The 56,605-nt window shown below is 33.6% G+C and carries 46 protein-coding genes, 2 rRNA genes and 1 other annotated feature; of the genes, 43 read left to right on the top strand and 5 right to left on the bottom strand.

Annotated elements, in window-relative coordinates; translation table 11 throughout:
• Positions 1 to 126 (top strand): 23S ribosomal RNA (locus IDG65_RS08640); the annotation flags it as partial.
• Positions 127 to 199: 73 nt separating this feature from the next.
• Positions 200 to 314, top strand: a 5S ribosomal RNA gene (rrf, locus tag IDG65_RS08645).
• Between the two features lie 711 nt (positions 315 to 1,025).
• On the opposite strand, the gene pdxR is transcribed toward rrf, so the two are convergent.
• Positions 1,026 to 2,408 carry a MocR-like pyridoxine biosynthesis transcription factor PdxR gene (pdxR, locus tag IDG65_RS08650; protein WP_000799250.1) on the bottom strand — a complete coding sequence of 461 codons (1,383 nt, stop codon included), beginning with the start codon at positions 2,406 to 2,408 and terminating at the stop codon, positions 1,026 to 1,028.
• A 103-nt stretch (positions 2,409 to 2,511) separates the two neighbouring features.
• On the opposite strand from pdxR, the gene pdxS reads away from it, so the two are divergent.
• Positions 2,512 to 3,399: a pyridoxal 5'-phosphate synthase lyase subunit PdxS gene (gene pdxS / locus IDG65_RS08655; RefSeq protein WP_000034728.1), complete on the top strand. Its 888-nt coding sequence runs from the start codon at positions 2,512 to 2,514 to the stop codon at positions 3,397 to 3,399.
• A 3-nt stretch (positions 3,400 to 3,402) separates the two neighbouring features.
• Positions 3,403 to 3,963, top strand: a complete 561-nt coding sequence (pdxT, locus tag IDG65_RS08660; protein WP_000690441.1) for a pyridoxal 5'-phosphate synthase glutaminase subunit PdxT — start codon at positions 3,403 to 3,405, stop codon at positions 3,961 to 3,963.
• A 207-nt stretch (positions 3,964 to 4,170) separates the two neighbouring features.
• On the opposite strand, the gene IDG65_RS08665 is transcribed toward pdxT, so the two are convergent.
• Positions 4,171 to 5,385: a NupC/NupG family nucleoside CNT transporter gene (locus tag IDG65_RS08665; protein WP_000547794.1), complete on the bottom strand. Its 1,215-nt coding sequence runs from the start codon at positions 5,383 to 5,385 to the stop codon at positions 4,171 to 4,173.
• Between the two features lie 157 nt (positions 5,386 to 5,542).
• Here IDG65_RS08665 and IDG65_RS08670 point away from each other — a divergent pair, with 157 nt between their 5' ends.
• From IDG65_RS08670 to tuf, 28 genes are all read left to right on the top strand, one after another.
• Positions 5,543 to 6,004, top strand: a complete 462-nt coding sequence (locus IDG65_RS08670; RefSeq protein WP_000551762.1) for a CtsR family transcriptional regulator — start codon at positions 5,543 to 5,545, stop codon at positions 6,002 to 6,004.
• 18 nt (positions 6,005 to 6,022) lie between these two features.
• On the top strand, positions 6,023 to 6,589 hold the full coding sequence (locus tag IDG65_RS08675) for a UvrB/UvrC motif-containing protein (RefSeq protein ID WP_000882069.1): 567 nt from the start codon (positions 6,023 to 6,025) through the stop codon (positions 6,587 to 6,589).
• The gene (locus tag IDG65_RS08680) at positions 6,579 to 7,586 is read left to right on the top strand and encodes a protein arginine kinase (RefSeq protein ID WP_001805606.1); all 1,008 of its coding nucleotides are present in this window, start codon (positions 6,579 to 6,581) and stop codon (positions 7,584 to 7,586) included. Before IDG65_RS08675 ends, IDG65_RS08680 begins: the two co-directional genes overlap by 11 nt.
• Before the next feature lie 13 nt (positions 7,587 to 7,599).
• Positions 7,600 to 10,056, top strand: coding sequence for an ATP-dependent Clp protease ATP-binding subunit (locus tag IDG65_RS08685; protein WP_000897132.1), 2,457 nt, complete (start codon positions 7,600 to 7,602; stop codon positions 10,054 to 10,056).
• Between the two features lie 484 nt (positions 10,057 to 10,540).
• Positions 10,541 to 11,905 (top strand): DNA repair protein RadA, encoded by a 1,365-nt coding sequence (gene radA, locus IDG65_RS08690; protein WP_001085218.1) that lies wholly within the window; start codon positions 10,541 to 10,543, stop codon positions 11,903 to 11,905.
• Positions 11,906 to 11,929: 24 nt separating this feature from the next.
• Positions 11,930 to 13,003, top strand: coding sequence for a PIN/TRAM domain-containing protein (locus IDG65_RS08695; RefSeq protein WP_001028376.1), 1,074 nt, complete (start codon positions 11,930 to 11,932; stop codon positions 13,001 to 13,003).
• A gap of 556 nt (positions 13,004 to 13,559) precedes the next feature.
• Complete coding sequence (gltX, locus tag IDG65_RS08700) at positions 13,560 to 15,014, top strand: glutamate--tRNA ligase (RefSeq protein WP_001283794.1); 1,455 nt, start codon at positions 13,560 to 13,562, stop codon at positions 15,012 to 15,014.
• A 422-nt stretch (positions 15,015 to 15,436) separates the two neighbouring features.
• Positions 15,437 to 16,084, top strand: a complete 648-nt coding sequence (cysE, locus tag IDG65_RS08705; protein WP_001805237.1) for a serine O-acetyltransferase — start codon at positions 15,437 to 15,439, stop codon at positions 16,082 to 16,084.
• Positions 16,068 to 17,468: a cysteine--tRNA ligase gene (cysS, locus tag IDG65_RS08710; protein WP_052997678.1), complete on the top strand. Its 1,401-nt coding sequence runs from the start codon at positions 16,068 to 16,070 to the stop codon at positions 17,466 to 17,468. The genes cysE and cysS overlap by 17 nt, the downstream gene beginning before the upstream one ends.
• Positions 17,461 to 17,865, top strand: coding sequence for a Mini-ribonuclease 3 (locus IDG65_RS08715; protein WP_000370182.1), 405 nt, complete (start codon positions 17,461 to 17,463; stop codon positions 17,863 to 17,865). The genes cysS and IDG65_RS08715 overlap by 8 nt, the downstream gene beginning before the upstream one ends.
• Before the next feature lie 7 nt (positions 17,866 to 17,872).
• A complete protein-coding gene (gene rlmB, locus IDG65_RS08720) occupies positions 17,873 to 18,619 on the top strand; it encodes a 23S rRNA (guanosine(2251)-2'-O)-methyltransferase RlmB (RefSeq protein WP_000390332.1) in 747 nt (248 codons plus the stop codon).
• Positions 18,619 to 19,143 carry an NYN domain-containing protein gene (locus tag IDG65_RS08725; protein ID WP_000664732.1) on the top strand — a complete coding sequence of 175 codons (525 nt, stop codon included), beginning with the start codon at positions 18,619 to 18,621 and terminating at the stop codon, positions 19,141 to 19,143. Before rlmB ends, IDG65_RS08725 begins: the two co-directional genes overlap by 1 nt.
• Positions 19,144 to 19,223: 80 nt before the next feature.
• Positions 19,224 to 19,793 (top strand): sigma-70 family RNA polymerase sigma factor, encoded by a 570-nt coding sequence (locus IDG65_RS08730; RefSeq protein ID WP_000872873.1) that lies wholly within the window; start codon positions 19,224 to 19,226, stop codon positions 19,791 to 19,793.
• A gap of 114 nt (positions 19,794 to 19,907) precedes the next feature.
• On the top strand, positions 19,908 to 20,051 hold the full coding sequence (gene rpmG / locus IDG65_RS08735) for a 50S ribosomal protein L33 (protein ID WP_001788193.1): 144 nt from the start codon (positions 19,908 to 19,910) through the stop codon (positions 20,049 to 20,051).
• Positions 20,052 to 20,106: 55 nt separating this feature from the next.
• Positions 20,107 to 20,289 (top strand): preprotein translocase subunit SecE, encoded by a 183-nt coding sequence (gene secE / locus IDG65_RS08740; protein ID WP_001074473.1) that lies wholly within the window; start codon positions 20,107 to 20,109, stop codon positions 20,287 to 20,289.
• Positions 20,290 to 20,301: 12 nt separating this feature from the next.
• Positions 20,302 to 20,850, top strand: a complete 549-nt coding sequence (gene nusG / locus IDG65_RS08745; RefSeq protein WP_001288302.1) for a transcription termination/antitermination protein NusG — start codon at positions 20,302 to 20,304, stop codon at positions 20,848 to 20,850.
• Positions 20,851 to 21,030: 180 nt separating this feature from the next.
• A complete protein-coding gene (gene rplK / locus IDG65_RS08750; protein WP_001085795.1) occupies positions 21,031 to 21,453 on the top strand; it encodes a 50S ribosomal protein L11 in 423 nt (140 codons plus the stop codon).
• A gap of 207 nt (positions 21,454 to 21,660) precedes the next feature.
• Complete coding sequence (rplA, locus tag IDG65_RS08755) at positions 21,661 to 22,353, top strand: 50S ribosomal protein L1 (protein ID WP_001074619.1); 693 nt, start codon at positions 21,661 to 21,663, stop codon at positions 22,351 to 22,353.
• A gap of 87 nt (positions 22,354 to 22,440) precedes the next feature.
• Positions 22,441 to 22,587, top strand: a sequence feature (ribosomal protein L10 leader region).
• 37 nt (positions 22,588 to 22,624) lie between these two features.
• Positions 22,625 to 23,125 (top strand): 50S ribosomal protein L10, encoded by a 501-nt coding sequence (gene rplJ, locus IDG65_RS08760; RefSeq protein WP_001273087.1) that lies wholly within the window; start codon positions 22,625 to 22,627, stop codon positions 23,123 to 23,125.
• Positions 23,126 to 23,167: 42 nt separating this feature from the next.
• The gene (gene rplL, locus IDG65_RS08765) at positions 23,168 to 23,536 is read left to right on the top strand and encodes a 50S ribosomal protein L7/L12 (protein ID WP_001273586.1); all 369 of its coding nucleotides are present in this window, start codon (positions 23,168 to 23,170) and stop codon (positions 23,534 to 23,536) included.
• A 174-nt stretch (positions 23,537 to 23,710) separates the two neighbouring features.
• Positions 23,711 to 24,319, top strand: a complete 609-nt coding sequence (locus IDG65_RS08770; protein ID WP_000020302.1) for a class I SAM-dependent methyltransferase — start codon at positions 23,711 to 23,713, stop codon at positions 24,317 to 24,319.
• A 214-nt stretch (positions 24,320 to 24,533) separates the two neighbouring features.
• On the top strand, positions 24,534 to 28,085 hold the full coding sequence (gene rpoB / locus IDG65_RS08775) for a DNA-directed RNA polymerase subunit beta (protein WP_000918667.1): 3,552 nt from the start codon (positions 24,534 to 24,536) through the stop codon (positions 28,083 to 28,085).
• A gap of 163 nt (positions 28,086 to 28,248) precedes the next feature.
• The gene (gene rpoC, locus IDG65_RS08780; RefSeq protein ID WP_078158001.1) at positions 28,249 to 31,845 is read left to right on the top strand and encodes a DNA-directed RNA polymerase subunit beta'; all 3,597 of its coding nucleotides are present in this window, start codon (positions 28,249 to 28,251) and stop codon (positions 31,843 to 31,845) included.
• 136 nt (positions 31,846 to 31,981) lie between these two features.
• Complete coding sequence (locus IDG65_RS08785; protein ID WP_000031892.1) at positions 31,982 to 32,236, top strand: ribosomal L7Ae/L30e/S12e/Gadd45 family protein; 255 nt, start codon at positions 31,982 to 31,984, stop codon at positions 32,234 to 32,236.
• Positions 32,237 to 32,333: 97 nt separating this feature from the next.
• A complete protein-coding gene (rpsL, locus tag IDG65_RS08790) occupies positions 32,334 to 32,747 on the top strand; it encodes a 30S ribosomal protein S12 (RefSeq protein ID WP_001142337.1) in 414 nt (137 codons plus the stop codon).
• Between the two features lie 65 nt (positions 32,748 to 32,812).
• On the top strand, positions 32,813 to 33,283 hold the full coding sequence (gene rpsG / locus IDG65_RS08795) for a 30S ribosomal protein S7 (RefSeq protein WP_001137495.1): 471 nt from the start codon (positions 32,813 to 32,815) through the stop codon (positions 33,281 to 33,283).
• Between the two features lie 122 nt (positions 33,284 to 33,405).
• A complete protein-coding gene (fusA, locus tag IDG65_RS08800; protein WP_000090315.1) occupies positions 33,406 to 35,487 on the top strand; it encodes an elongation factor G in 2,082 nt (693 codons plus the stop codon).
• 216 nt (positions 35,488 to 35,703) lie between these two features.
• Positions 35,704 to 36,888: an elongation factor Tu gene (tuf, locus tag IDG65_RS08805; protein WP_001040568.1), complete on the top strand. Its 1,185-nt coding sequence runs from the start codon at positions 35,704 to 35,706 to the stop codon at positions 36,886 to 36,888.
• A 281-nt stretch (positions 36,889 to 37,169) separates the two neighbouring features.
• On the opposite strand, the gene IDG65_RS08810 is transcribed toward tuf, so the two are convergent.
• Complete coding sequence (locus IDG65_RS08810) at positions 37,170 to 38,345, bottom strand: M20 family metallopeptidase (protein WP_000887920.1); 1,176 nt, start codon at positions 38,343 to 38,345, stop codon at positions 37,170 to 37,172.
• A 170-nt stretch (positions 38,346 to 38,515) separates the two neighbouring features.
• On the opposite strand from IDG65_RS08810, the gene IDG65_RS08815 reads away from it, so the two are divergent.
• The 6 genes from IDG65_RS08815 to IDG65_RS08840 all read left to right on the top strand — a co-directional run bounded on the left by IDG65_RS08815 (position 38,516) and on the right by IDG65_RS08840 (position 46,166).
• Positions 38,516 to 39,703, top strand: a complete 1,188-nt coding sequence (locus IDG65_RS08815) for a glycine C-acetyltransferase (RefSeq protein ID WP_000250823.1) — start codon at positions 38,516 to 38,518, stop codon at positions 39,701 to 39,703.
• A 265-nt stretch (positions 39,704 to 39,968) separates the two neighbouring features.
• On the top strand, positions 39,969 to 40,847 hold the full coding sequence (hchA, locus tag IDG65_RS08820; RefSeq protein ID WP_000076410.1) for a glyoxalase III HchA: 879 nt from the start codon (positions 39,969 to 39,971) through the stop codon (positions 40,845 to 40,847).
• A 158-nt stretch (positions 40,848 to 41,005) separates the two neighbouring features.
• Positions 41,006 to 42,643, top strand: a complete 1,638-nt coding sequence (locus IDG65_RS08825) for a ribulokinase (RefSeq protein ID WP_000122359.1) — start codon at positions 41,006 to 41,008, stop codon at positions 42,641 to 42,643.
• A gap of 213 nt (positions 42,644 to 42,856) precedes the next feature.
• On the top strand, positions 42,857 to 43,822 hold the full coding sequence (locus IDG65_RS08830; protein WP_000723301.1) for an NAD-dependent epimerase/dehydratase family protein: 966 nt from the start codon (positions 42,857 to 42,859) through the stop codon (positions 43,820 to 43,822).
• A 334-nt stretch (positions 43,823 to 44,156) separates the two neighbouring features.
• Positions 44,157 to 45,233, top strand: a complete 1,077-nt coding sequence (locus tag IDG65_RS08835) for a branched-chain amino acid aminotransferase (RefSeq protein ID WP_000076040.1) — start codon at positions 44,157 to 44,159, stop codon at positions 45,231 to 45,233.
• Between the two features lie 249 nt (positions 45,234 to 45,482).
• Positions 45,483 to 46,166 carry an HAD family hydrolase gene (locus IDG65_RS08840; protein ID WP_000454780.1) on the top strand — a complete coding sequence of 228 codons (684 nt, stop codon included), beginning with the start codon at positions 45,483 to 45,485 and terminating at the stop codon, positions 46,164 to 46,166.
• Between the two features lie 115 nt (positions 46,167 to 46,281).
• On the opposite strand, the gene IDG65_RS08845 is transcribed toward IDG65_RS08840, so the two are convergent.
• Complete coding sequence (locus tag IDG65_RS08845) at positions 46,282 to 46,944, bottom strand: deoxynucleoside kinase (RefSeq protein ID WP_001067261.1); 663 nt, start codon at positions 46,942 to 46,944, stop codon at positions 46,282 to 46,284.
• Positions 46,937 to 47,554 (bottom strand): deoxynucleoside kinase, encoded by a 618-nt coding sequence (locus IDG65_RS08850; protein ID WP_001039519.1) that lies wholly within the window; start codon positions 47,552 to 47,554, stop codon positions 46,937 to 46,939. The genes IDG65_RS08845 and IDG65_RS08850 overlap by 8 nt, the downstream gene beginning before the upstream one ends.
• A 66-nt stretch (positions 47,555 to 47,620) precedes the next feature.
• Between IDG65_RS08850 and tadA the strand changes: the two genes are divergently transcribed.
• The 5 genes from tadA to sdrD form a co-directional block, all read left to right on the top strand.
• On the top strand, positions 47,621 to 48,091 hold the full coding sequence (gene tadA / locus IDG65_RS08855) for a tRNA adenosine(34) deaminase TadA (RefSeq protein ID WP_000180281.1): 471 nt from the start codon (positions 47,621 to 47,623) through the stop codon (positions 48,089 to 48,091).
• A 146-nt stretch (positions 48,092 to 48,237) separates the two neighbouring features.
• A complete protein-coding gene (locus IDG65_RS08860; protein ID WP_000593361.1) occupies positions 48,238 to 49,107 on the top strand; it encodes a Cof-type HAD-IIB family hydrolase in 870 nt (289 codons plus the stop codon).
• A gap of 20 nt (positions 49,108 to 49,127) precedes the next feature.
• Complete coding sequence (locus IDG65_RS08865) at positions 49,128 to 49,694, top strand: NADPH-dependent FMN reductase (protein WP_052997679.1); 567 nt, start codon at positions 49,128 to 49,130, stop codon at positions 49,692 to 49,694.
• Positions 49,695 to 50,124: 430 nt separating this feature from the next.
• Positions 50,125 to 52,980 carry an MSCRAMM family adhesin SdrC gene (sdrC, locus tag IDG65_RS08870; protein WP_168754018.1) on the top strand — a complete coding sequence of 952 codons (2,856 nt, stop codon included), beginning with the start codon at positions 50,125 to 50,127 and terminating at the stop codon, positions 52,978 to 52,980.
• 366 nt (positions 52,981 to 53,346) lie between these two features.
• The coding region (gene sdrD, locus IDG65_RS08875) for an MSCRAMM family adhesin SdrD (RefSeq protein WP_050958612.1) at positions 53,347 to 56,605 on the top strand (3,259 nt) is incomplete at its 3' end.

The following is a 56,605-nucleotide window of genomic DNA, read 5'->3' on the forward strand; positions in this document are numbered from 1 at the left end:
CCTCAAGATGAGATTTCCCAACTTCGGTTATAAGATCCCTCAAAGATGATGAGGTTAATAGGTTCGAGGTGGAAGCATGGTGACATGTGGAGCTGACGAATACTAATCGATCGAAGACTTAATCAAATTTAAATGTTTTGCGAAGCAAAATCACTTTTACTTACTATCTAGTTTTGAATGTATAAATTACATTCATATGTCTGGTGACTATAGCAAGGAGGTCACACCTGTTCCCATGCCGAACACAGAAGTTAAGCTCCTTAGCGTCGATGGTAGTCGAACTTACGTTCCGCTAGAGTAGAACGTTGCCAGGCAAAAATGGATGCGATGAGCCGCATTGAGACCGTAAGGTCTCTTTTTTTATGTCTAAAACGTCAAAATAAAAGTTAACACAAAGAAAAATGGCTTGGCGAAGTGAAAACGTTTGAATCTGACGAAACGAGAAAAGAGCGCAACGAGTTTAGTAGAGCTAAATGAGTAAGCGAGAGCCGAAGAAGAGGAAAGAAGCAAGCGATTGTCACAAGTCAAGAAAGGTTCTTAGCGAGGATGGTAGCCAACTTACGTTCCGCTAGAGTAGAACGTTGCCAGGCAAAAAATGGATGCGATGAGCCGCATTGAAATGCTCCCTTCAAAGTAGACATAGATGTACTGCTATATATGTTTCAAGAATATGAAAAAAGCGTGTCGTTTCAATACCTAATCGATACATTACAATTAGATATTAATGTCAATACTTTGTATCCTAAGTATAAATATTATAAAACCCATGGTGGAAATGATAATTTAATAATGTGCACTTTTGATTGTCTAAGTATGTACAACTTTAATTTTGTGTTTATATAAATTTAAAATGATATCATCGAAAACAAAATATTGTATAAATAGAGAAGAGCAGTAAGACGGTATCTAATTGAAAATGATCTTACTGCTCTTTTATATACTTTATTGAAATACAAAAAGGAAATTAATTATTATACAATAGACAAGCTATTGCATAAGTAACACTAACTTTTATCAAAGAAGTGTTACTTTATAATTAATGTTTTTATTAGAGCGTCTACATGCGGTTTTAAAGCATCATCGTCTATACCGCCAAAGCCTAATATAAATTTAGGGGTTTTCTTATAGTCTTGGTCATCATCAAAATTATAAACTTGTAATTTTAACTTTACTTTATTTGCTCTATCAAGACACTCTTGTAATGTTAATCCATTTTTTACTGTAATTGTAAAATGCATACCTGTTTCAGCACCTTGAATATCAAGTTGCTCTTTGTATGGCTTCAATCTTTTTAAAATATAGGTTAGTTTTCTACGATAAATTCGTCTCATTTTATTTAAATGCCTTTCAAAACCACCGGAAGATATAAACGTTGCAATAAGGTTTTGCATATGAACAGGTACAGTGTTGCCTTCAATGTGATTTTGAGAATGATATTTTTTCATTATAGAATAGGGTAACACCATATATGCAACACGACAGCTAGGAAAAATAGACTTTGAAAATGTACTGATATAAATCACTTTTTCTCCTCTTGAATATAGACCTTGTATTGCTGGAATGGGTTTACCGAAATATCTAAACTCAGAATCATAATCATCTTCTATAATAAATCGTTCTTCTTTTTCTTGAGCCCATTGTATTAATTGAGTTCGCTTTTTTAAGTCCATCACATATCCAGTTGGAAATTGATGGGAAGGCGTTATATATACTATATTTTTTTGTGATTTAATAACTTCATCTACGTTTATTCCATTATCTTCAACTTCAATTTGTTCATATTCAACTTGTTTTTTATCTAAAATATTTTTGATTGGTGGATAACTAGGTTTTTCGATAATAAACGTTGAAGTATAAAGTAAATCGACTAATTGATTTACTAATTGTTCGGTAGATGAGCCAATTATAATTTGATTAGGATCACAAATTACACCACGATTAGTAAATAAATAAAATGCCAGTTGAAATCTTAAATGTAATTCTCCTTGAAAATGTCCTCTACGTAATTGGTTCAAATGATTTGTATCATAAAGATCTTTGGAATACTTTCTGAAAAGTTCTATAGGGAAATGTTTCGTATCTATTTCATCCAAATTAAAAGCATAATCATAAGCTTCATCACTCGCTTTTGGTTTATATGAATCATCATCAAAAAGAGAGGGGATAGGTTGATTGTTTAAAATTGTTAAAGATTCAATTTCGGACACAAAATATCCAGAGCGAGGTCTTGAATAAATGTAACCTTCATCTAATAGAAGTTGATATGCATGTTCTACGGTTGTTTGGCTGATAGATAAATGTTTGCTTAATTGTCTTTTAGAATAAAATTTATCACCTTCTTTAAATTGACCTTCAATTATTTGTTTTTTTAATTTTTCATAAAGTTGATGGTATAAAGTGTTTTTCAATTTTATAACTGACCTCCTAAATTTGTCTTATTTTGTACCTTTTTAAATATCAGTTTATACATTACAATGTATTTAATCAACTTGAAAAGGGGTTTTATGTATAATGAGTAAAATTATTGGATCAGACAGAGTCAAAAGAGGTATGGCTGAAATGCAAAAAGGCGGCGTTATTATGGATGTCGTTAATGCTGAGCAAGCAAGAATTGCAGAAGAAGCTGGCGCGGTAGCAGTTATGGCATTAGAACGAGTACCTTCTGATATTAGAGCTGCTGGTGGCGTTGCACGTATGGCAAACCCTAAAATTGTAGAAGAAGTAATGAATGCTGTTTCTATTCCAGTCATGGCTAAAGCACGTATTGGTCATATCACTGAAGCAAGAGTATTAGAGGCGATGGGTGTTGACTATATTGATGAATCAGAAGTGTTAACACCAGCAGATGAGGAATATCACTTAAGAAAAGATCAATTTACAGTACCATTTGTATGTGGATGTCGTAATTTAGGTGAAGCTGCGCGTAGAATTGGTGAAGGTGCTGCTATGTTACGTACTAAAGGTGAACCAGGTACAGGTAATATTGTTGAAGCTGTAAGACATATGAGACAAGTTAATTCAGAAGTTAGTCGATTGACTGTAATGAATGATGATGAGATTATGACTTTCGCGAAAGATATCGGTGCGCCTTATGAAATTTTAAAACAAATTAAAGACAATGGTCGTTTACCGGTAGTTAACTTTGCAGCTGGTGGCGTTGCGACTCCTCAAGATGCTGCTTTAATGATGGAATTAGGTGCCGATGGTGTATTCGTTGGATCAGGTATTTTTAAATCAGAAGATCCAGAAAAATTTGCTAAAGCAATTGTTCAAGCAACAACACATTACCAAGACTATGAACTAATTGGAAGATTAGCAAGTGAACTTGGCACTGCTATGAAAGGTTTAGATATCAATCAATTATCATTAGAAGAACGTATGCAAGAGCGTGGTTGGTAAGATATGAAAATAGGTGTATTAGCATTACAAGGTGCAGTACGTGAACATATTAGACATATTGAATTAAGTGGTCATGAAGGTATTGCAGTTAAAAAAGTTGAACAATTAGAAGAAATCGAGGGCTTAATATTACCTGGTGGCGAGTCTACAACGTTACGTCGATTAATGAATTTATATGGATTTAAAGAGGCTTTACAAAATTCAACTTTACCTATGTTTGGTACATGCGCAGGATTAATAGTTCTAGCGCAAGATATAGTTGGTGAAGAAGGATACCTTAACAAGTTGAATATTACTGTACAACGAAACTCATTCGGTAGACAAGTTGACAGCTTTGAAACAGAATTAGATATTAAAGGTATCGCTACAGATATTGAAGGTGTCTTTATAAGAGCCCCACACATTGAAAAAGTAGGTCAAGGCGTAAATATCCTATGTAAGGTTAATGAGAAAATTGTAGCTGTCCAGCAAGGTAAATATTTAGGCGTATCATTCCATCCTGAATTAACAGATGACTATAGAGTAACTGATTACTTTATTAATCATATTGTAAAAAAAGCATAGCTTAATGTATGCTAAATCAACGAATTATTGATATTTATAGATTTGTTGAGAAGACAATATCTCCTTCAAACTTAGCTTTGGAGGAGTTGTTTTTTATGTCAAAATTAAAAATGATAAAAAATAAAGATATACATAAGAAAAAACCCCTTCAAAGACACTGAGAATAGTCAAAATTTTGAAGGGGTTAATTCGATGTTGATGTATTTGTTAAATAAAGAATCCAGCGATTGCAGCTGAAATGAAAGATACTAGTGTTGCACCGAATAATAATTTCAAACCAAAGCGGGCAACTGTATCTCCTTTTTTGTCATTAAGAGATTTAATCGCACCTGAAATAATACCAATAGAGCTAAAATTAGCAAATGATACTAAGAATACAGATGTAACACCTTTTGCGTGTTCAGATAAATCACTAAGTTTACCGAGTGCTTGCATTGCTACAAATTCGTTAGATAATAGTTTTGTCGCCATAACTGAACCGGCTTGAACTGCATCTTGCCATGGCACACCGACTAAGAATGCAAATGGTGCAAAGACAAAACCAATTAATGTTTGGAAATCCCAAGAAATAGCGCCACCTGAAACTGTACTAAAGATATTGCTTACAATTCCATTTAATAGAGCGATAATAGCAATGTATCCGATTAACATTGCGCCTACAATGACAGCTACTTTAAATCCATCTAAAATATATTCTCCTAGCATTTCGAAGAATGATTGTTGTCTTTCTTCAGTTTCTTCAACTAATAATTTGTCATCTTCTTCATTAACTTTATAAGGGTTAATAATTGAAGCGATGATGAAACCACCAAATAAGTTTAAGACAACAGCCGTTACAACATATTTAGGTTCAATTAAGGTAAAGTATGCACCGATAATTGAAGCAGAAACAGTCGACATTGCTGAAGCTGTTAATGTGTATAAACGTTGCTTAGGTATGTATGGTAATTGTTTTTTAATTGAAATAAATACTTCAGATTGTCCCAAAATTGCTGCAGCAACTGCATTGTATGATTCTAAACGTCCCATACCATTAATTTTAGAAATTAAGAATCCTAAAACATTAATGATTAAAGGTAAAATCTTTGTGTATTGAAGGATACCGATAATCGCTGAAATAAATACGATAGGTAATAATACACTGAAGAAGAATGGTGGTTGCTTAGGATCGATATATTGAATACCACCGAATACAAAGTTAACACCATCTGCTGCTTTTAATAATAAGTAGTTAAAACCGTTTGAAATACCACCAATAACCTTGATTCCCATTGTAGTTTTAAGCAAGATAAATGCAAAGATAAGCTGAATTGCAAGTAAAATTCCTACATATTTCCAGCGAATATTTTTCCTGTCTGAGCTAAATAGAAACGCAAGTGCTAAAAAGAAGATAATTCCGATAATCCCAATTAGAATATGCATATATTTCTCATTCCTTTAGTTTTTTCTACAATCTATCATACAATAAAATGGAAGGGCTAACATCATAAATTTTTGAAAATATAAAAACAAATTAATTGAAAAAGGTCAAAATAGGTCATATAATATAGTCAAAGAAGGTCAAAAAGGGGTGATATACATGCACAATATGTCTGACATCATAGAACAATACATCAAACGTTTATTTGAAGAGTCGAATGAAGATGTCGTTGAAATTCAGAGAGCGAATATCGCACAGCGCTTTGATTGTGTACCATCACAATTAAATTATGTAATCAAAACACGATTCACTAATGAACATGGTTATGAAATCGAAAGTAAACGTGGTGGTGGTGGTTACATCCGAATCACTAAAATTGAAAATAAAGATGCAACAGGTTATATTAATCATTTGCTTCAGCTGATTGGACCTTCTATTTCTCAACAACAAGCTTATTATATTATTGATGGGCTTTTAGATAAAATGTTAATAAATGAACGTGAAGCTAAAATGATTCAAGCAGTTATTGATAGAGAAACGCTATCAATGGATATGGTTTCTAGAGATATTATTAGAGCAAATATTTTAAAACGTTTGTTACCAGTTATAAATTATTACTAAATGAAATGAGGTGTTGAAGTGCTTTGTGAAAATTGTCAACTTAATGAAGCGGAATTAAAAGTTAAAGTTACAAGTAAAAATAAAACAGAAGAAAAAATGGTGTGTCAAACTTGTGCTGAGGGGCACCATCCGTGGAATCAAGCTAATGAACAACCTGAATATCAAGAACATCAAGATAATTTCGAAGAAGCATTTGTTGTTAAGCAAATTTTACAACATTTAGCTACGAAACATGGCATTAATTTTCAAGAAGTAGCGTTTAAAGAAGAAAAACGTTGCCCATCATGTCATATGACTTTGAAAGATATTGCACATGTTGGTAAATTTGGGTGTGCTAATTGTTATGCAACATTTAAAGATGACATCATTGATATCGTCCGCAGAGTTCAAGGTGGACAATTTGAGCACGTTGGAAAGACACCACATTCTTCACATAAAAAGATAGCTTTAAAGCGAAAAATCGAAGAAAAGAATGAATATTTGAAAAAACTTATTGAAATCCAAGATTTTGAGGAAGCAGCCATTGTTAGAGATGAAATTAAAGCACTAAAAGCTGAGAGTGAGGTGCAACATGATGACGCATAATATTCATGATAATATCAGCCAATGGATGAAAAGTAATGAAGAAACACCCATTGTTATGTCTTCTAGAATTCGGTTAGCGCGTAATTTAGAAAATCATGTGCATCCACTAATGTATGCTACTGAAAATGATGGATTTAGAGTTATAAATGAGGTACAAGATGCCTTGCCAAATTTTGAATTAATGCGTCTTGATCAAATGGATCAACAAAGTAAAATGAAGATGGTTGCAAAGCATTTGATTAGTCCTGAACTAATAAAACAACCAGCAGCCGCAGTATTAGTGAATGATGATGAATCTTTAAGTGTCATGATAAATGAAGAGGACCATATTCGTATTCAAGCTATGGGAACTGACACGACATTACAGGCTTTATATAATCAAGCTTCATCAATTGATGATGAATTAGATAAAAGCCTTGATATAAGTTATGATGAACAACTTGGTTATTTAACTACATGTCCTACCAATATAGGTACTGGTATGAGAGCAAGCGTGATGCTACATTTACCAGGTCTATCTATTATGAAAAGAATGACACGGATTGCTCAAACCATTAATCGTTTTGGATATACAATCAGAGGTATTTACGGTGAAGGTTCGCAAGTTTATGGACATACTTATCAAGTATCCAACCAACTTACACTTGGTAAATCTGAGTTAGAAATCATAGAAACATTAACAGAAGTTGTTAATCAAATCATTCATGAAGAAAAACAAATACGACAAAAGTTAGACACTTATAATCAATTAGAAACACAAGACCGTGTTTTTCGCTCGCTAGGTATTTTACAAAACTGTAGAATGATAACTATGGAAGAGGCTTCTTATAGATTAAGCGAAGTTAAACTTGGTATAGATTTAAATTACATTGAATTACAAAACTTTAAATTTAATGAATTGATGGTAGCTATACAGTCACCATTTTTATTAGATGAAGAAGATGACAAATCTGTAAAAGAAAAACGAGCAGATATACTAAGAGAACATATAAAGTAGGAGGTCATTATTTATGTTATTTGGTAGATTAACTGAGCGTGCACAGCGCGTATTAGCACATGCACAAGAAGAAGCAATTCGTTTAAATCATTCAAATATAGGAACAGAACACCTATTATTGGGATTAATGAAAGAACCTGAAGGAATTGCTGCAAAAGTATTAGAAAGTTTTAATATCACTGAAGATAAAGTAATTGAAGAAGTTGAAAAATTAATCGGACATGGTCAAGATCATGTTGGTACATTGCATTATACACCTAGAGCTAAAAAAGTCATTGAATTATCGATGGATGAAGCTAGAAAATTACATCACAATTTTGTTGGAACGGAACATATTTTATTAGGCTTGATTCGTGAAAATGAAGGTGTTGCAGCAAGAGTTTTTGCAAATCTAGATTTAAATATTACTAAAGCACGTGCACAAGTTGTGAAAGCTTTAGGAAACCCTGAAATGAGTAATAAAAATGCACAAGCTAGTAAGTCAAATAATACTCCAACTTTAGATAGTTTAGCTCGTGACTTAACAGTCATTGCCAAAGACGGTACATTAGATCCTGTTATAGGACGTGATAAAGAAATTACACGTGTAATTGAAGTATTAAGTAGACGTACGAAAAACAATCCTGTGCTTATTGGAGAGCCAGGTGTTGGTAAAACTGCTATTGCTGAAGGTTTAGCGCAAGCCATAGTGAATAATGAGGTACCAGAGACATTAAAAGATAAACGTGTTATGTCTTTAGATATGGGAACAGTAGTTGCAGGTACTAAATATCGTGGTGAATTTGAAGAGCGTCTGAAAAAGGTTATGGAAGAAATCCAACAAGCAGGTAATGTCATCCTATTTATTGATGAGTTGCATACTTTAGTTGGTGCTGGTGGTGCTGAAGGTGCTATCGATGCTTCGAATATTTTGAAGCCGGCATTAGCACGTGGTGAATTACAATGTATTGGTGCTACTACATTAGATGAATATCGCAAAAATATTGAAAAAGACGCGGCTTTAGAACGTCGTTTCCAACCTGTACAAGTTGATGAACCTTCAGTAGTAGATACAGTTGCTATTTTAAAAGGATTAAGAGATCGTTACGAAGCACACCATCGTATTAATATTTCAGACGAAGCTATTGAAGCAGCTGTTAAATTAAGTAACAGATACGTTTCAGATCGTTTCTTACCAGATAAAGCAATTGATTTAATTGATGAAGCAAGTTCTAAAGTAAGACTTAAGAGTCATACGACACCTAATAATTTAAAAGAAATTGAACAAGAAATTGAAAAAGTTAAAAATGAAAAAGATGCCGCAGTACATGCTCAAGAGTTTGAAAATGCTGCTAACCTGCGTGATAAACAAACAAAACTTGAAAAGCAATATGAAGAAGCTAAAAATGAATGGAAGAATGCACAAAATGGCATGTCAACTTCATTGTCAGAAGAAGATATTGCTGAAGTTATTGCAGGATGGACAGGTATCCCATTAACTAAAATCAATGAAACAGAATCTGAAAAACTTCTTAGTCTAGAAGATACATTACATGAGAGAGTTATTGGGCAAAAAGATGCTGTTAATTCAATCAGTAAAGCGGTTAGACGTGCCCGTGCAGGGTTAAAAGATCCTAAACGACCAATTGGTAGCTTTATCTTCCTTGGACCAACTGGTGTTGGTAAAACTGAATTAGCTAGAGCTTTAGCTGAATCAATGTTTGGCGATGATGATGCGATGATCCGTGTAGACATGAGTGAATTTATGGAAAAACACGCAGTGAGCCGATTAGTTGGTGCTCCTCCAGGATATGTTGGTCATGATGATGGTGGACAATTAACTGAAAAAGTTAGACGTAAACCGTATTCTGTAATTTTATTTGATGAAATTGAAAAAGCACATCCAGATGTATTTAATATTCTATTACAAGTTTTAGATGACGGACATTTGACAGATACAAAAGGACGTACAGTTGATTTCAGAAATACAATTATCATAATGACATCAAACGTTGGAGCACAAGAATTACAAGATCAACGATTTGCTGGATTCGGTGGTTCAAGTGATGGACAAGATTATGAAACAATTCGAAAAACGATGTTAAAAGAATTAAAAAATTCATTCCGTCCAGAATTTTTAAACCGTGTAGATGATATCATTGTATTCCATAAACTAACAAAAGAAGAATTAAAAGAAATTGTAACAATGATGGTTAATAAATTAACAAATCGATTATCTGAACAAAACATAAATATTATTGTTACTGATAAAGCGAAAGACAAAATCGCAGAAGAAGGATATGATCCAGAATATGGTGCAAGACCATTAATTAGAGCGATACAAAAAACTATCGAAGATAATTTAAGTGAATTAATATTAGATGGTAATCAAATTGAAGGTAAGAAAGTTACAGTAGATCATGATGGTAAAGAGTTTAAATATGACATTGCTGAACAAACTTCAGAAACTAAAACACCATCGCAAGCATAATTATAAAACAGTCCAAAACAAATTAAAGTTTTGGGCTGTTTTTTTAGTAGCATTGAACTATAGAAATTCGTGAAAGTATCCATCAACGAAACAATCTAATAAAATAATCATCAAAGGATAGTTAAGAATTATATGAAACAAGTTAATGAGCCTACAGCGATAGCATAAAGGTATGAATTTTTATAAAGGTTTTTTGTTTGAAGATACTAGCAACTTACGTCAAAATAAAATAGGTCTATATAATATTGTGATAAATCTAGAGAAAAGAGTTTACTAAGAAATTATTAAGATTTTATCTTTGAAAGATACCGACTATCAACATGATGTAAGTTTATTTTATAATATTCATAAAAAATAAATCTGATAAAACAGTTTGCGTTAGTAGTCATGTTAAAATACAAACAAATGTAACTCACATTTAATTTGTCATAATGGGAATGTGCGTTTAAAATAGATTTGTTCAAAGGAAAGTGGAGGTGCAATTTTGGCCAAGAAAAAAGTGATTTTTGAATGTATGGCTTGTGGTTATCAATCTCCTAAATGGATGGGGAAATGTCCTAATTGTGGCGCTTGGAATCAAATGGAGGAAATTGTTGAAAAAGCAGCCAATCCTAAACATGGAGTGAAAACCAAGGAATTAGCAGGTAAAGTACAAAAATTAAATAGTATTAAACATGAAACAACGCCGAGAGTGTTAACAGATTCAGCAGAATTCAACCGCGTATTAGGTGGAGGTATTGTGAGCGGATCGTTAGTACTTATTGGTGGGGATCCAGGTATTGGTAAGTCAACGTTACTTTTACAAATTTGTGCATCGTTATCTCAAAAGAAAAAAGTACTATATATTACTGGAGAAGAATCGCTTAGTCAGACTAAATTACGTGCAGAGCGATTAGATGAAGATTCAAGTGAATTGCAAGTATTAGCTGAAACAGATCTTGAAGTTATTTATCAAACAGTAAAAGAAGAACAACCTGATTTACTAGTAGTGGATTCGATTCAAACAATATATCATCCTGAAATCAGCTCTGCGCCAGGTTCTGTTTCACAAGTTCGTGAAAGTACACAAAGTTTAATGAATATTGCTAAACAAATGAACATTGCAACTTTTATAGTGGGTCATGTAACGAAAGAAGGTCAAATTGCTGGCCCAAGATTGCTAGAACACATGGTTGATACTGTGCTTTATTTTGAAGGCGATGAACACCACGCATATCGAATTTTGCGAGCTGTTAAAAACCGTTTTGGTTCAACGAATGAAATGGGAATCTTCGAAATGAAGCAAAGTGGATTAAAAGGTGTAAATAATCCATCTGAAATGTTTTTAGAAGAACGTTCAACAAATGTTCCAGGTTCAACAATTGTTGCAACCATGGAGGGAACCAGACCACTTTTAATAGAAGTTCAAGCGCTGGTAACTCCAACGACTTTTAACAATCCGAGACGAATGGCAACAGGGATTGATCATAATCGATTAAGTTTGTTGATGGCTGTTTTGGAAAAGAAAGAAAATTATCTATTACAACAACAAGATGCTTATATCAAAGTAGCTGGCGGTGTAAAGTTAACGGAGCCAGCAGTTGATTTAAGTGTAATTGTAGCAACTGCGTCTAGCTTTAAAGATGAAGCTGTCGACGGATTAGATTGCTATATTGGAGAAGTTGGTTTAACGGGTGAGGTACGTCGTGTATCTCGGATAGAACAACGCGTGCAAGAGGCTGCAAAACTAGGTTTCAAACGTGTAATTATTCCTAAAAATAATATAGGCGGATGGACATATCCTGAAGGTATACAAGTAATAGGTGTAACTACTGTACATGAAGCATTGTCATTTGCTCTTCATTCATAAAACATCAAGAAAGGAGGACATTGTGTGAATATCGTTAAACTAATGGTTATTATTATTTACTTAATTATTGGGAGCGCATTAGGAATAATTATTATTCCTGAAATTGCAAATGATCTTGGATTACAAAACTCCAGCTTTTTAAAAAATCACTATGTAGATGGCATTATCGGTAGTATTTTTATGTTCTTAATTTTTGGTGTATTTATTAGACGAGTTACTAACGCTATAAAAGGTTTAGAACATTTTATTATGCGTAGAAGTGCTGTTGAAATACTATTTGCAACAATAGGTTTAATAATCGGATTACTTATTTCTGTTATGGTGTCGTTTATATTAGAATCAATTGGCAACTCTATTTTTAATCATTTCATTCCTGTCATAATTACGATATTACTATGTTATTTCGGTTTCCAATTTGGCCTTAAAAAACGAGATGAAATGTTAATGTTTTTACCTGAGAATATAGCGCGTTCCATGTCACAACATACTAAAAGTGCTACGCCAAAAATTATCGACACAAGCGCAATTATTGATGGTCGTATTTTAGAAGTCATTCGTTGCGGTTTTATCGATGGCAATATTTTAATTCCACAAGGTGTTATTAATGAATTACAAATTGTTGCAGATTCAAATGACAGTGTTAAACGTGAAAAGGGTAAAAGAGGCTTAGATATTTTAAATGAATTGTATGATTTAGATTATCCTACAAAAGTCATACATCCAACTAAAACACATAGTGATATTGATACAATGTTATTAAAGCTAGCTAAACAATATCATGCAAGTATTATTACGACAGATTTCAACCTAAATAAAGTTTGTCATGTACATGGTATCAAAGCATTAAATGTTAATGATTTATCAGAAGCAATCAAACCTAATGTACATCAAGGTGATCAACTGCATATTTTACTGACAAAAATGGGTAAAGAGCCTGGTCAGGCAGTAGGATATCTAGATGATGGTACGATGGTAGTTGTTGATAATGCTAAAAATCTTATTGGCAGTCATGTCAATTTAGAAGTAGTCAGCTTATTGCAAACATCTTCAGGAAGAATTGTTTTTGCTAAAAAAATCGAAGATACAGTATCATTATAAAAACTGTAGTTGACGAAAACAAAATAGATATTAAAAGGTATATGAAATGGCGAAGTTTGTAATTTGAAGTATAACTATAAATAAATGCAAAACATAATAGTTATCAAAAAATACAAATAGTGCTAATATATCATTGAAACAAGTTCATTAAGTGTTAAATTTTAGATATTAATAAAGTTATTCTTATAGCAATCAAGACATACAAAATTAGAATCAATTTTAACGTATTTGAATAGTTAATTTGAAGTTTAATTTCACAGTACATAATATTCATTTTTAAGTCGTTGAAATGTTTATGTAGTGCAGTCTTGATTCTTAGGGATAGCTTTTTTAAAGTGTTGAAAAAACAACTGCTTTCTATTTAAAATTTAAGCATATTACCCAGGGAATTATGTTATGATTAAACAATGAAATTATTTTAAGGTCATGTTAAAAAGCATTGTTTCGTTTTAACAATAAGACGAGTTAGACATTTGTTATGACGGTCGAAGATAGCAAATGAACAATTTATATGAACTAACTTGAAAATCTGATATTTAATTTAGGAGTGAAAAAAATGAGCGATCGTATAAGAGTAAGATATGCACCAAGTCCAACTGGTTATCTTCATATTGGTAATGCAAGAACAGCATTATTCAATTACTTGTATGCTAAACATTACAACGGAGATTTTGTGATTCGAATTGAAGATACTGATAAAAAACGTAATTTAGAAGATGGAGAAACATCACAATTTGATAATCTTAAATGGTTAGGATTAGATTGGGATGAGTCTGTAGATAAAGACAATGGCTACGGACCATATCGTCAATCTGAACGTCAACATATCTACCAACCATTAATAGATCAGTTACTAGCAGAAGATAAAGCATATAAATGCTATATGACAGAAGAAGAATTAGAAGCTGAACGTGAAGCGCAAATCGCTCGTGGTGAAATGCCTCGCTATGGTGGTCAACATGCGCATTTGACTGAAGAACAACGTCAACAATTTGAAGCAGAAGGACGCCAACCATCAATTCGTTTCCGAGTACCTCAAAACCAAACGTATTCATTTGATGATATGGTAAAAGGAAATATTTCATTTGATTCAAATGGTATTGGTGACTGGGTTATCGTAAAAAAAGATGGCATTCCAACGTACAATTTTGCAGTAGCTATAGATGATCATTACATGCAAATTTCAGATGTAATTCGTGGTGATGATCATATTTCAAACACGCCTAAACAAATTATGATTTATGAAGCATTTGGCTGGGAGCCACCTCGTTTTGGTCATATGTCATTAATTGTTAATGAAGAACGTAAAAAGTTAAGTAAACGTGATGGGCAAATTTTACAATTTATTGAGCAATATCGTGACTTAGGTTATTTACCTGAAGCGTTATTTAATTTTATTGCGTTATTAGGTTGGTCTCCTGAAGGTGAAGAAGAAATCTTTTCTAAAGAAGAATTTATCAAAATCTTTGATGAAAAGCGTTTGTCAAAATCACCAGCATTTTTCGATAAGCAAAAATTAGCATGGGTTAATAACCAATATATGAAACAAAAAGATACTGAAACAGTATTCCAATTAGCATTACCTCATTTAATTAAAGCAAATTTGATTCCTGAGGTGCCGTCAGAAGAGGATTTATCTTGGGGACGCAAATTAATTGCGCTTTATCAAAAAGAAATGAGTTATGCCGGTGAAATTGTACCTTTATCAGAAATGTTCTTTAAAGAAATGCCAGCTCTTGGTGAAGAAGAACAACAAGTGATTAATGGAGAGCAAGTACCAGAGTTAATGACGCACTTATTCAGTAAATTAGAAGTACTTGAACCATTTGAAGCGGCTGAAATTAAAAAGACAATTAAAGAAGTTCAAAAAGAAACAGGAATAAAAGGCAAGCAATTATTTATGCCTATTCGTGTTGCTGTAACAGGCCAAATGCATGGTCCTGAATTACCAAATACAATTGAAGTACTTGGTAAAGAAAAAGTGCTAAACCGTTTAAAACAATATAAGTAATGAAATAGACAAGATCAAGGTAGTATATACTTGAATTTTATAACGTAACCACATATGATAAAGTTGTATTAACAAATTACAACAATATGAATAAAGTATTTTATATAAAACGAAGGATTAGTAATTAAATTTATACGATGCAGAGAGTGTACGGTTGCTGTGAGTACAACGTAGAAATTAATGAATGCACCTTCGTAAAATGAATTAAATATATAATGAGAGTGATGAGCATTAAGTTGACTTAGTTTCCTTGATAATTTGGAAGCGCCCGCAATATTATTAATGTTATTCGCTAAATTCAGAGTGGAACCGTGCGGAAGCGCCTCTAACAATACAATTTGTATGTTAGTGGTGCTTTTTTGATATTTAATTTCGCAGGTACTTCAATTATGTATTTACGTAGTTCAATCATTGAGGAGGAAATGATCTTGTTAAAAAGAATGAGAGACGATATAAAAATGGTATTTGAGCAGGATCCAGCGGCACGTTCAACATTAGAAGTCATTACAACGTATGCAGGTTTACATGCAGTTTGGAGTCATTTGATTGCACATAAGTTATACAACCAAAAAAAATATGTTGCAGCACGCGCGATATCTCAAATTTCAAGATTTTTCACAGGTATAGAAATCCATCCAGGTGCTAAAATTGGAAAGCGTCTATTTATAGATCATGGTATGGGCGTTGTAATAGGAGAAACATGTACAATTGGTGATAATGTGACAATCTATCAAGGCGTGACACTTGGTGGGACAGGGAAAGAAAGAGGGAAAAGACACCCAGATATAGGAGACAATGTTTTAATAGCAGCCGGTGCGAAAGTTTTAGGAAATATTAAAATAAATTCAAATGTAAATATTGGTGCAAATTCAGTTGTTTTACAATCAGTTCCAAGTTATTCAACGGTTGTTGGTATACCAGGACATATTGTTAAGCAAGATGGTGTTCGAGTTGGAAAAACATTTGATCATCGCCATCTACCTGATCCAATTTATGAACAAATTAAGCATTTAGAACGACAACTTGAAAAGACTAGGAATGGAGAGATTCAAGATGATTACATTATATAATACGCTTACACGTCAAAAAGAAGTGTTCAAGCCTATAGAACCAGGGAAAGTAAAAATGTATGTATGTGGTCCTACTGTATATAACTACATTCATATTGGTAACGCAAGACCAGCAATTAATTATGACGTAGTGAGACGTTACTTTGAATACCAAGGATATAATGTAGAATATGTATCAAATTTTACAGACGTAGATGATAAATTAATTAAACGTTCTCAAGAATTAAATCAGTCTGTTCCCGAAATTGCAGAAAAATATATCGCTGCTTTTCATGAAGATGTTGGTGCGATAAATGTTAGAAAAGCGACTTCAAATCCAAGGGTAATGGACCATATGGATGACATTATTCAATTTATTAAAGATTTGGTGGATCAAGGTTATGCATATGAAAGTGGTGGCGATGTTTACTTTAGAACACGTAAATTTGAAGGTTATGGTAAATTAAGTCATCAATCCATAGATGACTTAAAAGTGGGTGCTCGTATAGATGCAGGAGAGCATAAAGAAGATGCACTTGATTTTACATTGTGGAAAAAAGCGAAGCCTGGCGAGATTAGTTGGGATAGCCCATTTGGTGAAGGTAGACCAGGATGGCATATAGAATGTTCTGTAATGGCATTTCATGAGCTAGGACCTACAATTGATATACATGCGGGTGGTTCAGATTTACAATTTCCACATCATGAAAATGAAATAGCACAATCAGAAGCACATAATCATGCGCCATTTGCTAATTATTGGATGCATAATGGTTTCATTAATATTGATAATGAAAAAATGAGTAAATCACTAGGCAACTTTATTTTAGTTCACGATATTATTAAAGAAGTTGATCCAGATGTACTAAGATTCTTTATGATTAGCGTACATTATAGAAGCCCAATTAACTATAATCTAGAATTGGTAGAATCAGCACGTAGTGGACTAGAGCGTATTCGCAATAGTTATCAATTAATTGAAGAGCGCGCACAAATTGCTACTAATATTGAAAATCAACAGACATATATTGATCAAATTGATGCGATTTTAAATCGTTTTGAAACAGTTATGAATGATGATTTTAATACAGCTAATGCAATTACAGCTTGGTATGATTTAGCAAAACTTGCGAATAAATATGTACTAGAGAATACAACATCAACAGAAGTAATTGATAAATTTAAAGCAGTTTATCAAATTTTCAGCGATGTTTTAGGTGTACCGTTAAAATCTAAAAATGCAGATGAATTATTGGATGAAGATGTTGAAAAATTAATCGAAGAGCGTAATGAAGCAAGGAAAAACAAAGATTTTGCACGAGCAGATGAAATTCGAGACATGCTGAAATCACAAAACATTATATTAGAAGACACACCTCAAGGGGTTAGATTTAAACGTGGATAATCAACAAGATAATCACATTAAATTATTGAATCCATTGACCTTAGCATATATGGGAGACGCAGTCTTAGATCAATATGTACGTACCTATATCGTTTTAAAGCTTAAAAGTAAGCCTAATAAACTACATCAAATGTCTAAAAAATATGTATCTGCCAAAAGTCAGGCGCAAACGTTAGAATATTTAATGGAGCAAGAATGGTTTACAGACGAAGAAATGGATATTTTGAAGCGAGGGCGTAACGCGAAAAGTCATACTAAAGCTAAAAACACTGATGTTCAAACATATCGTAAAAGTTCAGCGATAGAAGCAGTGATAGGTTTTCTTTATTTAGAAAAAAGAGAAGAACGATTAGAGGCATTATTAAATAAAATAATAACAATAGTAAACGAAAGGTAGTGACGATGTGGAAGATACGGTTATTGTTGGTAGGCATGCTGTTAGAGAAGCGATTATTACTGGGCATCCGATAAATAAGATATTGATTCAAGAAGGTATTAAAAAGCAACAAATTAATGAAATTTTAAAAAATGCAAAAGATCAAAAAATCATTGTTCAAACTGTACCAAAATCTAAATTAGATTTTTTAGCAAATGCACCACATCAGGGTGTTGCAGCGCTTATTGCACCATATGAATATGCTGACTTCGATCAATTTTTAAAACAGCAAAAAGAAAAAGAAGGTTTATCGACAGTACTTATATTAGACGGCTTAGAAGACCCGCATAACTTGGGATCAATTTTAAGAACAGCCGATGCAACGGGAGTTGATGGTGTTATTATTCCTAAACGTCGTTCAGTTACACTAACGCAAACAGTTGCAAAAGCCTCAACAGGTGCAATTGAACATGTACCAGTTATTCGAGTGACAAATTTAGCTAAAACTATCGATGAACTAAAAGATAATGGCTTTTGGGTAGCTGGCACTGAAGCTAATAATGCAACAGATTATAGAAATCTAGAAGCGGACATGTCATTGGCTATTGTAATTGGTAGCGAAGGACAGGGTATGAGTCGCCTAGTAAGTGATAAATGCGATTTTTATATTAAGATTCCAATGGTTGGACATGTAAACAGTTTGAATGCTTCGGTTGCAGCAAGTTTAATGATGTACGAAGTATTTCGAAAAAGACATGATGTTGGAGAAATATAATGAAAGAACGTTACTTAATCATTGATGGATACAATATGATAGGACAATCACCAACGCTAAGCGCCATTGCAAAAGAGAATTTAGAAGAAGCTAGAATACAATTAATAGATGCAATTGCAAATTATAATGCAGTTATTTCAGATGAAATTATTTGTGTTTTCGATGCTTATGACCAATCGGGTGTTGAAAGAGAATACATGTATCATGGCGTTAAAACGATTTTTACCAAGGAAAAAGAAACAGCTGATAGTTTCATAGAACGTTATGTTTATGAACTTTATGACAAGCATACTAAGCATATTACAGTTGTAACAAGTGATATGAGTGAGCAACATGCTATCTTTGGATCAGGTGCATATAGAATATCATCTCGCGAAATGTGGAGAGATTTAAAAGAAAATGAAATTGATGTGAGTAAATCATTAGATGATATAAGTGAAAACAAGCCAAGAACTCGAATTCCGTTATCTTCTGAAATCCTTGCAGAATTTGAAAAAATACGAAGAGGACATCATAAGAAATGACATTTCCGTCATCTTGAAATTTTGAATGTAACAATATTAAACTAACCTTAAATTTTAGATAGAAGGGGTTAGTTTAATACTTGAAATATGATTTGACAACTCAAGACAGTACAATCAAACGTAACAATGCAATAAATGATAAAGACTTCGAAAAGTTAGTAATGGATCTACAACCATTAATTATTCGACGCATCAAAACATTTGGATTTAATCATTATGATTTAGAAGACTTATATCAAGAAATACTTATACGGATGTATAGGTCGGTCCAAACATTTGATTTTAGTGGAGAGCAGCCTTTCACAAATTATGTTCAATGTTTAATTACGTCTGTAAAGTATGATTATTTGAGAAAATATTTAGCTACAAATAAAAGAATGGATAATTTGATTAATGAATATAGAGTTACGTATCCATGTGCAATAAAGCGTTTTGATGTTGAAAACAATTATTTGAATAAATTAGCAATTAAAGAGTTGATTTGTCAGTTTAAGTATTTGAGTGCATTTGAAAAAGATGTCATGTATTTAATGTGTGAACAATATAAGCCGAGAGAAATTGCTCAATTGATGCATGTAAAAGAGAAAGTGATTTATAATGCCATACAACGATGTAAAAATAAAATAAAACGTTATTTCAAAATGATTTGAAAAGCGCCTTAGGACGTGAATTGAATTATAACGTGTTACTTACTGATGGTTTGACATTTGTTATAAATTTTATGTATAGTATACTGGTATTATAATGAATAAAGGTGAATTATTGTGAGAAAAATACCTTTAAATTGTGAAGCTTGTGGCAATAGAAATTATAATGTTCCTAAGCAAGAAGGCTCGGCAACAAGATTAACCTTAAAGAAATATTGTCCAAAATGTAACGCGCACACAATTCATAAAGAATCGAAATAAATACATTCGAAATAATACTTTGATAATATGTTCAAAGGATTTGGAGGTTGAGCAGATGGCTAAAAAAGAAAGTTTCTTTAAAGGCGTTAAGTCTGAAATGGAAAAAACAAGTTGGCCGACGAAAGAAGAGCTATTTAAATATACTGTAATTGTAGTTTCTACTGTTATATTCTTCTTAGTCTTTTTCTATGCCTTAGATTTAGGAATTACAGCATTGAAAAATTTATTATTTGGTTAGAGGAGTGAAGACATGTCTGAAGAAGTTGGCGCAAAGCGTTGGTATGCAGTGCATACATATTCTGGATATGAAAATAAAGTTAAAAAGAATTTAGAAAAAAGAGTAGAATCTATGAATATGACTGAACAAATCTTTAGAGTAGTCATACCGGAAGAAGAAGAAACTCAAGTAAAAGATGGCAAAGCTAAAACGACTGTTAAAAAAACATTCCCTGGATATGTCTTAGTGGAATTAATCATGACAGATGAATCATGGTATGTGGTAAGAAATACACCAGGTGTTACTGGTTTTGTAGGTTCTGCAGGTGCAGGGTCTAAGCCAAATCCATTGTTACCAGAAGAAGTTCGCTTCATCTTAAAACAAATGGGTCTTAAAGAAAAGACTATCGATGTTGAACTCGAAGTTGGCGAGCAAGTTCGTATTAAATCAGGTCCATTTGCGAATCAAGTTGGTGAAGTTCAAGAAATTGAAACAGATAAGTTTAAGCTAACAGTATTAGTAGATATGTTTGGCCGAGAAACACCAGTAGAAGTTGAATTCGATCAAATAGAAAAGCTTTAATTAACAATTAAAGTTATTAAACTAACCAAAAGATAAAAAAGAGTATTGATTTTTTAATTAGAAAAGTGTTAAAATTATGTGGTCGCGCTTTTAGAGCGCCCATTTCGTCACGAAATGTTAAGAGTGGGAGGGCAAAACTGAGCCCTGTGACCACATCACGATATCAAGGAGGTGCACATCGTGGCTAAAAAAGTAGATAAAGTTGTTAAATTACAAATTCCTGCAGGTAAAGCGAATCCAGCACCACCAGTTGGTCCAGCATTAGGTCAAGCAGGTGTGAACATCATGGGATTCTGTAAAGAGTTCAATGCACGTACTCAAGATCAAGCAGGTTTAATTATTCCGGTAGAAATCAGTGTTTATGAAGATCGTTCATTTACATTTATTACAAAAACTCCACCGGCTCCAGTATTACTTAAAAAAGCAGCTGGTATTGAAAAAGGTTCAGGCGAACCAAACAAAACTAAAGTTGGTACAGTAACTAAAGATCAAGTACGCGAAATTGCTAACAGCAAAATGCAAGACTTAAACGCTGCTGACGAAGAAGCAGCTATGCGTATTATCGAAGGTACTGCACGTAGTATGGGTATCGTTGTAGAATAATTTTACGAATATTAAATTTGATTACATGATTTAAACGATGAAGCAGATAACAGAGATAATAATGATGAATTATAAATATAATCTGAATGACTAGATTAATGATTGATTTATTCATAAGATTAATTCTTCTGTTGTCTGCTCTTAACTTGCATATAGCAAGTAATGTGGGAGGAAATTCCGCTAAAACCACTAAAGGAGGAACTATAAATGGCTAAAAAAGGTAAAAAGTATCAAGAAGCAGCTAGTAAAGTTGACCGTACTCAGCACTACAGTGTTGAAGAAGCAATTAAATTAGCTAAAGAAACAAGCATTGCTAACTTTGACGCTTCTGTTGAAGTTGCATTCCGTTTAGGAATTGATACACGTAAAAATGACCAACAAATCCGTGGTGCAGTTGTATTACCAAACGGAACTGGTAAATCACAAAGTGTATTAGTATTCGCTAAAGGTGACAAAATTGCTGAAGCTGAAGCAGCAGGTGCTGACTATGTAGGTGAAGCAGAATACGTTCAAAAAATCCAACAAGGTTGGTTCGACTTCGATGTAGTAGTTGCTACACCAGACATGATGGGTGAAGTTGGTAAATTAGGTCGTGTATTAGGACCAAAAGGTTTAATGCCAAACCCTAAAACTGGAACTGTAACAATGGATGTTAAAAAAGCTGTTGAAGAAATCAAAGCTGGTAAAGTAGAATATCGTGCTGAAAAAGCTGGTATCGTACATGCATCAATTGGTAAAGTTTCATTTACTGATGAACAATTAATTGAAAACTTCAATACTTTACAAGATGTATTAGCTAAAGCTAAACCATCATCTGCTAAAGGTACATACTTCAAATCTGTTGCTGTAACTACAACAATGGGTCCTGGAGTTAAAATTGATACTGCAAGTTTCAAATAATAAATAATATAAACAATTACAGGCTGAAAGAAATATCTTTCAGTCTGTAAAAATATATTGACAATAAGTAATTTCCAAGTTATATTACTTATTGTGATTATTTTACCTAAGACAGTAGGAGTTATTTATAACTTAAAATTTATCCTGCCGAGGCTAAAATTGACTTGAACGTGATGATCTATGATCTTTCAAGCACTTTTTGCCGTGGGTAGAAAGTGCTTTTTTTATTAATTTTAAAAAAAGCACCAAAAATTTAAATGGAGGTGTCTGAATGTCTGCTATCATTGAAGCTAAAAAACAACTAGTTGATGAAATTGCTGAGGTACTATCAAATTCAGTTTCAACAGTAATCGTTGACTACCGTGGATTAACAGTAGCTGAAGTTACTGACTTACGTTCACAATTACGTGAAGCTGGTGTTGAGTATAAAGTATACAAAAACACTATGGTACGTCGTGCAGCTGAAAAAGCTGGTATCGAAGGCTTAGATGAATTCTTAACAGGTCCTACTGCTATTGCAACTTCAAGTGAAGATGCTGTAGCTGCAGCGAAAGTAATTTCTGGATTTGCTAAAGATCATGAAGCATTAGAAATTAAATCAGGCGTTATGGAAGGCAATGTTATTACAGCAGAAGAAGTTAAAACTGTTGGTTCATTACCTTCACACGATGGTCTTGTATCTATGCTTTTATCAGTATTACAAGCTCCTGTACGCAACTTCGCTTATGCGGTTAAAGCTATTGGAGAACAAAAAGAAGAAAGCGCTGAATAATTTTTAGCGTAAAAAAATTAAAAATAATGGAGGAATTATAAAATGGCTAATCATGAACAAATCATTGAAGCGATTAAAGAAATGTCAGTATTAGAATTAAACGACTTAGTAAAAGCAATTGAAGAAGAATTTGGTGTAACTGCAGCTGCTCCAGTAGCAGTAGCAGGTGCAGCTGGTGGCGCTGACGCTGCAGCAGAAAAAACTGAATTTGACGTTGAGTTAACTTCAGCTGGTTCATCTAAAATCAAAGTTGTTAAAGCTGTTAAAGAAGCAACTGGTTTAGGATTAAAAGATGCTAAAGAATTAGTAGACGGAGCTCCTAAAGTAATCAAAGAAGCTTTACCTAAAGAAGAAGCTGAAAAACTTAAAGAACAATTAGAAGAAGTTGGAGCTACTGTAGAATTAAAATAATTCAAGTATCTTAAACTTAATAATCAAAGTTTTATAGCAAGTATTGCTATAATATAATGATTCTTTGAGAAGTTAAAACCCCGTTATTTTGATAACGGGGTTTTATTCATTTAAAGACTGAGTGAAATGTTATAATTATAATGACGAGTTACAAAGTGAAGATGAGGTGGAATAATGAGTCATTATTACGATGAAGATCCAAGTGTAATTAGCAATGAACAACGTATTCAATATCAATTAAACCATCATAAAATTGATTTAATAACTGATAATGGAGTGTTTTCGAAAGATAAAGTAGATTATGGTTCAGATGTTCTTGTTCAAACTTTTTTAAAAGCGCATCCACCTGGTCCGAGTAAGCGAATTGCCGATGTTGGTTGTGGTTACGGACCAATTGGTTTGATGATTGCTAAAGTATCACCACATCATTCAATTACAATGCTAGATGTTAATCACAGAGCGCTAGCCTTAGTTGAAAAAAACAAAAAAATAAATGGTATTGATAATGCGATCGTAAAGGAAAGTGATGCTTTGTCTGCTGTGGAAGACAAAAGTTTTGATTTTATTTTAACCAATCCACCAATAAGAGCAGGGAAAGAAACCGTGCATCGTATATTCGAGCAAGCATTACATAGATTAGACTCGAACGGTGAACTATTCGTTGTAATTCAGAAGAAGCAAGGTATGCCATCTGCAAAGAAAAGAATGAATGAACTTTTTGGAAATGTAGAAGTGGTAAATAAAGATAAAGGATATTACATTCTGAGAAGTATAAAAGCTTGAAATGAAATGGATATTCTGTTATAGTTATACAATGTAAAAATTTATGTTCAATAAGTGTGTACTTTTACGTTAAATAGATAAGTTAATTAAGAATAAATATAGAATCGAAAATGGTGTCATCATTAGTGTTGCCGTTTTCTTTTTGTCTTTTTATTAATATGCTTATGGTATTTAGCTAAAAGCGGATCACATAATTTTTGAGGGGTGAATCTGTTTGGCAGGTCAAGTTGTCCAATATGGAAGACATCGTAAACGTAGAAACTACGCGAGAATTTCAGAAGTATTAGAATTACCAAACTTAATAGAAATTCAAACTAAATCTTACGAGTGGTTCCTAAGAGAAGGTTTAATCGAAATGTTTAGAGACATTTCTCCAATTGAAGATTTTACTGGTAATTTGTCATTAGAGTTTGTGGATTACCGTTTAGGAGAACCAAAATATGATTTAGAAGAATCTAAAAACCGTGACGCTACTTATGCTGCACCTCTTCGTGTAAAAGTGCGTCTAATCATTAAAGAAACAGGAGAAGTTAAAGAACAAGAAGTCTTTATGGGTGATTTCCCATTAATGACTGATACAGGTACGTTCGTTATCAATGGTGCAGAACGTGTAATCGTATCTCAATTAGTTCGTTCACCATCCGTTTATTTCAATGAAAAAATCGACAAAAATGGTCGTGAAAACTATGATGCAACAATTATTCCAAACCGTGGTGCATGGTTAGAATATGAAACAGATGCTAAAGATGTTGTATACGTGCGTATTGATAGAACACGTAAACTACCATTAACAGTATTGTTACGTGCATTAGGTTTCTCAAGCGACCAAGAAATTGTTGACCTTTTAGGTGACAATGAATATTTACGTAATACTTTAGAGAAAGACGGCACTGAAAACACTGAACAAGCGTTATTAGAAATCTATGAACGTTTACGTCCAGGTGAACCACCAACTGTTGAAAATGCTAAAAGTCTATTGTATTCACGTTTCTTTGATCCAAAACGCTATGACTTAGCAAGCGTGGGTCGTTATAAAACAAACAAAAAATTACATTTAAAACATCGTTTATTTAATCAAAAATTAGCTGAGCCAATTGTAAATACTGAAACTGGTGAAATTGTAGTTGAAGAAGGTACAGTGCTTGATCGTCGTAAAATCGACGAAATCATGGATGTACTTGAATCAAATGCAAACAGCGAAGTGTTTGAATTGCATGGTAGCGTTATAGACGAGCCAGTAGAAATTCAATCAATTAAAGTATATGTTCCTAACGATGATGAAGGTCGTACGACAACTGTAATTGGTAATGCTTTCCCTGACTCAGAAGTTAAATGCATTACACCAGCAGATATCATTGCTTCAATGAGTTACTTCTTTAACTTATTAAGCGGTATTGGATATACAGATGATATTGACCATTTAGGTAACCGTCGTTTACGTTCTGTAGGTGAATTACTACAAAACCAATTCCGTATCGGTTTATCAAGAATGGAAAGAGTTGTACGTGAAAGAATGTCAATTCAAGATACTGAGTCTATCACACCTCAACAATTAATTAATATTCGACCTGTTATTGCATCTATTAAAGAATTCTTTGGTAGCTCTCAATTATCACAATTCATGGACCAAGCAAACCCATTAGCTGAGTTAACGCATAAACGTCGTCTATCAGCATTAGGACCTGGTGGTTTAACACGTGAACGTGCTCAAATGGAAGTACGTGACGTTCACTACTCTCACTATGGCCGTATGTGTCCAATTGAAACACCTGAGGGACCAAACATTGGATTGATTAACTCATTATCAAGTTATGCACGTGTAAATGAATTCGGCTTTATTGAAACACCATATCGTAAAGTTGATTTAGATACACACGCTATCACTGATCAAATTGACTATTTAACAGCTGACGAAGAAGATAGCTATGTTGTAGCACAAGCAAACTCTAAATTAGATGAAAATGGTCGTTTCATGGATGATGAAGTTGTATGTCGTTTCCGTGGTAACAACACAGTTATGGCTAAAGAAAAAATGGATTATATGGATGTATCGCCGAAGCAAGTTGTTTCAGCAGCGACAGCATGTATTCCATTCTTAGAAAATGATGACTCAAACCGTGCATTGATGGGTGCGAACATGCAACGTCAAGCAGTGCCTTTGATGAATCCAGAAGCACCATTTGTTGGTACAGGTATGGAACACGTTGCAGCACGTGATTCTGGTGCGGCTATTACAGCTAAGCACAGAGGTCGTGTTGAACATGTTGAATCTAATGAAATTCTTGTACGTCGTCTAGTTGAAGAGAACGGCGTTGAGCATGAAGGTGAATTAGATCGCTATCCATTAGCTAAATTTAAACGTTCAAACTCAGGTACATGTTATAACCAACGTCCAATCGTTGCAGTTGGAGATGTTGTTGAGTATAACGAGATTTTAGCAGACGGACCATCTATGGAATTAGGAGAAATGGCATTAGGTAGAAACGTAGTAGTTGGTTTCATGACTTGGGACGGTTACAACTATGAGGATGCCGTTATCATGAGTGAAAGACTTGTGAAAGATGACGTGTATACTTCTATTCATATTGAAGAGTATGAATCAGAAGCACGTGATACTAAGTTAGGACCTGAAGAAATCACAAGAGATATTCCTAATGTTTCTGAAAGTGCACTTAAGAACTTAGACGATCGTGGTATCGTTTATATTGGTGCAGAAGTAAAAGATGGAGATATTTTAGTTGGTAAAGTAACGCCTAAAGGTGTAACTGAGTTAACTGCCGAAGAAAGATTGTTACATGCAATCTTTGGTGAAAAAGCACGTGAAGTTAGAGATACTTCATTACGTGTACCTCACGGCGCTGGCGGTATCGTTCTTGATGTAAAAGTATTCAATCGTGAAGAAGGCGACGATACATTATCACCTGGTGTAAACCAATTAGTACGTGTATACATCGTTCAAAAACGTAAAATTCATGTTGGTGATAAGATGTGTGGTCGACATGGTAACAAAGGTGTCATTTCTAAGATTGTTCCTGAAGAAGATATGCCTTACTTACCAGACGGACGTCCGATCGATATCATGTTAAACCCTCTTGGTGTACCATCTCGTATGAACATCGGACAAGTATTAGAGCTACACTTAGGTATGGCTGCTAAAAATCTTGGTATTCACGTTGCATCACCTGTATTTGACGGTGCAAACGATGACGATGTATGGTCAACAATTGAAGAAGCTGGTATGGCTCGTGATGGTAAAACTGTACTTTATGATGGACGTACAGGTGAACCATTCGATAACCGTATTTCAGTAGGTGTAATGTACATGTTGAAACTTGCGCACATGGTTGATGATAAATTACATGCGCGTTCAACAGGACCATATTCACTTGTTACACAACAACCACTTGGCGGTAAAGCGCAATTCGGTGGACAACGTTTCGGTGAGATGGAGGTATGGGCACTTGAAGCATATGGTGCTGCATACACATTACAAGAAATCTTAACTTACAAATCCGATGATACAGTAGGACGTGTGAAAACATACGAGGCTATTGTTAAAGGTGAAAACATCTCTAGACCAAGTGTTCCAGAATCATTCCGAGTATTGATGAAAGAATTACAAAGTTTAGGTTTAGATGTAAAAGTTATGGATGAGCAAGATAATGAAATCGAAATGACAGACGTTGATGACGATGATGTTGTAGAACGCAAAGTAGATTTACAACAAAATGATGCTCCTGAAACACAAAAAGAAGTTACTGATTAATACGCAATTTACAAAACAGGCAAAAAGATACTAAGCTGAATTTTATTGATGATTCAGTTTAGTACTTTAAGCCATTTTAAATAAATGCAAATCAATCAAATAGCACAGCTAATCTAAATTGAAGGAGGTAGGCTCCTTGATTGATGTAAATAATTTCCATTATATGAAAATAGGATTGGCTTCACCTGAAAAAATCCGTTCTTGGTCTTTTGGTGAAGTTAAAAAACCTGAAACAATCAACTACCGTACATTAAAACCTGAAAAAGATGGTCTATTCTGTGAAAGAATTTTCGGACCTACAAAAGACTGGGAATGTAGTTGTGGTAAATACAAACGTGTTCGCTACAAAGGCATGGTCTGTGACAGATGTGGAGTTGAAGTAACTAAATCTAAAGTACGTCGTGAAAGAATGGGTCACATTGAACTTGCTGCTCCAGTTTCTCACATTTGGTATTTCAAAGGTATACCAAGCCGTATGGGATTATTACTTGACATGTCACCAAGAGCATTAGAAGAAGTTATTTACTTTGCTTCTTATGTTGTTGTAGATCCAGGTCCAACTGCTTTAGAAAAGAAAACTTTATTATCTGAAGCTGAATTCAGAGATTATTATGATAAATACCCAGGTCAATTCGTTGCAAAAATGGGTGCAGAAGGTATTAAAGATTTACTTGAAGAGATTGATCTTGACGAAGAACTTAAATTGTTACGCGATGAGTTGGAATCAGCTACTGGTCAAAGACTTACTCGTGCAATTAAACGTTTAGAAGTTGTTGAATCATTCCGTAATTCAGGTAACAAACCTTCATGGATGATTTTAGATGTACTTCCAATCATCCCACCAGAAATTCGTCCAATGGTTCAATTAGATGGTGGACGATTTGCAACAAGTGACTTAAACGACTTATACCGTCGTGTAATTAATCGAAATAATCGTTTGAAACGTTTATTAGATTTAGGTGCACCTGGTATCATCGTTCAAAACGAAAAACGTATGTTACAAGAAGCCGTTGACGCTTTAATTGATAATGGTCGTCGTGGTCGTCCAGTTACTGGCCCAGGTAACCGTCCATTAAAATCTTTATCTCATATGTTAAAAGGTAAACAAGGTCGTTTCCGTCAAAACTTACTTGGTAAACGTGTTGACTATTCAGGACGTTCAGTTATTGCAGTAGGTCCAAGCTTGAAAATGTACCAATGTGGTTTACCAAAAGAAATGGCACTTGAACTATTTAAACCATTCGTAATGAAAGAATTAGTTCAACGTGAAATTGCAACTAACATTAAAAATGCGAAGAGTAAAATCGAACGTATGGATGATGAAGTTTGGGACGTATTGGAAGAAGTAATTAGAGAACATCCTGTATTACTTAACCGTGCACCAACACTTCATAGACTTGGTATTCAAGCATTTGAACCAACTTTAGTTGAAGGTCGTGCGATTCGTCTACATCCACTTGTAACAACAGCTTATAACGCTGACTTTGACGGTGACCAAATGGCGGTTCACGTTCCTTTATCAAAAGAGGCACAAGCTGAAGCAAGAATGTTGATGTTAGCAGCACAAAACATCTTGAACCCTAAAGATGGTAAACCTGTAGTTACACCATCACAAGATATGGTACTTGGTAACTATTACCTTACTTTAGAAAGAAAAGATGCAGTAAATACAGGCGCAATCTTTAATAATACAAATGAAGTATTAAAAGCATATGCAAATGGCTTTGTACATTTACACACTAGAATTGGTGTACATGCAAGTTCATTCAATAATCCAACATTTACTGAAGAACAAAACAAAAAGATTCTTGCTACGTCAGTAGGTAAAATTATATTCAATGAAATCATTCCAGATTCATTTGCTTATATTAATGAACCTACGCAAGAAAACTTAGAAAGAAAGACACCAAACAGATATTTCATCGATCCTACAACTTTAGGTGAAGGTGGATTAAAAGAATACTTTGAAAATGAAGAATTAATTGAACCTTTCAACAAAAAATTCTTAGGTAATATTATTGCAGAAGTATTCAACAGATTTAGCATCACTGATACATCAATGATGTTAGACCGTATGAAAGACTTAGGATTCAAATTCTCATCTAAAGCTGGTATTACAGTAGGTGTTGCTGATATCGTAGTATTACCTGATAAGCAACAAATACTTGATGAGCATGAAAAATTAGTCGACAGAATTACAAAACAATTCAACCGTGGTTTAATCACTGAAGAAGAAAGATATAATGCAGTTGTTGAAATTTGGACAGATGCAAAAGATCAAATTCAAGGTGAATTGATGCAATCACTTGATAAAACTAACCCAATCTTCATGATGAGTGATTCAGGTGCCCGTGGTAACGCATCTAACTTTACACAGTTAGCAGGTATGCGTGGATTGATGGCCGCACCATCTGGTAAGATTATCGAATTACCAATCACATCTTCATTCCGTGAAGGTTTAACAGTACTTGAATACTTCATCTCAACTCACGGTGCACGTAAAGGTCTTGCCGATACAGCACTTAAAACAGCTGACTCAGGATATCTTACTCGTCGTCTTGTTGACGTGGCACAAGATGTTATTGTTCGTGAAGAAGACTGTGGTACTGATAGAGGTTTATTAGTTTCTGATATTAAAGAAGGTACAGAAATGATTGAACCATTTATCGAACGTATTGAAGGTCGTTATTCTAAAGAAACAATTCGTCATCCTGAAACTGATGAAATAATCATTCGTCCTGATGAATTAATTACACCTGAAATTGCTAAGAAAATTACAGATGCTGGTATTGAACAAATGTATATTCGCTCAGCATTTACTTGTAACGCACGACATGGTGTTTGTGAAAAATGTTACGGTAAAAACCTTGCTACTGGTGAAAAAGTTGAAGTTGGTGAAGCAGTTGGTACAATTGCAGCCCAATCTATCGGTGAACCAGGTACACAGCTTACAATGCGTACATTCCATACAGGTGGGGTAGCAGGTAGCGATATCACACAAGGTCTTCCTCGTATTCAAGAGATTTTCGAAGCACGTAACCCTAAAGGTCAAGCGGTAATTACGGAAATCGAAGGTGTCGTAGAAGATATTAAATTAGCAAAAGATAGACAACAAGAAATTGTTGTTAAAGGTGCTAATGAAACAAGATCATACCTTGCTTCAGGTACTTCAAGAATTATTGTAGAAATCGGTCAACCAGTTCAACGTGGTGAAGTATTAACTGAAGGTTCTATTGAACCTAAGAATTACTTATCTGTTGCTGGATTAAACGCGACTGAAAGCTACTTATTAAAAGAAGTACAAAAAGTTTACCGTATGCAAGGTGTAGAAATCGACGATAAACACGTTGAGGTTATGGTTCGACAAATGTTACGTAAAGTTAGAATTATCGAAGCAGGTGATACGAAGTTATTACCAGGTTCATTAGTTGATATTCATAACTTTACAGATGCAAATAGAGAAGCATTTAAACACCGTAAGCGTCCTGCAACAGCTAAACCAGTATTACTTGGTATTACTAAAGCATCACTTGAAACAGAAAGTTTCTTATCTGCAGCATCATTCCAAGAAACAACAAGAGTTCTTACAGATGCAGCAATTAAAGGTAAGCGTGATGACTTATTAGGTCTTAAAGAAAACGTAATTATTGGTAAGTTAATTCCAGCTGGTACTGGTATGAGACGTTATAGCGACGTAAAATACGAAAAAACAGCTAAACCAGTTGCAGAAGTTGAATCTCAAACTGAAGTAACGGAATAACAAGTATATAACAGAGGCTAATGCTTTAGCCTCTTGTTATTTTTATGTAAATTATTTGATTTAATGTTGACGAATTCTCTTGTTCAATGTTAATATATTAAAGGTTGATGCAAGCAGAACTTTGGAGGATAAATTATTGTCTAAGGAAAAAGTTGCACGCTTTAACAAACAACATTTTGTAGTTGGTCTTAAAGAAACGCTTAAAGCGTTAAAGAAAGATCAAGTTACATCTTTGATTATTGCTGAAGACGTTGAAGTATATTTAATGACTCGCGTGTTAAGCCAAATCAATCAGAAAAATATACCTGTATCTTTTTTCAAAAGCAAACATGCTTTGGGTAAACATGTAGGTATTAACGTCAATGCGACAATAGTAGCATTGATTAAATGAGAATTAGTAAGTGTTTTACTTACTAAATTTTATTTAACCTAAAAATGAACCACCTGGATGTGTGGGATTAAAAAGTGAAGAGAGGAGGACATATCACATGCCAACTATTAACCAATTAGTACGTAAACCAAGACAAAGCAAAATCAAAAAATCAGATTCTCCAGCTTTAAATAAAGGTTTCAACAGTAAAAAGAAAAAATTTACTGACTTAAACTCACCACAAAAACGTGGTGTATGTACTCGTGTAGGTACAATGACACCTAAAAAACCTAACTCAGCGTTACGTAAATATGCACGTGTGCGTTTATCAAACAACATCGAAATTAACGCATACATCCCTGGTATCGGCCATAACTTACAAGAACACAGTGTTGTACTTGTACGTGGTGGACGTGTAAAAGACTTACCAGGTGTGCGTTACCATATTGTACGTGGAGCACTTGATACTTCAGGTGTTGACGGACGTAGACAAGGTCGTTCATTATACGGAACTAAGAAACCTAAAAACTAAGAATTTAGTTTTTAATTAAATCTTAAACTTAAAATATTTAATATAAGGAAGGGAGGATTTACATTATGCCTCGTAAAGGATCAGTACCTAAAAGAGACGTATTACCAGATCCAATTCATAACTCTAAGTTAGTAACTAAATTAATTAACAAAATTATGTTAGATGGTAAACGTGGAACAGCACAAAGAATTCTTTATTCAGCATTCGACCTAGTTGAACAACGCAGTGGTCGTGATGCATTAGAAGTATTCGAAGAAGCAATCAACAACATTATGCCAGTATTAGAAGTTAAAGCTCGTCGTGTAGGTGGTTCTAACTATCAAGTACCAGTAGAAGTTCGTCCAGAGCGTCGTACTACTTTAGGTTTACGTTGGTTAGTTAACTATGCACGTCTTCGTGGTGAAAAAACGATGGAAGATCGTTTAGCTAACGAAATTTTAGATGCAGCAAATAATACAGGTGGTGCCGTTAAGAAACGTGAGGACACTCACAAAATGGCTGAAGCAAACAAAGCATTTGCTCACTACCGTTGGTAAGATAAAAGCTTTTACCCTGAGTGTGTTCTATATTAATGAATTTTCATTAAGCGTTCATGCTTAGGGCATCGCCATATCTATCGTATTTATTCAGTAATATAAACTGGAAGGAGAAAAAATACATGGCTAGAGAATTTTCATTAGAAAAAACTCGTAATATCGGTATCATGGCTCACATTGATGCTGGTAAAACGACTACGACTGAACGTATTCTTTATTACACTGGCCGTATCCACAAAATTGGTGAAACACACGAAGGTGCTTCACAAATGGACTGGATGGAGCAAGAACAAGACCGTGGTATTACTATCACATCTGCTGCAACAACAGCAGCTTGGGAAGGTCACCGTGTAAACATTATCGATACACCTGGACACGTAGACTTCACTGTAGAAGTTGAACGTTCATTACGTGTACTTGACGGAGCAGTTACAGTACTTGATGCACAATCAGGTGTTGAACCTCAAACTGAAACAGTTTGGCGTCAGGCTACAACTTATGGTGTTCCACGTATCGTATTTGTAAACAAAATGGACAAATTAGGTGCTAACTTCGAATACTCTGTAAGTACATTACATGATCGTTTACAAGCTAACGCTGCTCCAATCCAATTACCAATTGGTGCGGAAGACGAATTCGAAGCAATCATTGACTTAGTTGAAATGAAATGTTTCAAATATACAAATGATTTAGGTACTGAAATTGAAGAAATTGAAATTCCTGAAGACCACTTAGATAGAGCTGAAGAAGCTCGTGCTAGCTTAATCGAAGCAGTTGCAGAAACTAGCGACGAATTAATGGAAAAATATCTTGGTGACGAAGAAATTTCAGTTTCTGAATTAAAAGAAGCTATCCGCCAAGCTACTACTAACGTAGAATTCTACCCAGTACTTTGTGGTACAGCTTTCAAAAACAAAGGTGTTCAATTAATGCTTGACGCTGTAATTGATTACTTACCTTCACCACTAGACGTTAAACCAATTATTGGTCACCGTGCTAGCAACCCTGAAGAAGAAGTAATCGCGAAAGCAGACGATTCAGCTGAATTCGCTGCATTAGCGTTCAAAGTTATGACTGACCCTTATGTTGGTAAATTGACATTCTTCCGTGTGTATTCAGGTACAATGACATCTGGTTCATACGTTAAGAACTCTACTAAAGGTAAACGTGAACGTGTAGGTCGTTTATTACAAATGCACGCTAACTCACGTCAAGAAATCGATACTGTATACTCTGGAGATATCGCTGCTGCGGTAGGTCTTAAAGATACAGGTACTGGTGATACTTTATGTGGTGAGAAAAATGACATTATCTTGGAATCAATGGAATTCCCAGAGCCAGTTATTCACTTATCAGTAGAGCCAAAATCTAAAGCTGACCAAGATAAAATGACTCAAGCTTTAGTTAAATTACAAGAAGAAGACCCAACATTCCATGCACACACTGACGAAGAAACTGGACAAGTTATCATCGGTGGTATGGGTGAGCTTCACTTAGACATCTTAGTAGACCGTATGAAGAAAGAATTCAACGTTGAATGTAACGTAGGTGCTCCAATGGTTTCATATCGTGAAACATTCAAATCATCTGCACAAGTTCAAGGTAAATTCTCTCGTCAATCTGGTGGTCGTGGTCAATACGGTGATGTTCACATTGAATTCACACCAAACGAAACAGGCGCAGGTTTCGAATTCGAAAACGCTATCGTTGGTGGTGTAGTTCCTCGTGAATACATTCCATCAGTAGAAGCTGGTCTTAAAGATGCTATGGAAAATGGTGTCTTAGCAGGTTATCCTTTAATTGATGTTAAAGCTAAATTATATGATGGTTCATACCATGATGTCGATTCATCTGAAATGGCCTTCAAAATTGCTGCATCATTAGCACTTAAAGAAGCTGCTAAAAAATGTGATCCTGTAATCTTAGAACCAATGATGAAAGTAACTATTGAAATGCCTGAAGAGTACATGGGTGATATCATGGGTGACGTAACATCTCGTCGTGGACGTGTTGATGGTATGGAACCTCGTGGTAATGCACAAGTTGTTAATGCTTATGTACCACTTTCAGAAATGTTCGGTTATGCAACATCATTACGTTCAAACACTCAAGGTCGCGGTACTTACACTATGTACTTCGATCACTATGCTGAAGTTCCAAAATCAATCGCTGAAGATATTATCAAGAAAAATAAAGGTGAATAATATAACTTGTTTTGACTAGCTAGCCTAGGTTAAAATACAAGGTGAGCTTAAATGTAAGCTATCATCTTTATAGTTTGATTTTTTGGGGTGAATGCATTATAAAAGAATTGTAAAATTCTTTTTGCATCGCTATAAATAATTTCTCATGATGGTGAGAAACTATCATGAGAGATAAATTTAAATATTATTTTTAATTAGAATAGGAGAGATTTTATAATGGCAAAAGAAAAATTCGATCGTTCTAAAGAACATGCCAATATCGGTACTATCGGTCACGTTGACCATGGTAAAACAACATTAACAGCAGCAATCGCTACTGTATTAGCAAAAAATGGTGACTCAGTTGCACAATCATATGACATGATTGACAACGCTCCAGAAGAAAAAGAACGTGGTATCACAATCAATACTTCTCACATTGAGTACCAAACTGACAAACGTCACTACGCTCACGTTGACTGCCCAGGACACGCTGACTACGTTAAAAACATGATCACTGGTGCTGCTCAAATGGACGGCGGTATCTTAGTAGTATCTGCTGCTGACGGTCCAATGCCACAAACTCGTGAACACATTCTTTTATCACGTAACGTTGGTGTACCAGCATTAGTAGTATTCTTAAACAAAGTTGACATGGTTGACGATGAAGAATTATTAGAATTAGTAGAAATGGAAGTTCGTGACTTATTAAGCGAATATGACTTCCCAGGTGACGATGTACCTGTAATCGCTGGTTCAGCATTAAAAGCTTTAGAAGGCGATGCTCAATACGAAGAAAAAATCTTAGAATTAATGGAAGCTGTAGATACTTACATTCCAACTCCAGAACGTGATTCTGACAAACCATTCATGATGCCAGTTGAGGACGTATTCTCAATCACTGGTCGTGGTACTGTTGCTACAGGCCGTGTTGAACGTGGTCAAATCAAAGTTGGTGAAGAAGTTGAAATCATCGGTTTACATGACACATCTAAAACAACTGTTACAGGTGTTGAAATGTTCCGTAAATTATTAGACTACGCTGAAGCTGGTGACAACATTGGTGCATTATTACGTGGTGTTGCTCGTGAAGACGTACAACGTGGTCAAGTATTAGCTGCTCCTGGTTCAATTACACCACATACTGAATTCAAAGCAGAAGTATACGTATTATCAAAAGACGAAGGTGGACGTCACACTCCATTCTTCTCAAACTATCGTCCACAATTCTATTTCCGTACTACTGACGTAACTGGTGTTGTTCACTTACCAGAAGGTACTGAAATGGTAATGCCTGGTGATAACGTTGAAATGACAGTAGAATTAATCGCTCCAATCGCGATTGAAGACGGTACTCGTTTCTCAATCCGTGAAGGTGGACGTACTGTAGGATCAGGCGTTGTTACTGAAATCATTAAATAATTTCTAATTTCTTAGATTTTATATAAAAAGAAGATCCCTCAATCGAGGGGTCTTTTTTTAATGTGTAAATTTTGTAATGGCTATTCGATTTAGAAGAACAATAATTGATGAAAGACTGACTAATAAAACTTATAACTGATAATACTGTTTAAATAAAATTGTTGAGTCTTGGACATTGTAAAATGCTCCCTTCAAAGTTTTCATTTTTTCAATGTCTACTTTGAAGGGAGCATTTCATTAGTTTATGTCTCAGATTCATATCTTTCAATTAATTTAAATGCTTAATTTGTTTTAAATACTTGCTCTAATTCAATGATTTTTAAAAATACAGCTACAGCGTATTTTAATGATTTTTCATCAATATCAAATTTGGGATTATGGTGTGGCGCTGTAATACCTTTACTTTCATTACCACAACCAGTCAGAAAGAATGCACCTGGTCGTACTTTCAAATAATGTGAAAAATCTTCTCCAATCATCATTAAATCTGATTCATTAAAGCGTACATGTAAGTCATTTGTTGCTTCTTTAATAACTTGATATGCTTTCTCGTTATTATGGACAGGCAAATACCCTTTAATATAATTCAAATCATAGTTAATATCATTTGCTATTGCTAAACCTTGTAAAAGCTTATCCATTTTGTCCATTACATGATTCTGTATATCTGAATCGAAAGTTCTAACTGTACCTTTACAAAATGCTTGATCAGGAATAACGCTATCTGTGGTGCCTGCTTGAATCATTCCAAATGAAAGTACAGCTTGTTTAACTGGATCGATCGTACGTGAAATTATTTTTTGTGCACTTAAAATGAACTCTGCCATGATTACTATTGGGTCAATGGTTTCATGAGGTTTGGCACCATGACCGCCACGACCTTTAATTGTGACACTAAATTCATCTGGAGAGGCCATGATTGCCCCCGCACGTGAATGAATAGTTCCAGTAGGATAACCACTCCATAAATGTGTACCGTAAATTCTATCTACATTTTCCAGACATCCAGCATCTATCATTTCTTGAGAACCACCTGGCATGATTTCTTCACCGTACTGGAATATTAATACAACATTACCTTCTAATAAATGTTTATGTTCATCTAAAATCTCTGCTACAGTAAGTAAAATTGCTGTATGACCATCATGCCCACACGCATGCATACATCCTGGATTTTTAGACTTATAAGGCACATCGTTTAATTCCTCGACAGGTAACGCATCAAAGTCAGCTCTTAATGCAATGGTAGGTCCTGTGCCCAAGCCTTTAAATGTGGCTTTGATACCATTGCGGCCGATAGGAGTTTCAATATCACAAGATAACTGGCTTAATTGGTTAACAATATAATCATGTGTTTGAAATTCTTCAAAAGATAACTCAGGATATTGGTGTAAATAACGTCTGAGTTGAATTGTTTTATTTTCTTTATTATTTGCTAGTTGGAACCAATCTAACACCCTTATCACTACTTTCTAAAATAATGTTTATAGTATAACATTTTATGAAATTATCGTACTAAATGATTGCTTTGAGATATTTTATCTATGAATGATAAGGCTTTCAAGTTATGTAGAATTACTGTATGATAAAGGTATTACCAAACAATACTTAAGGGGGATTATATACTGTGGTTCAATCATTACATGAGTTTTTAGAGGAAAATATAAATTATCTAAAAGAAAATGGTTTGTATAATGAAATAGATACAATTGAAGGTGCAAACGGACCAGAAATCAAAATCAATGGGAAATCATACATTAACTTATCTTCAAATAATTATTTAGGACTAGCAACAAATGAAGATTTGAAATCAGCTGCAAAAGCAGCTATTGATACACATGGTGTAGGTGCAGGCGCTGTTCGTACAATCAATGGTACATTAGATTTACACGACGAATTAGAAGAAACACTAGCAAAATTTAAAGGAACAGAAGCTGCAATAGCTTATCAATCAGGATTTAATTGTAATATGGCTGCTATTTCGGCTGTGATGAATAAAAATGATGCTATTTTATCAGATGAGCTTAATCATGCATCAATTATTGATGGATGTCGCTTATCTAAAGCTAAAATTATTCGAGTTAACCATTCAGACATGGATGATTTACGTGCGAAAGCAAAAGAAGCAGTTGAATCAGGTCAATACAATAAAGTGATGTATATCACTGATGGCGTTTTTAGTATGGATGGTGATGTGGCTAAATTACCTGAAATTGTAGAAATTGCAGAAGAATTTGGTTTATTAACTTATGTTGACGACGCTCATGGTTCAGGTGTTATGGGTAAAGGCGCTGGTACGGTTAAACATTTTGGTTTACAAGATAAAATCGATTTCCAAATAGGTACGCTTTCTAAAGCAATTGGTGTCGTTGGCGGTTATGTAGCAGGTACAAAAGAGTTAATAGATTGGTTAAAAGCACAATCACGACCATTCTTATTCTCTACATCATTAGCACCTGGGGATACCAAAGCAATAACTGAAGCAGTTAAAAAGTTAATGGATTCAACTGAATTACATGATAAATTATGGGACAATGCACAATATTTAAAAAATGGATTGTCAAAATTAGGATATGATACAGGTGAGTCAGAAACTCCAATTACACCAGTAATTATTGGTGATGAAAAAACAACTCAAGAATTTAGTAAGCGTTTAAAAGACGAAGGTGTCTATGTGAAATCTATCGTTTTCCCAACAGTACCAAGAGGTACAGGACGTGTAAGAAATATGCCTACAGCTGCACATACAAAAGACATGTTAGATGAAGCAATTGCGGCTTATGAAAAAGTAGGAAAAGAAATGAAGTTGATTTAATATTTATTTATTCCCACGGCAAATATTGTCGTGGGCTTTTTTAATGTTTAGTTTATTAACAGTAAGTTCTTATAACAATGTTTAGTGCTCCCCAAAAATTAAAGTTTGAATTTTAAAAGCATCTTGTAGAATTTAGTTGTATTTTTTACAAAGAAATTCATTTTGATTATTTTTGATAATGAGCATTTTAATAGTAATACATGTTTATAGTGTGTAGTATATGTCTATACTAGTAGTAACTATATAGAGAAAGTAGGAATAAACTATGTCACAAGATGTAAATGAATTAAGTAAGCAACCAACGCCAGATAAAGCAGAAGATAACGCATTTTTCCCATCACCATATTCCCTTAGTCAATATACAGCAACTAAAACAGATTTTGATGGTGTTGAACACAAAGGTGCCTATAAAGATGGTAAATGGAAAGTATTGATGATTGCTGCTGAAGAGAGATATGTATTATTGGAAAATGGAAAAATGTTCTCTACGGGTAATCATCCTGTTGAAATGTTATTACCTTTACATCATTTAATGGAAGCAGGTTTTGACGTTGATGTTGCGACATTATCTGGTTATCCAGTTAAATTAGAATTATGGGCTATGCCAACTGAAGACGAGGCAGTTATTAGTACTTATAATAAATTGAAAGAAAAATTAAAACAGCCAAAAAAATTAGCAGATGTGATTAAAAATGAATTAGGACCTGATTCAGACTATTTATCTGTCTTTATCCCAGGCGGACATGCTGCAGTTGTTGGTATTTCTGAAAGTGAGGACGTTCAACAAACATTAGATTGGGCATTAGACAATGACCGCTTTATAGTTACATTATGTCATGGACCAGCAGCACTACTTTCAGCAGGGCTTAACAGAGAAAAATCTCCATTAGAAGGATATTCTGTTTGTGTCTTCCCTGACTCATTAGATGAAGGTGCAAATATTGAAATAGGTTATTTACCTGGACGCTTGAAATGGTTAGTTGCTGATTTACTAACTAAACAAGGATTAAAAGTAGTTAACGACGATATGACAGGCAGAACGTTAAAAGATCGTAAATTATTAACAGGTGACAGTCCTTTAGCTTCAAATGAGTTAGGAAAATTAGCAGTTAATGAAATGTTAAATGCAATACAAAATAAATAATTAAATATTAATTAGAGGAGCCTCATATGTAAATGTATGAGGGCTCTTTTTTTTGGCAAAATTTAAGTGATACTTGTAAAATAGAACCTATTATGAGTATGATTTAAGAAAACGCTTGCAAAACTAATAACCGCAACTAGCGATATGGAGGAAACATGATGTCTTATAGCATTGGAATTGATTATGGAACAGCTTCAGGCCGTGTGTTTTTAATTAATACAACTAACGGTCAAGTAGTATCAAAATTTGTGAAACCATATACACATGGTGTCATTGAGAGTGAATTAAATGGTTTGAAAATACCATATACATATGCACTTCAAAATAGTAATGATTATTTAGAAATTATGGAAGAAGGAATATCATATATAGTACGTGAATCAAAAATAGATCCAGTCAATATAGTAGGTATTGGTATAGACTTTACTTCATCTACTATTATTTTTACTGACGAAAACCTTAACCCGGTACATAATTTAAAACAATTTAAAAACAATCCACATGCGTATGTGAAACTTTGGAAACATCATGGTGCATATAAAGAGGCAGAGAAATTATATCAAACTGCTATTGAAAATAATAATAAGTGGTTAGGCCATTATGGATATAATGTTAGTAGTGAATGGATGATTCCCAAAATAATGGAGGTCATGAATCGAGCACCAGAAATTATGGAAAAAACGGCTTATATTATGGAAGCGGGCGATTGGATTGTAAATAAATTAACTAATAAAAATGTACGCTCGAATTGTGGATTAGGTTTCAAAGCATTTTGGGAAGAAGAAACAGGGTTTCATTATGATTTATTTGATAAAATAGACCCCAAATTATCAAAAGTAATTCAAGATAAAGTATCTGCACCGGTTGTTAATATTGGTGAAGTAGTAGGGAAGCTGGACGATAAAATGGCACAGAAATTAGGATTATCAAAAGAGACTATGGTAAGTCCTTTTATTATTGATGCCCATGCTAGTTTATTAGGTATTGGGTCTGAAAAAGATAAAGAAATGACTATGGTGATGGGAACAAGCACATGCCATCTTATGTTAAATGAAAAGCAACATCAAGTGCCAGGTATATCAGGTTCTGTAAAAGGAGCAATTATTCCAGAATTATTTGCTTATGAAGCGGGACAATCAGCAGTAGGTGATTTGTTTGAGTATGTCGCTAAGCAAGCACCAAAGTCATATGTAGATGAAGCAGCAAATAGAAATATGACTGTATTTGAATTAATGAATGAAAAGATAAAACATCAAATGCCAGGTGAAAGCGGGCTCATTGCTCTTGATTGGCATAATGGAAATCGAAGTGTATTAAGTGATAGCAATTTAACAGGTTGTATCTTTGGATTAACTTTACAAACTAAGCATGAGGATATTTATAGAGCATATTTAGAAGCTACAGCATTTGGTACTAAGATGATTATGCAACAGTATCAAGATTGGCATATGGAAGTAGAAAAGGTATTTGCATGTGGCGGTATACCTAAAAAGAATGCTGTTATGATGGATATCTATGCGAATGTACTGAATAAAAAATTAATTGTTATGGATAGTGAGTATGCACCAGCAATAGGCGCAGCAATATTAGGTGCAGTCAGTGGTGGCGCACATAATTCAATTAATGATGCAGTTGATGCTATGAAAGAGCCAATTTTATACGAAATTAATCCAGAAGCGGAAAAAGTACAAAGGTATGAAACATTATTTAAAGCTTATAAGGCTTTACATGATATCCATGGTTATAAAAAAGCTAATATAATGAAAGATATCCAGAGTTTAAGAGTTGAGGGATAAAAAATTTAATTTGACAGTAATTAGCAATAATAAACGCTATAAATTACTAAAATCAATTAATACAACTAGAATTTCCATTTACAGAAATATCAGCAACATGTACATGTCATATATACAAGAAAGCGCTTTTATATTATAATTATTATGAAAATGAATATTATGTCCGCTTGTGATGGACTATAGCTATATAGAAGAGACAAAGGAGATATTTCTATGAAAAAAATTATGATTACTGGTGCATTAGGACAAATTGGTACAGAATTAGTTGTTAAGTGCAGAGAAATTTATGGGACAGATAATGTTCTTGCTACAGATATTAGGGAACCTGAAGCAGACTCACCTGTACAAAATGGACCATTTGAAATCTTAGACGTAACAGATCGTGACCGTATGTTTGAGTTAGTTAGGGACTTTGAAGCGGATAGTCTAATGCATATGGCAGCATTATTATCAGCAACTGCTGAGAAAAATCCAATTCTAGCTTGGGATTTAAATATGGGTGGATTAATGAATGCATTAGAAGCTGCAAGAACTTATAATTTGCACTTTTTCACACCAAGTTCAATTGGTGCATTTGGAGACTCAACTCCTAAAGTTAATACGCCACAAGTAACGATTCAGCAACCTACGACAATGTATGGTGTAAATAAAGTAGCTGGAGAATTATTGTGTCAATACTATTTCAAACGTTTTGGTGTAGATACAAGAAGTGTTAGATTCCCAGGTTTAATCTCGCATGTTAAAGAGCCAGGTGGCGGTACTACAGACTATGCTGTTGAAATATACTTCAAAGCAGTAAGAGAGGGTCATTATACAAGCTTCATAGATAAAGGCACGTATATGGATATGATGTATATGGATGATGCAATTGAAGCAATTATTAAACTTATGGAAGCAGACGACGCTAAATTAGAAACTAGAAACGGTTATAATTTGAGCGCAATGAGTTTTGATCCAGAGATGGTAAAAGAAGCAATTCAAGAATACTATCCAAATTTTACATTAGATTACGATGTTGATCCTATTAGACAAGGTATCGCTAATAGTTGGCCGGATTCTATTGATACAAGCTGTTCACGTGGCGAATGGGGATTTGATCCTAAATATGATTTAGCGAGCATGACTAAATTAATGTTAGAAGCTATTGAACAAAAAGATACTGTTAAAAATAATAACTAATCATTTCCATTCACTTTAATACACGGAATGATATTTTAAATTACTCTTTATTTTAATAAACTAGTGCATGAATTCTAATATTATTCATTATACTTATTGAATTCGCGAGCTTAGTTCATTTTAAAGTAAAGAGTTTTTTGTATGTAAAGTATATTAGTAAAACACAGATTACTTGTCTCTGTGAAATTAATACGTTTATACTAAAAGATATAGTCTTTCTAGAAATCTGTTAATTAATTTTGAATTTTTAGAAAATTTGTTGAACAGCAAAATATGGATTGTTATAATTTAAGTTAAACAAATTCTTATACAATATTATTAGGAGGCAATCACCATGTCACAAGCAGTTAAAGTTGAACGACGAGAAACATTAAAACAAAAACCAAATACATCTCAACTAGGTTTTGGTAAATATTTTACTGATTATATGTTGAGTTATGATTATGATGCAGAAAAAGGATGGCATGATTTGAAGATAGTACCTTATGGTCCTATTGAAATTTCACCTGCTGCACAAGGTGTTCATTATGGTCAATCGGTATTCGAAGGATTAAAAGCATATAAAAAAGATGGGGAAGTTGCACTTTTCCGTCCTGAAGAAAATTTTAAGCGTCTTAATAACTCGTTAGCACGATTAGAAATGCCTCAAGTAGACGAAGCAGAATTGTTAGAGGGGTTAAAACAATTAGTTGATATAGAAAGAGATTGGATTCCTGAAGGGGAAGGTCAATCATTATATATTCGTCCATTTGTTTTTGCAACAGAAGGGGCACTTGGCGTTGGTGCATCACATCAGTATAAATTATTAATTATTTTATCTCCTTCAGGTGCATATTATGGTGGTGAGACTTTAAAACCAACTAAAATCTATGTAGAAGATGAATATGTACGTGCTGTTCGTGGCGGTGTAGGCTTTGCAAAAGTTGCAGGTAACTATGCGGCAAGTTTATTAGCACAAACTAATGCAAATAAATTAGGTTATGACCAAGTATTATGGCTTGATGGTGTTGAACAGAAATATATCGAAGAAGTTGGTAGCATGAACATTTTCTTCGTTGAAAATGGCAAAGTAATTACACCAGAGTTGAATGGCAGTATTTTACCTGGTATTACACGTAAATCTATTATCGAATTAGCTAAAAACTTAGGATATGAAGTCGAAGAGCGCCGCGTTTCAATCGATGAATTATTCGAATCATATGATAAAGGTGAGTTAACAGAAGTATTTGGTAGTGGTACTGCAGCAGTTATTTCACCTGTGGGTACATTGAGATACGAAGATCGTGAAATCGTTATTAATAATAATGAGACTGGTGAAATTACTCAAAAATTATACGACGTCTATACTGGTATTCAAAATGGTACTTTAGAAGATAAAAATGGTTGGAGAGTCGTTGTACCAAAATATTAATAAAAATTGAATATAATCATGAAAACAATATGTAAAAGTTAATCATGACTAAAATCCCTTTCAATGAAGCGAAGCATGGTAATAAATTAAGTTTACAATGTTTATTGTTAAGTATTGAAGGGGATTTCACTTATTATTATATTTAATTCAATATTTAAATAGAACAATACTACGAGTTCATTTTCAGGGGATAACGAATATCATAGAATCAGCATAATACGAAATAAATAAATAGGAGTATTGATATCAATGGAATGGATATTATTTGATAAAGATGGTACGTTAATTGAATTTGATAGAAGTTGGGAAAAAATAGGGGTACGATTTGTACAATCATTGCTTGAGACTTTCCCAGTACATAATAAAGAAGCTGCTTTAAGACAACTCGGTGTCATTAAAGAATCTATTGATCCAAAATCAGTGATGGGTTCAGGATCTTTACAACAAATTATCCAGGCATTTAATGATGTGACGGGACAAGATACAACCGACTGGTCCAAGTCAACAAGTCAAAAGCTGGTAGATGAACGTATTCCTGAAATTAATTGGGTAGAAGGTGTTAAAGAAGCACTTATCGATTTGAAAGCAAAAGGCTATCAACTTGGTATTGTTACGAGTGATACTAAAAAAGGTGTAGAACAATTTTTAGCACATACCAATGCTATCTCGTTGTTCGATTTGATCATTTCTACCGAAGCGGATGCCTATGAGAAGCCAAATCCTAAAGTATTATCGCCTTTATTTGAGCAATATAATGTAGATCCTCAGAAAGTAGCTATAGTAGGAGACACTGCTAATGATATGAAGACAGCAAGTAATGCAAATTTAGGTATGGCAATAGGTGTATTAACAGGTATTGCAACAAAAGAAGAATTACATGAAGCTGATATTATTTTAAATAGTGCGGCAGATATTTTAGAAGCTTTAAATTAAAAAGAAAGACATAGTGTATATGTGAATTAATGTATTCGATAGAATTGATAATGTAATCGATGATATCTATGGAATATACATTGAATATAAACATATACGCTATGTCTTTAGTCTTTTATCGTGTATCTACTTGTCGATATGTTTGAATAATTCGAGCAATTTTGTCTATCATAGGATTTAAAGATTCGGGGTCCTTATGGATATCATATTCATTAATATTGATACGTACAACTGGACATGCATTAAAGCTATTAATCCAATCGTCATAGCGTTTAAATAGCTTTTTCCAGTATTCAGGGTCTGTATTAATTTCCATTTCGCGACCACGTTCAATAATACGATCAATGACCTCATCATAGTTACATTCTAAATAAATCATTACATCAGGTTTAGGAAAATAAGGTGTCATGACCATGGCATTAAATAAGTCTGAATATGTTTTGAAATCTTCTTTACTCATTGTGCCTTCTTCTTCATGCATTTTTGCAAAAATATCAACATCTTCATAAATTGATCGATCTTGGACAAAGCCACCACCATATTCAAACATACGCTTTTGTTCTTTAAAACGTTCAGCTAAGAAGTAAATTTGCAAATGGAAACTCCATCGTTCAAAATCGCTGTAAAATTTATCTAAATATGGATTATGCTCGACATTTTCAAAAGACGTTTTAAAGTTTAATTTATCTGCAAGTGCTTGCGTTAGTGTTGATTTTCCAACACCAACTGTACCTGCAATGGTTATAATGGCATTTTGTGGAATACCGTAATTATTCATTGGTAATATCTCCTATCATAGGTAATATAATATGTAATATATCTTCGTAATCTTGTTCATTTTTAAGAAAATCAATAGAAGTTGTATCGATTAAAACTACATTTGAACCATTACTTTGTAAGGACTCATAATACTCACGATAATCTTTTTTTAACTTTAACAGATATTCATCTTCTATTTGATGCTCAAAACTACGGTTACGTTTAGCAATTCTAGATTTTAACACATCAAGGTCTGCATCTAAAAAGATAATCATATTCGGCATAATCATATCTTCAGTTAAAATATCATAAATTTTACTGAATTTCTGAAATTCAACAGAACTCAAAGTATTTTTAGCAAATATCTTATTTTTATGTATATGATAATCACTAACTACACCTTGATTTAGTTGTGTTACATCTTGAAATTGCTTATATCTATTGCATAAAAAGAACATTTCAGTTTGAAAACTCCATTTAGAGATATCTTCATAAAAGTCTGATAAAAATGGATTTTCTGTGATGATTTCTTTTTCTTCATAAAAATCTAAAGTTTGACTTAATTTGTGTGCAAGTGAAGATTTACCTACGCCAATAGGACCTTCAATTGCTATAAAAGGTTTGTTCATATTCACATCTCCAAATGTTAAAATAGACATTGAGTATTGTACCATAAGTGAGGTATCTGGACATAAATGACAAATGATATATATTTTATGACATTAGCGATTGAAGAAGCTAAAAAAGCAGCTCAACTAGGCGAAGTACCTATAGGTGCTATCATCACTAAAGATGATGAAGTTATCGCTAGAGCACATAATTTAAGAGAAACACTACAACAACCAACGGCGCATGCTGAACATATTGCAATTGAACGTGCAGCCAAAGTGTTAGGTAGTTGGCGTTTAGAAGGTTGCACATTATATGTAACCTTAGAACCATGTGTCATGTGCGCAGGAACAATTGTAATGAGTCGCATTCCAAGAGTCGTCTATGGCGCAGATGATCCTAAAGGTGGTTGTAGTGGCAGTTTAATGAATTTATTGCAACAATCTAATTTTAATCATCGTGCAATTGTTGATAAAGGTGTACTTAAAGAAGCATGTAGCACATTATTAACAACATTTTTTAAAAACTTAAGAGCCAATAAGAAATCCACCAATTAGACGATAGTACATACTAATTAAAATTTGTTAGAATTACATTATATGATAAATTAATGACAATATAAATGTTAATAGAAAAGTATGTGCGCTGAGTATATATTCTTATTTAAGAACAAGATTTTAAATTTACGAAACGAGGTAACATAATGATAAAACTAATAGCCACTGATATGGATGGTACGCTACTTAATGCAGCACATGAAATTTCTCAACCTAATATTGATGCGATTAAATACGCTCAAGAACAAGGGATAACGGTTGTTATCGCGACAGGTCGAGCATTTTATGAAGCACAAGCACCAGTTGCTGACACAGATTTAACAGTACCATATATTTGTTTGAATGGTGCTGAAGTACGTGATGAAACTTTCAATGTAATGAGCACTTCACACCTTAATAAATCGTTAGTACACAAAATTACAAATGTTTTAAAAGATGCAGGTATTTATTATCAAGTATACACGAGTCGTGCGATTTATACTGAAGATCCACAAAGAGATTTAGACATTTACATAGATATTGCTGAGCGTGCAGGTCAACATGCAAACGTTGAGCGTATTAAAAATGGTATTCAAAGACGCATAGATAATGGTACGTTGAAAGTTGTTGATAATTATGATGCTATTGAAAACATACCTGGTGAATTAATTATGAAAATATTAGCATTTGATGGAAATTTAGAAAAAATTGACAAAGCTAGTAAAATTTTAGCTGAATCTCCGAATTTAGCTATATCATCATCTTCGAGAGGAAATATAGAAATAACGCATTCAGATGCACAAAAAGGTATTGCGCTAGAAACAATTGCCGAAAGATTAGGGATTGAAATGAAAGATGTCATGGCAATAGGTGACAATTTAAATGACTTATCAATGTTAGAGAAAGTTGGCTATCCAGTTGCGATGGAAAATGGTGCAGAAGAAGTTAAAAAAATAGCGAAATATGTCACAGATACGAATGAAAATAGTGGTGTTGGAAAAGCTATTATGAAATTATTACGTGAACAACAAGTTTAATAAAAAAAGAGGGGTCAAATATGAAAGGATTAATTATTATTGGCAGTGCACAAGTGAATGCACATACAAGTGCACTAGCAAGATACTTAACTGAGCATTTTAAAACACATGATATTGAAGCGGAAATATTCGATTTAGCAGAAAAACCGTTAAATCAATTAGATTTTTCAGGAACAACACCGTCTATTGATGAAATCAAACAAAATATGAAAGATTTAAAAGAGAAAGCAATGGCGGCGGACTTTTTAATATTAGGAACGCCAAACTATCATGGTTCATATTCTGGAATATTGAAAAATGCATTAGATCATCTAAATATGGATTATTTTAAAATGAAACCTGTAGGCTTAATAGGAAATAGTGGTGGTATTGTTAGTTCAGAGCCATTGTCACATTTAAGAGTAATCGTCAGAAGTTTACTAGGCATTGCTGTACCAACTCAAATAGCAACACATGATTCTGATTTTGCTAAAAATGAAGATGGTTCATATTACTTAAATGATAGTGAATTCCAATTACGAGCAAGATTATTTGTCGATCAAATTGTATCTTTTGTGAATAATAGTCCATATGAACATTTAAAATAATATTAAAAAATATGTAAATATACATTAAAAATAGGTATGTAGCTTAAGGTATTTCATTGAGAATGCTTTTAAGTCACATGCCTATTTTTTGTTCTAATGCACCAATAGTAAGCCTTTGAGATTACTGTTGTGAGCAATGTTATTAATTAAAATAAGATGTAATAGCGAATTGAAAACAAGCTTAGATTAAAAGTGAGTTTTAAAAATATAGATAAATAATTTAAAGCAATTAAAGAAAAAAAGTATTAAAAATTGCAATTCTTAAACTGGAATTCATATTAATATTTGTAGCAAATAACATTGTAAAATAAAGAAAAATAATTAAAGTATTGCACTTTATTGAAATTTATATTACGATAGTAATGCAGAAATTTATATATGCAAAATATTATATTTATCAAATTTTGATATTTTAAAGGAGTATTATTAAATGAATAATAAAAAGACAGCAACAAATAGAAAAGGCATGATACCAAATCGATTAAACAAATTTTCGATAAGAAAGTATTCTGTAGGTACTGCTTCAATTTTAGTAGGGACAACATTGATTTTTGGGTTAAGTGGTCATGAAGCTAAAGCGGCAGAACATACGAATGGAGAATTAAATCAATCAAAAAATGAAACGACAGGCACAAGTGAGAATAAAACAACTGAAAAAGTTGATAGTCGTCAACTAAAAGACAATACGCAAACTGCAACTGCAGATCAGCCTAAAGTGACAATGAGTGATAGTGCAACAGTTAAAGAAACTAGTAGTAACATGCAATCACCACAAAACGCTACAGCTAATCAATCTACTACACAAACTAGCAATGTAACAACAAATGATAAATCATCAACTACATATAGTAATGAAACTGATAAAAGTAATTTAACACAGGCTAAAGATGTTTCAGCTACTCCTAAAACAACGACTATTAAACCAAGAACATTAAACCGTATGGCTGTGAACACAGTAGCAGCACCACAACAAGGTACAAATGTTAATGATAAAGTTCATTTTTCAAATATTGATATTGCTATTGATAAAGGACACTTAAATAAAGATACTGGCAAAACTGAATTTTGGGCAACTTCAAGTGATGTTTTAAAATTAAAAGCGAATTACACAATCGATGATTCTGTTAAAGAGGGCGATACATTTACTTTTAAATATGGTCAATATTTCCGTCCAGGTTCTGTAAGATTACCTGCACAAAATCAAAATTTATATAATGCCCAAGGTAATATTATTGCAAAAGGTATTTACGATAGTAAAACAAATACAACAACGTATACTTTTACGAATTATGTAGATCAATATACAAATGTTAGCGGTAGCTTTGAACAAGTTTCATTCGCCAAACGTGAAAATGCAACAACTGATAAAACTGCTTATAAAATGGAAGTTACATTAGGAAACGATAAATATAGTAAAGACGTCATTGTCGATTATGGTAATAAAAAAGGACAACAACTCATTTCAAGTACAAACTATATTAACAATGAAGATTTATCACGTAATATGACTGTTTATGTAAACCAACCTAAAAATAAATATACAAAAGAAACATTAGTAACAAATTTAACTGGTTATAAATTTAATCCAGATGCTAAAAACTTTAAAATTTATGAAGTAACTAACCAAAATCAGTTTGTGGATAGTTTCACCCCAGATACTTCAAAACTTACAGATGTCACTGATAAATTTAAAATTACATACAGTAATGATAATAAGACGGCGACAGTAGATTTATTGAATGGTCAATCTAGTAGTGATAAACAATACATCATTCAACAAGTTGCTTATCCAGATAATAGTTCAACAGATAATGGGAAAATTGATTATACTTTAGAAACACAAAATGGAAAAAGTAGTTGGTCAAACAGTTATTCAAATGTGAATGGCTCATCAACTGCTAATGGCGACCAAAAGAAATATAATCTAGGTGACTATGTATGGGAAGATACAAATAAAGATGGTAAACAAGATGCCAATGAAAAAGGGATTAAAGGTGTTTATGTCATTCTTAAAGATAGTAACGGTAAAGAATTAGATCGTACGACAACAGATGAAAATGGTAAATATCAGTTCACTGGTTTAAGCAATGGAACTTATAGTGTAGAGTTTTCAACACCAGCCGGTTATACACCGACAACTGCAAATGCAGGTACAGATGATGCTGTAGATTCTGATGGACTAACTACAACAGGTGTCATTAAAGACGCTGACAACATGACATTAGATAGTGGATTCTACAAAACGCCAAAATATAGTTTAGGTGATTATGTTTGGTACGACAGTAATAAAGATGGTAAACAAGATTCGACTGAAAAAGGAATTAAAGGTGTTAAAGTTACTTTGCAAAACGAAAAAGGCGAAGTAATTGGTACAACTGAAACAGATGAAAATGGTAAATACCGCTTTGATAATTTAGATAGTGGTAAATACAAAGTTATCTTTGAAAAACCTGCTGGCTTAACTCAAACAGGTACAAATACAACTGAAGATGATAAAGATGCCGATGGTGGCGAAGTTGATGTAACAATTACGGATCATGATGATTTCACACTTGATAATGGTTACTACGAAGAAGAAACATCAGATAGCGACTCAGATAGCGACTCAGATTCGGACAGCGACTCAGACTCAGATAGCGACTCAGATTCGGACAGCGATTCAGACTCAGATAGCGACTCAGATTCAGACAGCGATTCAGACTCAGATAGCGACTCAGACTCAGATAGCGACTCAGATTCGGACAGCGATTCATACTCAGATAGCGACTCATACTCAGATAGCGACTCAGATTCAGACAGCGACTCAGATTCAGATAGCGACTCAGATTCAGATAGCGATTCAGATTCAGATAGCGACTCAGATTCAGATAGCGATTCAGATTCAGACAGCGACTCAGATTCAGATAGCGACTCAGACTCAGACAGAGATTCAGATTCAGACAGAGATTCAGATTCAGATAGCGACTCAGACTCAGATAGCGACTCAGACTCGGATAGCGATTCAGATTCAGACAGCGACTCAGATTCAGACAGCGACTCAGATTCAGACAGCGACTCAGATTCAGATAGCGATTCGGACTCAGACAACGATTCAGATTCAGATGCAGGTAAACATACTCCGGCTAAACCAATGAGTACGGTTAAAGATCAGCATAAAACAGCTAAAGCATTACCAGAAACAGGTAGTGAAAATAATAATTCAAATAATGGCACATTATTCGGTGGATTATTCGCGGCATTAGGATCATTATTGTTATTCGGTCGTCGTAAAAAACAAAATAAATAATATGATTAACTTAACCAGGTCCATGTGGCCTGGTTTTTTCTGTTTAGAAATTCCCAGATATAAAACAAAAAATCTTTAAGGAATAGATACAATTTAATTTGTTACAGAAATGTAATTGTCTATGAATTAGAAAAGCTAAGATATTAATTTTAAGGGCAAATAATACTATTTTTTATGATAATTAAATAAAGATTACAAAACGCATAAAAATTTTTATTTAAACACGAATGTTAAATAACGTTTTACGATAAAGAAAAATAATTAAAGTATTGTGCTTTATCTAAAAATGTAATACTATATTGATATACATTTTTGTATTTAAAACAATTGTATTATTTAAAAATTTGATGAATTAGGAGTAATCTAATGCTAAACAGAGAAAATAAAACGGCAATAACAAGAAAAGGCATGGTATCCAATCGATTAAATAAATTTTCGATTAGAAAGTACACAGTGGGAACAGCATCAATTTTAGTAGGTACAACATTAATTTTTGGTCTGGGGAACCAAGAAGCAAAGGCTGCAGAAAGTACTAATAAAGAATTGAACGAAGCGACAACTTCAGCAAGTGATAATCAATCGAGTGATAAAGTTGATATGCAGCAACTAAATCAAGAAGACAATACTAAAAATGATAATCAAAAAGAAATGGTATCATCTCAAGGTAATGAAACGACTTCAAATGGGAATAAATTAATAGAAAAAGAAAGTGTACAATCTACCACTGGAAATAAAGTTGAAGTTTCAACTGCCAAATCAGATGAGCAAGCTTCACCAAAATCTACGAATGAAGATTTAAACACTAAACAAACTATAAGTAATCAAGAAGCGTTACAACCTGATTTGCAAGAGAATAAATCAGTGGTAAATGTTCAACCAACTAATGAGGAAAACAAAAAGGTAGATGCCAAAACTGAATCAACTACATTAAATGTTAAAAGTGATGCTATCAAGAGTAATGATGAAACTCTTGTTGATAACAATAGTAATTCAAATAATGAAAATAATGCAGATATCATTTTGCCAAAAAGTACAGCACCTAAACGTTTGAATACAAGAATGCGTATAGCAGCAGTACAGCCATCATCAACAGAGGCTAAAAATGTTAATGATTTAATCACATCAAATACAACATTAACTGTCGTTGATGCAGATAAAAACAATAAAATCGTACCAGCACAAGATTATCTAGCATTAAAATCACAAATTAAAGTTGATGACAAAGTTAAATCAGGTGATTATTTCACAATAAAATACTCAGATACAGTACAAGTATATGGATTGAATCCGGAAGATATTAAAAATATTGGAGATATTAAAGATCCAAATAATGGTGAAACAATTGCGACTGCAAAACATGATACTGCAAATAATTTAATTACATATACATTTACAGATTATGTAGATAGATTTAATTCTGTACAAATGGGAATTAATTATTCAATTTATATGGATGCTGATACAATTCCTGTTAGTAAAAACGATGTTGAGTTTAATGTTACGATAGGTAATACTACAACAAAAACAACTGCTAACATTCAATATCCAGATTATGTTTCTAGAGATAATAATTCTATAGGTTCAGCATTTACTGAAACTGTTTCACATGCAGGTAATGCAGAAGACCCGGGTTACTATATACAGACTGTTTATGTAAATCCATCGGAAAAAACTTTAACAAATGCTAAATTAAAAGTTGAAGCTTATCATAAGGATTATCCTGACAATGTAGGTCAAATAAATAAAAATGTAACTAAAATTAAAATTTATCAAGCACCAAAAGACTATGTTTTAAACAAAGGTTATGATGTTAATACAAATCAACTTATAGATGTGACTGAACAATTTAAAGATAAGATTACATACGGAACTAATGACAGTGTAAATGTTGATTTTGGTAGCATTAACAATTCTTATGTAGTTATGGTGGATACAAAATTTGAATTTACAACTAGTGAAAGTCCAACACTTGTTCAAATGGCAACTTTGACTTCTGATGGAAACAGATCCGTTTCTACTGGCAATGCTTTAGGATTTACTAATAACCAAAGTGGTGGTGCTGGTCAAGAAGTCTATAAAATTGGTAACTACGTTTGGGAAGATACAAATAAAAATGGTATTCAAGAATTAGGGGAAGTTGGAGTAAAAGGTGTAACAGTGGTTGCATATGACAATAAAACTAATAAAGAAGTTGGAAGAACGATTACTGATGAAAAAGGAGGGTACTTGATTCCAAACTTACCTAATGGAGATTACCGTGTAGAATTTTCAAACTTACCAAAAGGTTATGAAGTAACCCCTTCAAAACAAGGTAATAACGAAGAATTAGATTCAAACGGCTTATCTTCAGTTATTACAGTTAATGGCAAAGATAACTTATCTGCAGACTTAGGTATTTACAAACCTAAATACAACTTAGGTGACTATGTATGGGAAGATACAAATAAAAATGGTATTCAAGATCAAGATGAAAAAGGTATATCTGGCGTAACGGTAACATTAAAAGATGAAAACGGTAACGTGTTAAAAACAGTTACAACAGACGCTGATGGCAAATATAAATTTACTGATTTAGGTAATGGTAATTATAAAGTTGAATTTACTACACCAGAAGGCTATACACCGACTACAGTAACATCTGGTAGCGACATTGAAAAAGACTCTAATGGTTTAACAACAACAGGTGTTATTAATGGTGCTGATAACATGACATTAGATAGTGGATTTTACAAAACACCAAAATATAATTTAGGTAATTATGTATGGGAAGATACAAATAAAGATGGTAAGCAGGATTCAACTGAAAAAGGTATTTCAGGCGTAACAGTTACATTGAAAAATGAAAACGGTGAAGTTTTACAAACAACTAAAACAGATAAAGATGGTAAATATCAATTTACTGGATTAGAAAATGGAACTTATAAAGTTGAATTCGAAACACCATCAGGTTACACACCAACACAAGTAGGTTCGGGAACTGATGAAGGTATAGATTCAAATGGTACATCAACAACAGGTGTCATTAAAGATAAAGATAACGATACTATTGACTCTGGTTTCTACAAACCGACTTACAACTTAGGTGACTATGTATGGGAAGATACAAATAAAAACGGTGTTCAAGATAAAGATGAAAAGGGTATTTCAGGTGTAACAGTTACGTTAAAAGATGAAAACGACAAAGTTTTAAAAACAGTTACAACAGATGAAAATGGTAAATATCAATTCACTGATTTAAACAATGGAACTTATAAAGTTGAATTCGAGACACCATCAGGTTATACACCAACTTCAGTAACTTCTGGAAATGATACTGAAAAAGATTCTAATGGTTTAACAACAACAGGTGTCATTAAAGATGCAGATAACATGACATTAGACAGTGGTTTCTATAAAACACCAAAATATAGTTTAGGTGATTATGTTTGGTACGACAGTAATAAAGACGGCAAACAAGATTCAACTGAAAAAGGTATCAAAGATGTTAAAGTTACTTTATTAAATGAAAAAGGCGAAGTAATTGGAACAACTACAACAGATGAAAATGGTAAATATCGTTTCGATAATTTAGATAGCGGTAAATACAAAGTTATTTTTGAAAAGCCTGCTGGCTTAACACAAACAG

It is taken from the genome of Staphylococcus sp. EG-SA-17, assembly GCF_017151845.1.
Lineage (GTDB): Bacteria > Bacillota > Bacilli > Staphylococcales > Staphylococcaceae > Staphylococcus > Staphylococcus aureus.

Excerpts from the sequence above, each read along its gene's own strand:
- hchA (WP_000076410.1), top strand. The coding sequence starts at position 39,969 with ATGTCACAAGATGTAAATGAATTAAGTAAGCAACCAACGCCAGATAAA.
- IDG65_RS08680 (WP_001805606.1), top strand. The coding sequence starts at position 6,579 with ATGACGCATAATATTCATGATAATATCAGCCAATGGATGAAAAGTAAT.
- IDG65_RS08670 (WP_000551762.1), top strand. The coding sequence starts at position 5,543 with ATGCACAATATGTCTGACATCATAGAACAATACATCAAACGTTTATTT.
- rpsG (WP_001137495.1), top strand. The coding sequence starts at position 32,813 with ATGCCTCGTAAAGGATCAGTACCTAAAAGAGACGTATTACCAGATCCA.
- IDG65_RS08860 (WP_000593361.1), top strand. The coding sequence starts at position 48,238 with ATGATAAAACTAATAGCCACTGATATGGATGGTACGCTACTTAATGCA.
- IDG65_RS08830 (WP_000723301.1), top strand. The coding sequence starts at position 42,857 with ATGAAAAAAATTATGATTACTGGTGCATTAGGACAAATTGGTACAGAA.
- IDG65_RS08850 (WP_001039519.1), bottom strand. The coding sequence starts at position 47,554 with ATGAACAAACCTTTTATAGCAATTGAAGGTCCTATTGGCGTAGGTAAA.
- cysE (WP_001805237.1), top strand. The coding sequence starts at position 15,437 with ATGATCTTGTTAAAAAGAATGAGAGACGATATAAAAATGGTATTTGAG.
- gltX (WP_001283794.1), top strand. The coding sequence starts at position 13,560 with ATGAGCGATCGTATAAGAGTAAGATATGCACCAAGTCCAACTGGTTAT.
- IDG65_RS08865 (WP_052997679.1), top strand. The coding sequence starts at position 49,128 with ATGAAAGGATTAATTATTATTGGCAGTGCACAAGTGAATGCACATACA.
- tadA (WP_000180281.1), top strand. The coding sequence starts at position 47,621 with ATGACAAATGATATATATTTTATGACATTAGCGATTGAAGAAGCTAAA.
- IDG65_RS08825 (WP_000122359.1), top strand. The coding sequence starts at position 41,006 with ATGTCTTATAGCATTGGAATTGATTATGGAACAGCTTCAGGCCGTGTG.
- pdxT (WP_000690441.1), top strand. The coding sequence starts at position 3,403 with ATGAAAATAGGTGTATTAGCATTACAAGGTGCAGTACGTGAACATATT.
- IDG65_RS08840 (WP_000454780.1), top strand. The coding sequence starts at position 45,483 with ATGGAATGGATATTATTTGATAAAGATGGTACGTTAATTGAATTTGAT.
- IDG65_RS08845 (WP_001067261.1), bottom strand. The coding sequence starts at position 46,944 with ATGAATAATTACGGTATTCCACAAAATGCCATTATAACCATTGCAGGT.
- rpsL (WP_001142337.1), top strand. The coding sequence starts at position 32,334 with ATGCCAACTATTAACCAATTAGTACGTAAACCAAGACAAAGCAAAATC.
- tuf (WP_001040568.1), top strand. The coding sequence starts at position 35,704 with ATGGCAAAAGAAAAATTCGATCGTTCTAAAGAACATGCCAATATCGGT.
- rplJ (WP_001273087.1), top strand. The coding sequence starts at position 22,625 with ATGTCTGCTATCATTGAAGCTAAAAAACAACTAGTTGATGAAATTGCT.
- sdrC (WP_168754018.1), top strand. The coding sequence starts at position 50,125 with ATGAATAATAAAAAGACAGCAACAAATAGAAAAGGCATGATACCAAAT.
- pdxS (WP_000034728.1), top strand. The coding sequence starts at position 2,512 with ATGAGTAAAATTATTGGATCAGACAGAGTCAAAAGAGGTATGGCTGAA.
- IDG65_RS08665 (WP_000547794.1), bottom strand. The coding sequence starts at position 5,385 with ATGCATATTCTAATTGGGATTATCGGAATTATCTTCTTTTTAGCACTT.
- rplA (WP_001074619.1), top strand. The coding sequence starts at position 21,661 with ATGGCTAAAAAAGGTAAAAAGTATCAAGAAGCAGCTAGTAAAGTTGAC.
- IDG65_RS08835 (WP_000076040.1), top strand. The coding sequence starts at position 44,157 with ATGTCACAAGCAGTTAAAGTTGAACGACGAGAAACATTAAAACAAAAA.
- rplL (WP_001273586.1), top strand. The coding sequence starts at position 23,168 with ATGGCTAATCATGAACAAATCATTGAAGCGATTAAAGAAATGTCAGTA.
- IDG65_RS08725 (WP_000664732.1), top strand. The coding sequence starts at position 18,619 with ATGAAAGAACGTTACTTAATCATTGATGGATACAATATGATAGGACAA.
- cysS (WP_052997678.1), top strand. The coding sequence starts at position 16,068 with ATGATTACATTATATAATACGCTTACACGTCAAAAAGAAGTGTTCAAG.
- rpoC (WP_078158001.1), top strand. The coding sequence starts at position 28,249 with ATGAAAATAGGATTGGCTTCACCTGAAAAAATCCGTTCTTGGTCTTTT.
- IDG65_RS08685 (WP_000897132.1), top strand. The coding sequence starts at position 7,600 with ATGTTATTTGGTAGATTAACTGAGCGTGCACAGCGCGTATTAGCACAT.
- IDG65_RS08770 (WP_000020302.1), top strand. The coding sequence starts at position 23,711 with ATGAGTCATTATTACGATGAAGATCCAAGTGTAATTAGCAATGAACAA.
- secE (WP_001074473.1), top strand. The coding sequence starts at position 20,107 with ATGGCTAAAAAAGAAAGTTTCTTTAAAGGCGTTAAGTCTGAAATGGAA.
- nusG (WP_001288302.1), top strand. The coding sequence starts at position 20,302 with ATGTCTGAAGAAGTTGGCGCAAAGCGTTGGTATGCAGTGCATACATAT.
- fusA (WP_000090315.1), top strand. The coding sequence starts at position 33,406 with ATGGCTAGAGAATTTTCATTAGAAAAAACTCGTAATATCGGTATCATG.